51 protein-coding genes and 3 pseudogenes (1 of these 54 running past the window's edge) are annotated in these 57671 nt (G+C 49.2%); 27 read left to right on the forward strand and 27 right to left on the reverse strand.

Annotated features, from left to right (window positions below; translation table 11 throughout):
• Positions 1–1012: 1012 nt before the first annotated feature.
• The 3 genes and pseudogenes from JI62_RS02655 to JI62_RS02665 all read right to left on the reverse strand — a co-directional run bounded on the left by JI62_RS02655 (position 1013) and on the right by JI62_RS02665 (position 5351).
• A pseudogene (locus tag JI62_RS02655) lies at positions 1013–2091 on the reverse strand (IS3 family transposase).
• A 184-nt stretch (positions 2092–2275) separates the two neighbouring features.
• Positions 2276–4108: a sensor domain-containing diguanylate cyclase gene (locus JI62_RS02660; RefSeq protein ID WP_088698691.1), complete on the reverse strand. Its 1833-nt coding sequence runs from the start codon at positions 4106–4108 to the stop codon at positions 2276–2278.
• Positions 4109–4796: 688 nt separating this feature from the next.
• On the reverse strand, positions 4797–5351 hold the full coding sequence (locus JI62_RS02665; RefSeq protein ID WP_088698692.1) for a carboxymuconolactone decarboxylase family protein: 555 nt from the start codon (positions 5349–5351) through the stop codon (positions 4797–4799).
• Positions 5352–5563: 212 nt separating this feature from the next.
• Here JI62_RS02665 and JI62_RS02670 point away from each other — a divergent pair, with 212 nt between their 5' ends.
• The 5 genes from JI62_RS02670 (at position 5564) to JI62_RS02690 (ending at position 14456) form a co-directional block, all read left to right on the forward strand.
• Positions 5564–6178: a TetR/AcrR family transcriptional regulator gene (locus JI62_RS02670; RefSeq protein ID WP_088698693.1), complete on the forward strand. Its 615-nt coding sequence runs from the start codon at positions 5564–5566 to the stop codon at positions 6176–6178.
• A gap of 374 nt (positions 6179–6552) precedes the next feature.
• On the forward strand, positions 6553–6942 hold the full coding sequence (locus tag JI62_RS02675; protein ID WP_088698694.1) for a response regulator: 390 nt from the start codon (positions 6553–6555) through the stop codon (positions 6940–6942).
• A 235-nt stretch (positions 6943–7177) separates the two neighbouring features.
• Positions 7178–8581 (forward strand): GGDEF domain-containing protein, encoded by a 1404-nt coding sequence (locus JI62_RS02680; RefSeq protein ID WP_346425898.1) that lies wholly within the window; start codon positions 7178–7180, stop codon positions 8579–8581.
• A 32-nt stretch (positions 8582–8613) separates the two neighbouring features.
• Positions 8614–11475, forward strand: a complete 2862-nt coding sequence (locus JI62_RS02685; RefSeq protein WP_088698696.1) for a PAS domain-containing protein — start codon at positions 8614–8616, stop codon at positions 11473–11475.
• The gene (locus JI62_RS02690; protein WP_240513109.1) at positions 11472–14456 is read left to right on the forward strand and encodes a response regulator; all 2985 of its coding nucleotides are present in this window, start codon (positions 11472–11474) and stop codon (positions 14454–14456) included. Before JI62_RS02685 ends, JI62_RS02690 begins: the two co-directional genes overlap by 4 nt.
• Before the next feature lie 121 nt (positions 14457–14577).
• Here the strand turns inward: JI62_RS02690 and JI62_RS02695 are convergent, their stop codons facing one another.
• Positions 14578–17025: a putative bifunctional diguanylate cyclase/phosphodiesterase gene (locus tag JI62_RS02695; RefSeq protein WP_088698698.1), complete on the reverse strand. Its 2448-nt coding sequence runs from the start codon at positions 17023–17025 to the stop codon at positions 14578–14580.
• Between the two features lie 522 nt (positions 17026–17547).
• Here JI62_RS02695 and JI62_RS02700 point away from each other — a divergent pair.
• From JI62_RS02700 to JI62_RS22815, 5 genes and pseudogenes are all read left to right on the forward strand, one after another.
• Positions 17548–17802 (forward strand): annotated as a pseudogene (locus JI62_RS02700) (transposase); the annotation flags it as partial.
• Positions 17803–18043: 241 nt separating this feature from the next.
• Complete coding sequence (locus JI62_RS22715) at positions 18044–18448, forward strand: IS110 family transposase (RefSeq protein ID WP_205737477.1); 405 nt, start codon at positions 18044–18046, stop codon at positions 18446–18448.
• Positions 18449–18547: 99 nt separating this feature from the next.
• The gene (locus JI62_RS22720; protein WP_205737478.1) at positions 18548–18802 is read left to right on the forward strand and encodes a hypothetical protein; all 255 of its coding nucleotides are present in this window, start codon (positions 18548–18550) and stop codon (positions 18800–18802) included.
• 144 nt (positions 18803–18946) lie between these two features.
• Positions 18947–19213: a transposase gene (locus tag JI62_RS22725; RefSeq protein WP_276206542.1), complete on the forward strand. Its 267-nt coding sequence runs from the start codon at positions 18947–18949 to the stop codon at positions 19211–19213.
• A gap of 239 nt (positions 19214–19452) precedes the next feature.
• Positions 19453–19844 (forward strand): annotated as a pseudogene (locus tag JI62_RS22815) (IS3 family transposase); the annotation flags it as partial.
• Between the two features lie 285 nt (positions 19845–20129).
• Here the strand turns inward: JI62_RS22815 and JI62_RS02710 are convergent.
• The 11 genes from JI62_RS02710 to JI62_RS02760 form a co-directional block, all read right to left on the reverse strand.
• Entirely contained in the window at positions 20130–20342 is a 213-nt protein-coding gene (locus JI62_RS02710; RefSeq protein WP_088698699.1) for a hypothetical protein, read from the reverse strand.
• Between the two features lie 345 nt (positions 20343–20687).
• Positions 20688–21023 (reverse strand): hypothetical protein, encoded by a 336-nt coding sequence (locus tag JI62_RS02715; protein WP_141101294.1) that lies wholly within the window; start codon positions 21021–21023, stop codon positions 20688–20690.
• Positions 21004–21327 carry a gamma-glutamylcyclotransferase family protein gene (locus JI62_RS02720; protein ID WP_088698701.1) on the reverse strand — a complete coding sequence of 108 codons (324 nt, stop codon included), beginning with the start codon at positions 21325–21327 and terminating at the stop codon, positions 21004–21006. The genes JI62_RS02715 and JI62_RS02720 overlap by 20 nt, the downstream gene beginning before the upstream one ends.
• A 442-nt stretch (positions 21328–21769) precedes the next feature.
• Positions 21770–22696, reverse strand: a complete 927-nt coding sequence (locus tag JI62_RS02725; protein ID WP_088698702.1) for an electron transfer flavoprotein subunit alpha/FixB family protein — start codon at positions 22694–22696, stop codon at positions 21770–21772.
• Positions 22693–23445, reverse strand: a complete 753-nt coding sequence (locus JI62_RS02730) for an electron transfer flavoprotein subunit beta/FixA family protein (protein WP_088698703.1) — start codon at positions 23443–23445, stop codon at positions 22693–22695. Before JI62_RS02730 ends, JI62_RS02725 begins: the two co-directional genes overlap by 4 nt.
• 54 nt (positions 23446–23499) lie before the next feature.
• Positions 23500–23892 carry a PaaI family thioesterase gene (locus tag JI62_RS23175; protein ID WP_088698704.1) on the reverse strand — a complete coding sequence of 131 codons (393 nt, stop codon included), beginning with the start codon at positions 23890–23892 and terminating at the stop codon, positions 23500–23502.
• A 3-nt stretch (positions 23893–23895) separates the two neighbouring features.
• The gene (locus tag JI62_RS02740) at positions 23896–24711 is read right to left on the reverse strand and encodes an HpcH/HpaI aldolase/citrate lyase family protein (protein WP_088698705.1); all 816 of its coding nucleotides are present in this window, start codon (positions 24709–24711) and stop codon (positions 23896–23898) included.
• A gap of 16 nt (positions 24712–24727) precedes the next feature.
• Positions 24728–25945: a CaiB/BaiF CoA transferase family protein gene (locus JI62_RS02745; RefSeq protein ID WP_088698706.1), complete on the reverse strand. Its 1218-nt coding sequence runs from the start codon at positions 25943–25945 to the stop codon at positions 24728–24730.
• 33 nt (positions 25946–25978) lie between these two features.
• Complete coding sequence (locus tag JI62_RS02750) at positions 25979–26359, reverse strand: VOC family protein (RefSeq protein WP_088698707.1); 381 nt, start codon at positions 26357–26359, stop codon at positions 25979–25981.
• A 19-nt stretch (positions 26360–26378) separates the two neighbouring features.
• Positions 26379–27542: an acyl-CoA dehydrogenase family protein gene (locus JI62_RS02755; RefSeq protein ID WP_088698708.1), complete on the reverse strand. Its 1164-nt coding sequence runs from the start codon at positions 27540–27542 to the stop codon at positions 26379–26381.
• Positions 27542–28378, reverse strand: a complete 837-nt coding sequence (locus tag JI62_RS02760; RefSeq protein WP_088698709.1) for an FAS1-like dehydratase domain-containing protein — start codon at positions 28376–28378, stop codon at positions 27542–27544. The genes JI62_RS02755 and JI62_RS02760 overlap by 1 nt, the downstream gene beginning before the upstream one ends.
• Before the next feature lie 277 nt (positions 28379–28655).
• On the opposite strand from JI62_RS02760, the gene JI62_RS02765 reads away from it, so the two are divergent.
• The 4 genes from JI62_RS02765 (at position 28656) to JI62_RS02780 (ending at position 33144) form a co-directional block, all read left to right on the forward strand.
• Entirely contained in the window at positions 28656–29630 is a 975-nt protein-coding gene (locus JI62_RS02765; RefSeq protein ID WP_088698710.1) for a TAXI family TRAP transporter solute-binding subunit, read from the forward strand.
• Between the two features lie 78 nt (positions 29631–29708).
• On the forward strand, positions 29709–31877 hold the full coding sequence (locus JI62_RS02770; protein WP_205737480.1) for a TRAP transporter permease: 2169 nt from the start codon (positions 29709–29711) through the stop codon (positions 31875–31877).
• A 75-nt stretch (positions 31878–31952) separates the two neighbouring features.
• Positions 31953–32474 carry a gamma carbonic anhydrase family protein gene (locus JI62_RS02775; RefSeq protein ID WP_088698712.1) on the forward strand — a complete coding sequence of 174 codons (522 nt, stop codon included), beginning with the start codon at positions 31953–31955 and terminating at the stop codon, positions 32472–32474.
• A 28-nt stretch (positions 32475–32502) separates the two neighbouring features.
• A complete protein-coding gene (locus JI62_RS02780) occupies positions 32503–33144 on the forward strand; it encodes an alpha/beta hydrolase (RefSeq protein ID WP_088698713.1) in 642 nt (213 codons plus the stop codon).
• A 92-nt stretch (positions 33145–33236) separates the two neighbouring features.
• On the opposite strand, the gene JI62_RS02785 is transcribed toward JI62_RS02780, so the two are convergent.
• Positions 33237–34145, reverse strand: a complete 909-nt coding sequence (locus JI62_RS02785; protein ID WP_088698714.1) for a LysR family transcriptional regulator — start codon at positions 34143–34145, stop codon at positions 33237–33239.
• A 235-nt stretch (positions 34146–34380) separates the two neighbouring features.
• A complete protein-coding gene (locus tag JI62_RS02790; protein WP_088698715.1) occupies positions 34381–35175 on the reverse strand; it encodes an AraC family transcriptional regulator in 795 nt (264 codons plus the stop codon).
• Between the two features lie 262 nt (positions 35176–35437).
• On the opposite strand from JI62_RS02790, the gene JI62_RS02795 reads away from it, so the two are divergent.
• Positions 35438–36247 carry a DMT family transporter gene (locus JI62_RS02795; protein ID WP_240513112.1) on the forward strand — a complete coding sequence of 270 codons (810 nt, stop codon included), beginning with the start codon at positions 35438–35440 and terminating at the stop codon, positions 36245–36247.
• Positions 36248–36661: 414 nt separating this feature from the next.
• Here JI62_RS02795 and maiA read toward each other — a convergent pair whose 3' ends face one another.
• Genes maiA through hmgA form a run of 3 tightly spaced genes read right to left on the reverse strand, consistent with a single transcriptional unit; the run spans position 36662 to position 39707 of the window.
• A complete protein-coding gene (maiA, locus tag JI62_RS02800) occupies positions 36662–37306 on the reverse strand; it encodes a maleylacetoacetate isomerase (protein WP_088698716.1) in 645 nt (214 codons plus the stop codon).
• A gap of 21 nt (positions 37307–37327) precedes the next feature.
• Positions 37328–38347 (reverse strand): fumarylacetoacetate hydrolase family protein, encoded by a 1020-nt coding sequence (locus JI62_RS02805; RefSeq protein WP_088698717.1) that lies wholly within the window; start codon positions 38345–38347, stop codon positions 37328–37330.
• A 58-nt stretch (positions 38348–38405) separates the two neighbouring features.
• Positions 38406–39707 (reverse strand): homogentisate 1,2-dioxygenase, encoded by a 1302-nt coding sequence (gene hmgA, locus JI62_RS02810; protein WP_088698718.1) that lies wholly within the window; start codon positions 39705–39707, stop codon positions 38406–38408.
• An 885-nt stretch (positions 39708–40592) separates the two neighbouring features.
• Between hmgA and JI62_RS02815 the strand changes: the two genes are divergently transcribed.
• From JI62_RS02815 to JI62_RS02850, 8 genes are all read left to right on the forward strand, one after another.
• A complete protein-coding gene (locus JI62_RS02815; protein WP_205737481.1) occupies positions 40593–41660 on the forward strand; it encodes an isocitrate/isopropylmalate dehydrogenase family protein in 1068 nt (355 codons plus the stop codon).
• Between the two features lie 102 nt (positions 41661–41762).
• Positions 41763–42752, forward strand: coding sequence for an NAD(P)-dependent oxidoreductase (locus JI62_RS02820; protein WP_088698720.1), 990 nt, complete (start codon positions 41763–41765; stop codon positions 42750–42752).
• Between the two features lie 791 nt (positions 42753–43543).
• A complete protein-coding gene (locus tag JI62_RS02825) occupies positions 43544–44491 on the forward strand; it encodes a hydroxymethylglutaryl-CoA lyase (protein WP_088698721.1) in 948 nt (315 codons plus the stop codon).
• Between the two features lie 10 nt (positions 44492–44501).
• Positions 44502–45659, forward strand: coding sequence for a CaiB/BaiF CoA transferase family protein (locus tag JI62_RS02830; RefSeq protein ID WP_088698722.1), 1158 nt, complete (start codon positions 44502–44504; stop codon positions 45657–45659).
• A 58-nt stretch (positions 45660–45717) separates the two neighbouring features.
• The gene (gene dctP, locus JI62_RS02835) at positions 45718–46707 is read left to right on the forward strand and encodes a TRAP transporter substrate-binding protein DctP (protein WP_088698723.1); all 990 of its coding nucleotides are present in this window, start codon (positions 45718–45720) and stop codon (positions 46705–46707) included.
• Positions 46708–46810: 103 nt separating this feature from the next.
• The gene (locus JI62_RS02840; RefSeq protein ID WP_088698724.1) at positions 46811–47389 is read left to right on the forward strand and encodes a TRAP transporter small permease; all 579 of its coding nucleotides are present in this window, start codon (positions 46811–46813) and stop codon (positions 47387–47389) included.
• Positions 47390–47391: 2 nt separating this feature from the next.
• Positions 47392–48675: a TRAP transporter large permease gene (locus tag JI62_RS02845; RefSeq protein WP_205737482.1), complete on the forward strand. Its 1284-nt coding sequence runs from the start codon at positions 47392–47394 to the stop codon at positions 48673–48675.
• 29 nt (positions 48676–48704) lie between these two features.
• Positions 48705–49229, forward strand: coding sequence for a gamma carbonic anhydrase family protein (locus JI62_RS02850; protein WP_088698725.1), 525 nt, complete (start codon positions 48705–48707; stop codon positions 49227–49229).
• 93 nt (positions 49230–49322) lie between these two features.
• On the opposite strand, the gene JI62_RS02855 is transcribed toward JI62_RS02850, so the two are convergent.
• Positions 49323–50216 carry a LysR substrate-binding domain-containing protein gene (locus JI62_RS02855; protein WP_170938467.1) on the reverse strand — a complete coding sequence of 298 codons (894 nt, stop codon included), beginning with the start codon at positions 50214–50216 and terminating at the stop codon, positions 49323–49325.
• A gap of 381 nt (positions 50217–50597) precedes the next feature.
• Here JI62_RS02855 and JI62_RS02860 point away from each other — a divergent pair, with 381 nt between their 5' ends.
• Together JI62_RS02860 and JI62_RS02865 are read left to right on the forward strand one after the other, a co-directional pair.
• Positions 50598–51785: an aromatic amino acid transaminase gene (locus JI62_RS02860; RefSeq protein WP_088698727.1), complete on the forward strand. Its 1188-nt coding sequence runs from the start codon at positions 50598–50600 to the stop codon at positions 51783–51785.
• 172 nt (positions 51786–51957) lie between these two features.
• The gene (locus JI62_RS02865; RefSeq protein ID WP_088698728.1) at positions 51958–52413 is read left to right on the forward strand and encodes a MarR family winged helix-turn-helix transcriptional regulator; all 456 of its coding nucleotides are present in this window, start codon (positions 51958–51960) and stop codon (positions 52411–52413) included.
• Positions 52414–52438: 25 nt separating this feature from the next.
• Here JI62_RS02865 and JI62_RS02870 read toward each other — a convergent pair whose 3' ends face one another.
• Both JI62_RS02870 and hppD read right to left on the reverse strand, forming a co-directional pair.
• Complete coding sequence (locus tag JI62_RS02870) at positions 52439–52822, reverse strand: Rieske (2Fe-2S) protein (RefSeq protein ID WP_088698729.1); 384 nt, start codon at positions 52820–52822, stop codon at positions 52439–52441.
• Positions 52823–52837: 15 nt separating this feature from the next.
• Complete coding sequence (hppD, locus tag JI62_RS02875) at positions 52838–53947, reverse strand: 4-hydroxyphenylpyruvate dioxygenase (RefSeq protein WP_088698730.1); 1110 nt, start codon at positions 53945–53947, stop codon at positions 52838–52840.
• A 125-nt stretch (positions 53948–54072) separates the two neighbouring features.
• Here hppD and JI62_RS02880 point away from each other — a divergent pair, with 125 nt between their 5' ends.
• Positions 54073–54543, forward strand: a complete 471-nt coding sequence (locus JI62_RS02880) for an Lrp/AsnC family transcriptional regulator (RefSeq protein WP_088698731.1) — start codon at positions 54073–54075, stop codon at positions 54541–54543.
• Positions 54544–54718: 175 nt separating this feature from the next.
• Here the strand turns inward: JI62_RS02880 and JI62_RS23120 are convergent, their stop codons facing one another.
• From JI62_RS23120 to JI62_RS02900, 4 genes are all read right to left on the reverse strand, one after another.
• The gene (locus JI62_RS23120) at positions 54719–54946 is read right to left on the reverse strand and encodes a BPSL0761 family protein (RefSeq protein WP_088698732.1); all 228 of its coding nucleotides are present in this window, start codon (positions 54944–54946) and stop codon (positions 54719–54721) included.
• 77 nt (positions 54947–55023) lie between these two features.
• The gene (locus tag JI62_RS02890; RefSeq protein ID WP_088698733.1) at positions 55024–55977 is read right to left on the reverse strand and encodes a TraI domain-containing protein; all 954 of its coding nucleotides are present in this window, start codon (positions 55975–55977) and stop codon (positions 55024–55026) included.
• Positions 55964–57184, reverse strand: a complete 1221-nt coding sequence (locus JI62_RS02895; protein WP_088698734.1) for a site-specific integrase — start codon at positions 57182–57184, stop codon at positions 55964–55966. Before JI62_RS02895 ends, JI62_RS02890 begins: the two co-directional genes overlap by 14 nt.
• The gene (locus tag JI62_RS02900; RefSeq protein ID WP_039860360.1) at positions 57177–57416 is read right to left on the reverse strand and encodes a hypothetical protein; all 240 of its coding nucleotides are present in this window, start codon (positions 57414–57416) and stop codon (positions 57177–57179) included. The genes JI62_RS02895 and JI62_RS02900 overlap by 8 nt, the downstream gene beginning before the upstream one ends.
• 126 nt (positions 57417–57542) lie before the next feature.
• Between JI62_RS02900 and JI62_RS02905 the strand changes: the two genes are divergently transcribed.
• On the forward strand, positions 57543–57671 hold the 5' portion of the coding sequence (locus JI62_RS02905; protein ID WP_088698735.1) for a helix-turn-helix domain-containing protein. 126 nt of this gene lie beyond the right edge of the window; only the first 129 of its 255 coding nucleotides appear in the window; its start codon is at positions 57543–57545; the stop codon falls past the right edge of the window.

Genomic DNA, 57671 nt, shown 5'->3' on the forward strand with positions numbered 1-57671 from the left:
GTTCCTGGGAGAGTATTCAGGGGAGCTAAAAACCGCGGGTGCTGCGCTTAATGTTTGAATTCAGGACTAGTGCTCATCGCTCATCGCTCATCGCTCATCGCTCATCGTGCAAAGATTCGTGCTGCACCTGAGGAAGCCTCATCCTCAGGTGGACTATTCCTAGTTTCAAATTCACCGGGGGCGAGTAAGGCTATTTCATCCGCGTGGGCGGATTGTGGCGTGAGGTTGGCCACCAACTTTTTTTCAGAGTAGGGGAGGGGTCTTCCTGCCCATTTTTCAGATGATTTGATCATAACTGCCCACCCGTAATTAATGTGGCCACACAATTTGCGCGCCAGATATCTTATATTGGCTTCTTGGGGGCAGCGCATTCATCAAGCTGCTCCCGCCCCACTTCAGTTAGGTCACGCCAAGCGTGTACCTCGTCTGTTTCATCAGCATTCTCGTCACATTGGTCGAGCAGTAGCTCAAACTTGTATGGTCTTATTCTTGACGGTTCGGGTGCTGAAAAATCAGCACTAATTTGAGCCAACCTTTCAAGAAGCCAAGCTTCCACTGCTAGACAAATAGCATCGTTCTCTTCTTCACCCAAGAGAGAAATACTATTGTCTGAACGATAAATGAAAAAATCATCAGGAATCTTTATCGACCCTCCACCCCGCAAGTACGCTACGATCTCTCAGCTCATTGCGGCCATATAGGCAACATCGCTTTGTAAACACTTCCAAGGCTTCACGAAAGGTCTCTAACGGTTGAGGAAAATGGTCGCGCAAATCAAAAGCACGGTACGCGAAAATTGCTTGGCCTTTATCTTTCGGTGTTCCCATCTTTTCCTCCGTTAAATGACCATTCCTTAGATTAAGATATGGCCTGTGTTTGATTTTCCATTGAATTGTTTTGGAAAGTCTTACATATTCTAGCGACGTCACCCCATTTTCAGTAGCAGTCGGGTTTAGCGTCAGAAGTAACTTTGACCCTCTCCCCAATAACCGAGCACTCAGACTAGGAAAAATCAGGCCTGTGAGTGATTCAGATAATACTCGCGCGGTGCCACATTGCCCAGCGAGCTGTGGGTCCGATCTTCATTGTATTCGATGCGCCAGTTCTCGATTTTTTCCTGCGCGTCGGCAAGGCTCAGGAACCAGTGTACGTTCAGACACTCGTCCCGGAAGCTGTCGTTGAATGATTCGATATAGGCGTTTTGATTGGGTTTTCCAGGCTCGATTAAACACAGGGCAACGCCATGTAGATGCGCCCACAACAGCACGGCGCGGTCACAAAATTTTTCCATTATCCGTACGAATGGCGCTATGTAGGCCACGTTGTAAAGCCAGGTGATTCAGAATCCGTGTTAACGACAGGCCGCCAATGGCACGTTCAGGCACGATAGCCACGGCTTCATGAGTAGCGTCGTCGACAACAGTGAGGTTCTTTATCACTGGCACGTCTGAGGTACGGTCAAAAACAAAATCCATTGGTCAGACCTGATTGGTGGCGCCAGGGCGAGCCAGTGGCTATCGTTCAGATGTAGGAACCTTCTTGCGCATTCGTCGTTTTACCCGCAACCGCGCCGCCGCATAGAGGCGCTCGACGCGCTTATGATTGACCTGTTCCCCGGCTTGACGCAGCTTCAGGTAGATCATGCCCGCGCCATAACGACGATGCCGATGGGCCAAGACCACAATGCGTTCACGCAATGCTTCATTGCGGTCAGGGGCCGATTGATAGCGCAATGCACTGGCACTCATACGGATGACACTGAGCGCTCGGCGCTCACTCAGACCACGTGACACCATAAAGCGCACCACGTCTCGGCGTGCCGGGGCACTCACCACTTTTTCTCAGCGCCTCGCGAGTGACCTCCATTTCCAGTAGCAACTCCGCGAGCAGCTTTTTCAAGCGTCCATTTTCGGCTTCGAGTTCTTTGAGTCGTTTGGCATCGGGTACGCTCATGCCGCCAAACTTGCTGCGCCATAGATAGTAACTGGCTTCTGAGAAACCGTGCCGACCGCATAGCTCTTTGATGGGCAGTCCTGCTTCTGCTTCGCCCAGAAAACCAATGATCTGTTCTTCGCTGAAACGCTTCTTCATGTCCAATCTCCTGACGCATATGTTCGGACGCTAAAGTGTAGCGCTACTCAATCTGAGGGTGACGTCGGGGCCGCACGGCGCTTAAATAAGCGACCTTCAGCCCAGCCTATGAGAAGAAACGTGACTTTATTGTTAGTTAAATTGCCTGCTCTATCGGCTTGGAAATAGAGATTGTAATTGTCTGCTAGACATCGACATCACCCTCGACCTTGTTACGTCCACGTTGCTTTGCGCGATAGCTCGCAACGTCAGCGCGATTGAGTACATCGTCGATCGTTGTATCCTCTTGGCGAAAATGACTGACCCCAATACTGACGGTAACTTGCCATTGACGGCCCTCCGCTTCGATAAAGCTAGCGGCAATACTGGCACGCAGGGATTCGGCGATGGTGAGGGCGCGTACGGGCGTACAGCCCGGCAGTATCACGGCAAATTCATCTCCCCCCTGGCGAGCGGCATAGTCACTGCTGCGAATCTCACTCTGCACGATGTTCGCGATTTGTTGAAGCATTTGATCGCCTAACGCATGACCTCCTTGATCGTTCACGGGCTTAAAACGATCTAAATCAAACAGCATGACGGCGGTCGGTTTGTCTTTTGACTGCCATTGCATCAGCAACTCTTCAAGATGCCTCGTTAGCCCGCGACGATTCAGTAATCGGGTGAGAGGATCATGCTCCGCTTCCCAGAGCTTTTGAGCATAGTCGTGGTGGTGCTGGGTGATATCGCGTACCGTACCCACGGTGCCGATAAACTGATCATCGACACGCACAGCCGCTGTTTGCACATCTAACCAGCACATCTCTCCATCGGCACTCAAGAAGCGGAACTGACGTGCAAAGCCCGTTTGTTTAACGAGGCTGCGTAACCAAGCGGTTCTGACCTCTGGGCGGTCATCGTGATGAATTCGGTCGTTCCAGTCTTGAAGGCTGAGAGGTGCCTCATCACCCAAAATCTCGTGCAGCGCGTCGTTGATAAAGGTCAGTTGACCGCGCGGGTTCGTCACAAACGTGCCTTGAGGCGAAGCGGATAACGTCCCCCTCAGCAAGGCTTCCCGCTCCGCTAAGTCGTGCAAGCTTGCTTGGCGTGCAGCTTCGGTCGTGTTGATCACATCAATAACGCGGCGCAGCTCTTTCATCGTGGTGGGGATATTCAATACAGAGCGGCGCCCGTCTTGAAGCTCTTGAATCTGTCGAGCAAGTTGCGCCAAGGGGCGTAAAGCCAACCAAATCACTCCCCACACCAAGGGTAAAATCAGTGCGAGCACGCCCCAGACGTATACAGTAATTTGCTTCATGCCCGCAACAAGAGGGGCTTCGGCTTGTGTTTGCGGCAAATGCACGCCAACGATCCAGTTCGCAGGCCAAATTTGTCGATAGGCGACCAGTTGAGATTCGCCAGCGATAGACTGACCTAAACTCTCACCTTCCCAGCCATCCAATGCTTGCTCCAAGACGGGCGACATGGTGTCCGGTAGCGTCACAATGGCTTCTTGTTGATTGGGAGCGTAAATACGCTGACCGGTTGCCGTTGTGATCGTGACATAGCCGCGATCGCCTAAGCGGAGCTTATCAAAGTTGTTGAACAGTTGGCTTTTCCTAAGATCGACCAATCCACCTAAAAAGCCTGTGTAGCGACCCGCGTCGTCGTGAAGGGGGATCAGCATCAGTACCAACGGCGTGTTAGTAATGCGCCCAACCAGGGGAGCACTGACATAAGGCGTTTTGAACGCATGCATAAACCGGGCATATTCACGGTCAGCAAAATTGTTACCGCTACGACCTCCTTCAGCAGGCCACTCGTCAACGACCTCGCTGCTTAAATCAAACACCAGCAGTGCTTCAAAGAGAGGTTCCATCGTGTACGCGTGCTGTTCTTGTAGAGCTCCTTGCCTGGGAAGCGACATCCTCTCTGCCAAACGCTCCAGCTCGCTGAAACGCTCATTCACCTGACGAGTGATTGAGTGGCTAATGAGTTCTGCCTCGTAGCGCAGATGCTGGTGGTTGGTCTCATTCACCAGGAACTTGCCCGCCTGCTAGCCAAACATGAGCACGATTAGGCAAAGCAAACCCCATAGCACCACGGCCCCCACGACCAAGCGCCCGCGTAGCGTCGCAAAAGGGAACGTGATCATGTGCAGGAAGGAGTGCTGCACGCGCCTTCTTGGAGCGATGTTTTCATTCGATATTGATGTCATGAACGGTACCTAGCAGGCTAAGGTTCAACGCGATCGCGTATCGCCTATCTCTTATGAAGGAGTCTAGTCATCATAACAGTTGAAAAGTGCTGAATTAGCTGACGTATCAACAAATGCTCAAGGAAGGCTAGATCCGTCACTCGCCGGTGGGTATGGCGCTACGTGGTTGGCGTAGCACTGGGATATGACGGCAAAAGGACAAGTAGAGAGCGTGGTAGGTCAGACGACCCTGTTGAGATGAAACGACAGCACACGCTAAACCATGGATGTCTAATTTGATGCGGCGCAAAATAGCGTCTAGGTTGATTTATGTTATGGCATGAAGCCTCTAGACAAGGATGTCACCCCCATGGAAGGCCTAAATCCTTCTGATCTGTTCCTTTTTATTGGCTCCAGCAGGAGCCTTTTTTCGTGTATCCAATATTTTTAATAGTGCCATCACTGTTAAAGAAGCCTCCTTCCAAAAACAAGAAGCGACGCTGGAGCGCCGCTTCTCGCGATACATTTATTAATTAGCCTTATGCCACTCAAATTTTTTGAAAGGGGCATCAACCGGTGTGTCGGCGAGGTGGTTGGTATAGTTGCTCATGACCTTCTGCGCTGTGACGAGCACGACCTCTAGAATCTGGCGTCTTGTATAGCCAACAGCAAGGAAGGCCTGCACGTCATTTTCATTTACTTTGCTACGACCACGCACAACGGAAAGTGTAAAATTGCGTAGCGCTTCCAAACGCTCTGTGGGGAGCGGAGTCTCGTTTCGCAGAGCCTCAGTGATGGCATCGTCCACATTCATGGATTTTGCAATGCCCGTATGGGCAGGAACACAGTAGTGGCAGGCATGTTCGACATTGATGGTCTGCCAAACCACGGTAAGTTCTTCCTTATTAAAACTGCTATCCAGCGCTAGCTGGTGAAGTTTTTGATACCCCTCCAATAGCCCCGGCGCTTCAGCCATGACGGCGTGTAAGCCAGGAATCATGCCGAATGCTTGGATCGATGTATCCAATAGTTTTTGGCTGGGTGGAGGGGCGCTTTGCTTATCGTGAAGCGTAAAATCGATCATGTAACGGCTCCTTTACTTTTTCGACAAAAATATGTCTTCCTACAGGCAAGAGCATGATTTTGAGTGATCACTCAAAAAAGGGCGTAATAGGTACAGCTTTCATCGAACGCGACTATAGCTGTACTTGAGTGATCGTTCAAGATAAAATTGAGCGATCGCTCAAATTGTTGACGCCGCTTTTCTCTAGCGGCCTTGTGAAATCGGATTCGATCATGCCTCGTGCAACTCTCCACCAACGCCATGACTCCTTAGAGCGGGCTCTACAGCTTTTCTGGCGGAAGGGCTTTCATGCCACTTCGCTGAAAGACTTGGAGCGAGCCCTAGATATGCGCCCGGGCAGTATCTATGCCACCTTCGGTAGTAAGGACCGGCTGTTTCAGGAAGCTTTAGAGCGCTACGCCCGTTTGGCTCTGGCCGAGCTTGAGCGTACTTTGAACGCTCACGACTCACCGCTGACAGGCCTGGCTGCCTATCTACGACGGCTCGGCGGTCTTTGTGACCAAGAGCTGCCAAACCGCGCCTGCATGTTAGTGAAGAGCCTGTTGGAATTGGGCGAACGAGAGCAGGCGGCTTGGCGCAAAGCAGAGGAGTTGCTGGCAGGTATGGAAAAGCGTTTTATTGATCGCTTCTCTGCTGCTCAGCAGGTTGGCGAGTTGGACTCGCGACTCGATCCCAGCAGGCTAGGACGGCGATTGCAGGCCGAGGTAATAGGACTAAGAGCTTTTGCCCAGCGCGACGTAGACAGCGCTGTTGTACATGATCTTGCCGAGGACATGGCGTTGTCCTTGGAAGCCCTGCGCATAGATGCTGTTTCATTTTCCCAGTAGTTTGCAATGCAATGTCGTGGCACTGACAAGCGTAGCTCCTCGTCCGAACACGGGCTGTTGGCAGTGCTTACTCTCTCATCACGTCGTATCAGCAGGATACTGGTAACCGCGAGGTAGATCCCCAGTATTACTCGCAGGCCCTATGAATAAGGCCTTGAATGGCGAGCGATCAAGTACTTGGTGGTCCGCGGTAGCCGTATGACGCGCAGCGTCCGGTGTTCACTCGGCCAGAGGTAGGATCGAGTATCACCTACTCTATTTGTTGAGAAAAGCCAATCGGCCTTATCATGCAAAAAGCATAGCACTTCTGATATATCGCTTATACAGTGACCTAAAATAGGTATTCTTGTTAAAGAATTTTAAGGAGACGTGTTATGGACGCACTTGAAAGAGTCTTGTACGTCGAAGACGATCCTGATATTCGCGATATTGCCGCCATGGCTCTGGAGGACGTAGGTGGCTTAACGGTGAAAGTATGCGAGTCTGGCGAACAAGCATTAAGTGAAGCGGGAAATTTCGCGCCACAAATGTTTCTGCTGGACGTTATGATGCCCGGCATGGACGGCCCCCGCACCCTACTGGAATTGAAGCGAAAAGGGCACATTAGTGACTCTATAGCCGTCGCCTTCATGACCGCAAAAGTGCATCCCGAAGAAGTGGCGCGCTATAAAGAAATCGGGGCCATAGACGTTATTGCAAAACCTTTTGACCCCATGACCCTCGCCGACGACGTTCGCGCTATCTGGAAAGCGTTTCATGCTTGATTCAACCTCTTCCCAGGCTTACGCCAAGCGCTTAAAAACGCTTTCGGATGCTTACTCAAAACGTCTTACAGCTGAGTTCGAGCGACTTACCGTGCTTGCTGACCGGCTTGCATCAGATCCCTCGTGTACTGAGTCACTTCAGCAATTACATTCAGTCTTACACTCGTTGGCAGGCTCTGCTGGGACTTTTGGGTTTGAAAGTCTTGGGCGTAAGGCTCGAGAGTACGAGTTGCAGGTGTCAAAGGCTCTGAAGCAAGACGCTAAGCAGCCACTCCCTATCTCGGGTTGGGTATTGCAATTACAAAGCACGCTTGCAGCGGACAGAAAAAAGAAAGCGGTTGTGGGTATGGAAACGACTCGCTTGGAAAATGTTGATGGTGAACCTTCCATCTGGCTGGTAGAGCGTGATGCCATGCTGGCAGAATATATGGTTCAACAACTACACAGCTTTGGCTTTCAAGTAAGGCATTTCAGTGATGCCCAGGAGCTCCAGCAAGAGAAACATTCACCCCCTGACTTACTATTGATTGACCATCGCGCTACCCAACGCCAGGTAATCAGCGTAGATCCGGTGGCCTTTTGGCGTATGCAGCTCAAAGATTACACCTGCCCAATTCTCTTTACGGGTAGTGAGGAGAGCTTTACGGCGCGACTTCATGCTTTGCGTAGCGGGGGGCAAAATTATTTCGTCAAACCGCTAGACATGATTAAGCTTGCTTCACACATAGCGCAGCTGATCAAGACGAAGGATAGCCAGCCAGAGCGGGTCATGATTGTCGAAGATGATGTCGAATTAGCACGGCATCTTGAGTACATACTGGAAAACGCGGGTATGCAGGTCAGAGCGTTCAATCGTCCCGACGCTCTGTTCGAGGCTATCAATGATTTCAATCCTGAGCTGATCCTTATGGATCTATGGCTACCCGGCATTACCGGCGCAGAAATTGCTGCCTTGCTGGGCCAGCTAGAGCGCTGGTCACAGCTACCGATAGTATATCTCTCGGCCGAACCCGATGCCGAACTGCGCGGGCAAGCGTTATTAAGGGGGGGCGATGCCTTTCTGGAAAAGCCCATCGACAAGGACTTGCTCGTCAACTTGTGCCGCGCCCGCGTTATGCGGCTACGCAAACTAGAGCACACCAAAAATAAAGATGCTTTAACCGGGCTCCTTAAGCACGCCAGTATCAAGGAGGCTCTGCAGGGCCAGTGGCAATTGGCGCAGCGAAAACCTCAGACCTTTTGTGTGGTGATGCTCGATATTGATCATTTCAAGTCGGTTAATGACACGCATGGCCATGCAGTCGGTGATTTAGTGATTGCTGCTTTCGGCACCTTGCTACGCCAGCGTTTCCGGAGTACCGATAAATTAGGCCGATATGGTGGAGAGGAGTTTACGCTGGTACTGATTGATTGTGCTGCTGACAATGCCGCCAACATGGTGAACAGCCTTCGCGAAGATTTTGCCGCTATCCAGTTTACGGGAGGCAGCAATCAGTTCGCCTGCACCTTGTCCGCTGGAGTGGTAGACAACCAGCGTTTTCCAGACGATACCGCCGAGTCGCTGCTTAACCGGGCCGACCAAGCGCTATATCAAGCCAAGAACAGCGGCCGTAACCGCGTCTGTTTAGCGGTAGATTAGCACCGAGAGCGATGTGACAGCTGAGGTTGAACATGAAGGCACCACTGATCCCGGAAAATGAAACTGAGCGCCAGTGTGCACTGAACAAAACAGGGTTGCTTAATAGTGATCATGAAGCACGTTTCGACCGCATTACACGCATCGCTCGCCATATGTTTTCAGTGCCCATTGCCCTGGTATCGTTAATTGACCAGAACCGGCAGTGGTTTAAATCATGCCAAGGGCTTGAGGCGAAAGAAACACCGCGCAACATTTCTTTTTGTGGACACGCTATTCTGTCCGATTCAACATTAATTGTGGAAAATGCCCTAGACGATGCGCGTTTTGCCGACAACCCCTTAGTGTCTGGCGCTCCTAATATTCGTTTCTACGCCGGTGCTCCTTTGCACACCGTCGACGGTTATCGGATTGGCACTCTTTGTCTGATTGATACACAGCCAAGGACCTTATCTGCTGAGCAAGTTGATATGCTTGGCGACCTGGCGGCGACGGTGGAGGAACTGATACAAGCTGATGAAATCAGCCAAACATCATATTCAGCACTAGAATCTGAACTGATTGCTAGCCGCGATCACATGGCCTCTCTGATTAATAACATGCCTGGGGTGACCTACCGCTGCTTACACGATGAGCACTGGACCATGCTTTACATTAGTGGGCAGGTCGACCGGGTCAGTGGTTATGTGGCAGACGAGCTGGTCGGTAATAAAAGCGTCTGTTACGCAGACTTAATCCACCCCGACGATGCGCCAGCGGTGGAGGAGGTGGTACAGACAGCGATTGCCAACGAGGTCGGTTGGCATCTTGAGTATCGTATCCAGCATCGAGATGGCACATGGCGCTGGGTGGAAGAGCGGGGCCAGAGCGTTCTAGGCGATGTTCAACATCCGATGGTTCGAGAAGGTTTCATTGTCGACATTACCCGTGAACAGAACACGGTAAGCCAACTTAAAAAACACCACGATGCATTGGTGCTGCTTAACGACATCGTGTTTTCCTCGCAAGATACGCTGGATGGGAAAATCAACCACGCCCTTGCGACGGCAAGGCAATACCTGCAAGTGGACCTGGCAATTCTTAGTCAGATCGAGGGTGACGTCTATACGGTGCGCTGGATGGAGGCCGCAGCAGGTGCTGCATTAATCCCAGGTCAGCAATTTATGTTGGGGCACACATGGTGCCACTTTATTTTTTCTGCCGACTCTGCTGAGGAGCGTGAACTGTTCATTGCGAATGTTGAACGCAGTGAATTCAAACGCCATCTCTGCTATCAGGCAAATCCGTTAGGCGCATATACAGGCATTGTCATTGAGGTAGAAGGCCAAGCCTTTGGCACGCTGAATTTTTCGGCCAGCAAAGCACGCGTTGAAAATTATGATGATAGCGAAAAGTTTTTTATACGCTTACTGGCGCGCTGGTTGTCCGACCTGCTAGCCAACAATATCCATAACGAGCGTCTCAGCAAGTTAACGGCGCAACTGCCCGGTGTGACCTATCAATTTCGACGTTTCGCGGACGGCCGCACTACATTCCCCTTTAGTTCTCCTCAAATTGAGGATTTTTACGGCCTTACTCCAACACAGGCTGCTGAAGATGCCGCCCCAGCCTATGAGCGGATTCACCCTGAAGATTTGGAAGCCGTCAGTGCATCGATAGAACACTCAGCTAGCACGCTGGCCTATTGGAAGGCGACGTATCGTGTGCAGTGTCAAGGTAATGGCTATCGCTGGATAATGGGCCATGCTAAGCCTGAGCGCCTTATGGACGGGAGTATCTTATGGCATGGCTACCTGCATGATATTCATGAGTGGGAGCAGGCACGTCTGGCCTTGGAAAACAACGAAACACGGTTAAGGGGGCTCTTTGAGTTTTCCCCCATAGGCATCGCACTGAATGATTTTGCAACTGGGCGCTTTATTGATTTAAACGATGCATTAATTGCCCCAACGGGTTATACCCGCGATGAGTTTGTATCGCTTAGCTATTGGGATGTCACACCAAAAGAATATAAGCCTGAAGAAGAAAAGGCACTTGCTAGCTTAACAGCCACAGGTCGCTACGGCCCTTTCGAGAAGGAATATATCCGCAAAGATGGCAGTCGTTATCCGGTGCGTTTACAGGGTATGCTGAGCCAAGAGCAAGATGGCCGGCAAGTGATTTGGTCATTAGTTGAGGACATCACTGAACGCCACAAGCTGGATCAAATGAAAGATCAGTTTATTTCTACCGTCAGTCATGAACTTCGTACGCCCTTGACATCGATCAAGGGCTCGCTCGGCCTTGTGAGGGGCGGTGCAGCGGGTATCCTACCTGATAAAGCTCAGTCGCTTATTAATACCGCAGAACGCAACGCACAGCGCTTAACGGCGTTGATTAACGACTTGCTGGATATGGAAAAACTGGTGGCTGGTAAAATGCCGATGCACTTAAATGTTCAACGGCTAGCCCCTTTGTTAAATGAAACCGTTGACGTTTTGCAAGGCTATAGCGAGCAGCATCAAGTGATGATTCAGGTCTCCAGTGCTTGGCCTCCCATATGGGGTAATGTGGATGGCCCTCGCTTGATACAAGCTCTCACGAACTTGCTGTCCAACGCGATCAAGTTCTCACCGCAAGGAAAGTCGGTTGAGCTAGACATTTCATCGACTGAGAGCTCCATCGATATTTCTGTGCGTGATTACGGGCCAGGCATTGATCCGGCGTTTCGCGATCGGCTCTTTCAGCGTTTTGCTCAAGCGGATGGCAGCGATACTCGAAAACTACCGGGTACCGGTCTGGGTTTAGCAATCAGCCAAGAAATCTGCCAGCAGATGGGCGGAGAAGTTGGCTACCGCAATGCGGTGGGCGGGGGAGCTAACTTTTTTATTTTGTTGCCTAGGGAATACCCATCGTGAAACTACCATTGAGCGTTCGTATTGTTCTACTTGTGATAGTCATGAGTGGTATTTTAGTCGGCGGAATATTGGTGACGGTTCACCAACTGATGGTGGCCAATTATGAAACCATCATGGCAGAGCGTGAAACAGCCGAAATAAACCGACTAGCGTTTGAGCTTGAATTATCACAGCAGCAGCGGACGCTTGCCCTAGAAGCGTTTGCAACACGCCTACTGACCGATAGTGGGCAGCTACGTAGTCAGCAAGCACTGCAATCGCTACTGCAGCAGCCTTCTGTGGCCAGTGAACTGTTTTCGGATGGTTTGTTGATTTTTGATGGTGATGGCACTGCTATCGCAGAAAACCGGCATGTGCCAGGGCGTATAGGTACTAACTATGCCGACCGTCCTCATATCCAGCGCGCCCAGCAAACCAAAGAAGCGGTAGTTTCAGAGCCAATAATGGGGCGTACCACAGGGTTGCCACTGATCTCATATGTGCAACCCATTCTGTCTTCCAATGATGATGTTATTGGATATGCAGCCGGAATAGTGGATCTCGCAAACACGCCGCTTATCGACTCGGGAAACTGGGCTGAGGACGAATCCAGTACTATCACCTTGATTCTTGACCCGCGACACCGCCTGTTTGTCTCCATGCGGGAGCGGTTCGACACACCCGAGCCGCTACCTGAGAATGGTGAGGACGCTCTAGTAGACGCTGCACTGTCGCTCAGCCCTGCCGGTACTTTTGTTGATTATCAACAACAGCAATACCTGGTGGCCAGCCAACAATTGGATTCTATAGGGTGGATTGTGCTACGAGCTCTGCCTTACAGTGACGCCATCGCGCCTGCCAAAGCAGCGTTCCGACAGTTTCTGCTAATCGCACTGATTGCCATGGCGCTCGTTGGACTGGCGGGGGCATGGATTGCGCAAAGTTTGACGCGCCCCATTGAGCGAATCACACATCGCATTGATCACATGGCCGACGATGCTCGGTTTGATAGCGATTTCCGCGAACAAGGCGGCCCTGAAGTACGTGCGCTCGCTCGTGCTATGAACCGTTTAGCGAATGAGCGAAAAGTGGCAGATGATGCGATTCGCGAAGCTGAACGTTTTTTATTTAATATACTTGAAGCTGCATCTGAAGTCGCCATTATTGCTACTGATACTGTCGGCATTATCACCGCCTTTAATAAAGGTGCCGAGAATATGCTGGGCTATAGCAAAACAGATGTGTTGGGCAAGCAGACCCCGGCGATATTGCACCTGAAAGATGAGCTGGAAGTGCGGTCTGCACAGCTAAGTGCTGAGCTAGGCAAACCCATTGAGGGCTTTAGAGTGTTTGTGGAAAAAGCCGAACAAGACGGCTCAGAAACGCGAGAGTGGACGTATGTCCACAAGGATAGCCACTATTTGCCAGTATCTCTTGTCGTGACTCCCATGCGTGATAGTACCGGTGAAATCAGTGGCTATCTGAATATTGCTGAAGACATTACCGAGCAAAAACAAGCGGATAAGATGAAAAATGAGTTTATTTCTACCGTAAGCCATGAACTTCGTACTCCATTAACCTCTATTTCGGGGGCCCTAGGCTTGATAATGGGGGGAGCGTTGGGTGAGCTGCCTGAAAAAGCACAAAAGCTACTGACGACCGCCCATCGTAACAGCAAGCGTTTAGCTCACTTGATCAATGATTTACTGGACATCGAAAAGATTGCAGCAGGCAAACTGCATTTTGACATGCAAGTGCAGCCTTTGATGCCGTTGATTGAACAGGCGCTGGAGTCCAATCGCAGCTATGGAAGCGATAGGAGCGTGACGCTTTCATTGGCATGTGGCGATGACGCATTAGAGGCACTTATCATTGTTGATCCTCAGCGGTTATCGCAAGTTCTCGCCAATCTTTTATCCAATGCGATCAAGTTTTCACCGGATGGCGACGAGGTAACACTTGCTGTTGAAGTGTCAGATAAAACGATAATCGTCAGCGTGATAGATAATGGCCCCGGCATCACAGATGCATTTCGCGAGAAAATTTTCCAGCGCTTTGCTCAAGCAGATTCTTCAGATACTCGCGCCAAAGATGGCACTGGTCTTGGGTTGGCCATTACGCGAGAGTTGGTCGAGCATATGGGCGGGCGGATTAATTTTGAGTCTGCCGAAGGTAAAGGCTCACGCTTCTTCTTTGAGTTACCTTTAATTCAAACGGCGGTGGAAACCTCTTTACAAAAGGCGAATGCTACTGAATATCGTCAATCTCCCCGTATTTTGGTTGTTGAAGATGATGAAGATGTTGCCTATCTGTTAAGCATTATGCTTAATGAAGCAGGGTATCAAGTTGATGTTGCCTTAAATGGTAAAGATGCGCTGAGCACCCTGCACAAAACGCATTATGATCTTGTTAGTCTAGATTTAATGCTGCCAGATACCTCCGGGCTGGATATTATTCGCATATTACGTGAGCAACCCAGCACGGCTGACATACCAATCGTCGTGATCTCAGCCAAGGTAGAGCAGGGGCGCTTAGCGATTAAAGGTGATTCTGACAATATTGATTGGTTAGCGAAACCTATCGATCAGTATAAGTTAATCGATATAGTTAATCGGCAGTTGTCAGCTAGCCGCCAAGACCATCCTCGGATACTCCATGTTGAAGACGACCTGGACTTGCACGAAGTAGTCTCTGCCATGGCAGGTGAGCGCTTTGAGTTTGAGGTGGCTCATACACTGGAAAATGCTCGCATATGTCTGAAACAGCAAGCGTTTGACGTCGTATTGCTCGATATAGAGCTTCCGGATGGGTCTGGGTGGGAGCTCGTTCCTGATATCCGCGCGTGCCAACCTGAAGCAAAAGTAGTCATTCTATCCGGAGCCGATATGACTAACCAACAGCACGGTCAGGTAGAAGCTGTTTTACTTAAGTCTCGGCTATCGACGGATAGGTTAGTAGAGGTTATCAGTTCACGTATTCGCTCATCTCGATTATTGAGGTGAGCTATCATCAGCTTCATTGGTTAGCCATAATGAAACGGCCTTTCGCTTAAAATACGTACTAGGCCGTTTATCAGCATGAGTATATATGTGATTTGGCCATGATTATTTTAATAAGAAGATATTAAATGCACTGTGTGCGTTCTATTTCTTCTGCCAGCATGGGCTTGGCGGCTAAAAAGCCTTGGTACTGATCACAGTCCAGTTGCTGTAAAAATTCTAGCTCTTCTGTTTTCTCTACACCTTCTGCGATGACTCTCATGTTCATCGTCTTTCCTAACTGCACCATGGTTTGAAGTAAGCGAGCGTCGCCGGTCTGGGACCATTGATGTATGAAGCTCCGGTCTATTTTTAACTTGTCGGCATCAATGCGCTGTAAATAACTTAGTGAGCTATAGCCGGTGCCAAAGTCATCTATTGCTAGACGAACACCTAAGTCTTTTAGTTGGCGAAGTAAGTTACGGGCCTGCTGCCAGTCAAAAAGCAGTTCGGATTCTGTTATTTCTAGCACAATATTGTTTGGGTTTAAGCAGTGATGTGCCAATAATGATTCTAAATGGTCTAAAAAGATGGGTTCCTGAATGTCTTGGGCAGACAGATTAAGCGACAGAAATAAATGAGGATGTTTACGCTGCCAGCATGCAAATTTTGATAGGGTTTGTGTTAGCATTTTTTGGGTGAGAAGAGGTATCAGCCCGCGTTGCTCCATCAGGTGAATAAACTCTCCGGGACCGAGTAGCCCTTTTTCGGGATGTTGCCAGCGGGCTAAGGCCTCAAAGCCGATAAGCTTATTCTCATTCACCGTGTAGATCGGTTGATAAACGGCAATGAATTGATCGCTAGACAGCCCTTCTTTAATGGAGTTCTCCAAAAGAAAGCGGTTTTGCTGCATGGTTTTTAAAGATGCATCAAAGTAGCATATGTCTGTAGTAGGTGATTTTTTCGCTTTGAAAATAGCCATGTCTGCATTATCGAGTAATTCACTAGCCTTGCTAATATCTTGCGTAGCAAATGCGACACCGGTGTCTGCCGAAAGCGCGATGAGAGCGTGCTTTAACGTTATTTTAATCTCTTCAATCGACTTGGTAAGGCCAGTAACATATTTCTTTAACGACGCTTGGCTTGCATGCTCTTTTGTCAGGAGTAGAAACTCATCACTGCTTTCGCGGTATAGCGTGTCACTCGGGCTTATAGTCTGGGTGAGTTCCCAAGCAAGCCGCTGTAAAATTTCATCACCAAAATGATGACCATGGAGGTTGTTGATAGTGTGGAAGTCACGAATATCAAATTTAACAACTGCCATTATGTTGTCTGGGGCCCGCTTTTGTAGTGCGTCTTCAATATCACGCCGTATGTTGGCAAGCATAGGTAAGGCTGTCAGTGAATCTTGGGTGATTTGTGTTTCTGCAATTGTTAACGCGCCTATATGGGAGCGAAAGTATCTTCCTTTTGTCACCCTGGATTTGACAATCATCAATAAACGCCATAGTTCGATCGGTTTATTGATAAATTCATCATTAGCTAAGCGAGCACAGGCCAGCTGCAAATCGGTATCCGCAGCGGCAGACATGAAAATCAGCGGAATAGTGGCAAACTCCTCATGCTGACGGATAATTTTTCCTAACTCAATACCACTGCAACCTGGCATATATACATCTACTAATATCAGCTCAGGATGGCTTTGTTCTAATAGGCGCAGTGCCTCCTGGGCACTGGTAGCGCTAGTGACGTTATAGCCTGCCTTAGTTAAAAACTCCGCATACAGGCTGAGCAAATCATGATCATCATCTACTAGCATCACTCGATAAGGCTCGCTAGGGGCAAGATTCAGTTCCGAGAAGAGTAGTGAGACAAGTTTAGGGATATCCAGAGGCTTTCTAAGGAAGTGAGTCCCTCCGGCACGAACGGATGCTAGTCGCAGATCAAAAGAGTCGTAGCCAGATACGAAAAATACAGGTAAGGGGGTGCCATTTTTCTGGTGCCAAGTGCTTACCTGACTGGCACCGGCAAAGCGTTCGCCAGAAAAATCCATATCTACAATCAAGGCCCAAGGTTGATGGTCTGTTATTGCTTGGTCTAACTGAGATATATCATCCTGCCAATGAACGCGGTATCCGTACTGGCTAAGTATTTCGCTCAAATTTGTTGAAAAATCAGGGTCGTCATCTACCAGCAGTATATCGATCGCCTCGGAGGTATCGTTTTCGAACAATGCATTAGCAGAGTCGCTACTGGGAATATGTCTCTCACCGTTAGAGGCTGAGTCGCGCTCAAGGGCACTCAGCAAATCATCTATTGGACGTGTTAAACTGGATATAAGCTCTTTTGGCGGCATGTTTTTTGCCATATCGCAGGCGTGGTCTAGCTCCCGGGCCAGCTGAGACAGTTCGACAAAGCCATAGGCTTTTCCAGAACCGCTAAGCTTATGAGCCATGCTCATAATATGTTGTACCCGTTTAGTATCGTGTTGGGCGGCTTGCCAATCTGCTTCTAGTTCAGTTTTATAGAGCAGTAAGTGCTCTTTGTAAGTAGAGAGTAGCTTTTCCATTTTTTGGTTATTCGAACTGCTCATGTAACTCCCTTTTCATATAAGCTGAACATTTGACGAAATTTAGCCCCTGGTTATAGAGAATATCAGGGGGTTTCAGTTTCAAACACAACGTTATTGCGAGTACAGCATTATTGAAGGGTGCTAGCTCTGGCAGCAGATTTCTTGGGCATCTCTGCGCAGACGTCCAGTGACGCATCATCGGTCTAGCGTATTGTGCTAAGTGAGCTGGCGATCTCGTCATGTTCTTCCAGGCTGTCAATTAACATGTTTGTGCCCTGTGTTCAGTACTGCCTCAGCAGCCTCTTGGTGTTCTCATCGGTGCCTCGTTGCCGTGTAGGCTATGCGGGTCAACAAAAGAGATGGTTGTACGACTATTTTGAGTGATCTCGGTATACTCCACCCTCTTTTTACCCTAATTATAGTCTAGATGCAGGTTTAGCAAGCATACGCATCAGCGTGCAGGCGACTAGTCTACGGCGACGACTGAACTGCTCTGTGTTCTCCGGACACTTCTAGCCTTTTATTTGAGCGTAGGAGGGAGTGTTGAGTAACCAACGATATTCACCCGAATTCAAAGACAAAGCCGTCCGGCAGATCGTCGAAAGAGGATACCCAGTAACCGAGGTGTCGGAGCGACTGGGCGTCTATGGCCACAGCCTTCACAAATGGGTTAAGGCCATTAAGTCGAGTAAATCCGACGAACAGGCCTCAGAGCTCAACAACGAAAAGAAGGAAATTCTTAAACTGCGCGCCCAGCTTAGACGAACCGAGGAGGAGCGAGATATCTTAAAAAACCGTTATGGGTTGGCACCCGCTTGTAGATACAGAAACCCGATGGTGTCCTATACTAAGCTTGGGGGCCAGGGGCGCAGCCGTCGGCTTTTTGGTGGTCGACCCCGTTAAAAAACGTGGCTCGGGTGGCGTTCTGAATTTGAAAGTAATGACACCGTTTGAAGTGATCCCGGTTAGGAAGGTAGATGTCATCAACGCCACCTCCTCTGGCCCTTCCGTCATTTTCGGTTGCTGAGGAGATGCTGTCATGGCTCGTCAATCCTCCCGTTCCACTCTTCAGCAGGACAAGTTACAAGTCGTTCACCCCAATGCCGCAGCGATAGATATTGGTTCACGTTTTCATGTTGTAGCGATTCCCCCTGACCGGAATCAGCAACCGGTACGACGTTTTGATACCTTTACGGGCGATTTGCGTCGCCTAGCTGATTGGTTAGCGGAAAAGAACATTGTGACCATCGCAATGGGATCGACAGGTGTGTACTGGATTCCTGTTTACAAACTCTTAGAAGAACGCGGTTTTGACGTGATTCTAGTCAATGCCCGTGAGGCCAAGAATGTCCCAGGGCGCAAGACGGATATCAACGATGCTCAGTGGCTACAACGCTTGCATTCCTATGGCCTGCTGCGTGGCAGCTTTCGTCCGACTCAATAGCTTGCCAGTCTACGAGCGTTACTACGCCAGTGGGAACGGTTACTGGAATATTGTGCCTCCCATATTCAACATATGCAGAAAGCATTGATGGAGATGAACTTGCAACTTCATCACGTTGTGTCTGATATCACCGGTAAAACAGGGATGCGGATTCTGCGCGCTATTGTCCAAGGGCAGCATGACTCCGCTGTACTAGCATCTTTTCGTGATCCGCGCTGTAAAACCAGTGAGGAAACAATTCGTCAAAGCTTGGAGGGCCACTACCGCGAGGAACATCTACTCGCACTGAGTCAGTCTCTCTCCTTGTATGACACCTATCATGAGCATCTCGCTGAATGCGATCAGTTTATTTAAGCGACTCTCAAATGGCTTTCACTTGCAACGCCAGCGCCTGAAGTTTCCCTACCTGACGCTCGACATCGGGATGCTAACCCTAATGCACCAGCGTTCGACGTACGCCATTCACTATTTCAGGTACTGGGTCTTGATCTAACTCAGATCCACGGACTCGGTCCTTACTTGGTACTCAAGCTAATTAGCGAGTGTGGTACGGATATGAGCCGTTGGCCCACGGCCAAACACTTTACCTCCTGGCTAGCATTATCACCGGGAAGCAAAATCTCCGGTGGCAAGGTACTCTCGTCACGCACTCGACGAACCAAAAATCGAGCGGCTGCCTTGCTGCGCCTAGCGGCCGCTACGATCGGGCGCTCTCAAACAGGCCTTGGTGCTTTTTACCGCCGGTTGGCGAGTCGCCTAGGTTAGGCCAAAGCTGTCACTGCGACAGCAAGGAAAATTGCCGTTTTAATCTACAACGTCCTGCGCTACGGCTGGGTTTATCAAGACCCTGGTGCTGACTACTATGAGGAACGCTACCATCAACGTATTGTTCGCAACTTACAACGCCGTGCGCAATCATTAGGCTTTGAATTGGCCCCAATAGCAGACCCCAGGTAACGGGTTTCTTAGGAAGGACACCGTCGGAACACCGTCCAGAATTTCGCCAGGGGGGCCGACTGAGGTACGCGTTTATTCAAAATTATGCGAGCCAATATCCGGTACGTCGTTTGTGTCAGATGATGACCGTTCATCCCAGAGGTTACTACGCATGGTAAAAAAAGCGCTTTCTAATTGAGCTCGGGAAGATAGGCGCCTGTTGGGATTAATAGCATTCCTGGTTTGAGAGCGGTGGTGTATAAGGCTATCGCAAGATCCATCAAGATTTGCGTGAGGCTGGTGAAACCTGCGGCAAACATTGTTTGATCCGTCTAATTAGTAGGGAAGGTTTACGTTTTCATACGGGCTATCGCCGACTCCCTGGCTGCTACGACAGTGGAAAACCGGCTGTTGTATCACCCAACCATTTAACTGTCAGTTTGAAGTAACAGCGCCAAATGCTTTTATTGAGGGGTGGAGCAAGCTCTTTTCACTCAGAGCTGAAGGGATATGAACAGCCGCAATCAAGATGCTTGGGGAAGTATAGCCCCATGTCCATCTAGAAGAACAAAGCTAGGTAATGAGTAGTGGAATATCTATAGTACGTTTACGAGTTATTGACGCAGACAGCTTATATGATCTAGTCATTTGCTCCTGCCAGCTTCAGCGACTGGAAGGTGCCCTTAATAGAATGGGCTAAAGCTACCCCTTGATTATTGGCTTAGAATCTAATTCCAAATATTCATTATAATTTGTCAAGAAGCTCTCTTCTATGCTTGAAAATAACCTCGCGTGCACGCTGATGTGCTTTACGCCGTGCTTGTAGCAAAGCTTCAATATCTTGTTCTTTCTCAGGATTTGACGTTTTGCCCAGTATGAACGTTTCCCCGGAAGGAGTGATGACGCGTAGAGGACGAGATGCTTTACCGGGCGCTTGTTCAAAGTTTTTTGCTGTCATCAGTGATATCTCCTTCAATTTATTTAGAAATCATTAACAATGATAAAAGCAGATTTCATGACGTTAGCCCCATTGTCATTCATTTTTCCTATGGGTTATGCCGTCACTTAATACTAGTGCTCATAGCTCATCGTGCAAAGATTCATGCTTCACCTTAGGAAGCCCCATCCTCAGCTGGACTATTTCTAGGTTCAAGTTCACCGGGGGCGAGTAAGGCTATTTCATCCGCGTGGGCGGATTGTGACGCGAGGTTGGCCTCCAGCTCTTCTTCAGATGATTTGATCATAATTGCCCACCTGTAGTTAATGTGGCCACACAATTTGCGTGCCTGATATCAAACAATATTTATATTGGCTTCTTGGGAGCAGCGCATTGATCAAGCTGCTCCCGCCCCACTTCATTTAGGTCACGCCAAGCGTGTACCTCGTCTGTTTCATCAGCATTCGCGTCACATTGGTCAAGCAGTAGCTCCAGCTTGTAGGGCCTTATTCTTGACGGTTCGGGTGGTGAAAAATCAGCACTAATTTGAGCCAATTTTTCAAGGAGCCAGGTTTCTACTGCTAAACAAATGGCATACAGCAGCATCGCAGCTATCCGAGCACCTACGCTTTTACGGAAATCTGGAACGCTCAATACAACAATCGAACAACGTGTAAGTGTTTCAGCGTAACGCGTAAACATATGCCTTGACCGTTTCTCCGTCTTGCAACCTCACCGTCGCCAATTGGCGCTGATATTCACTCCCTTCGAAGTCATCCAAAATTTGCCAATGTTGCGACAAGCTCTCGGACACGAACACATGACCTTCTATTTTTTCTCCAGCCTCATCCAGCACTAGACCAGGAAACCCCATGTCTGCTCCCCAACCCGCTTTAACAAGGCGACCTTTGACACTGCCTGCTTGCCACTCTCCACCTATCTTCTGCATAACATGTTCGTTAGGACGGCCTGGGCCAAGAGTTCCATAAATAAAAAGGCGTTCCATTGAATATCTCCAGACTGCAAAAAGTAAATACGCTCAACTCAGCTCCGCTACCAGGGCTCGATTGTAGCTTCACCACAGCCAGCATAAAATCATGTCAGCTTCTTTAGCTTGTACTGACCCTACCCTCGAAACGACAGGTATTCACCTTAAATTAGCTCTTGGGCCGCGAAACCCTACTCGCCCCGCTAGCGGCATAAATTGTTTGCGCTGATCACGTAAAGCCACCACAATGCTCCCGTTGGGCAAAAGACTGGCCTGTGCGCGAAGAAAGAAGATCACCCTGAAGAAAGCATGGGAACCAATTAGAGGATCTTCTCTATCACGCACACGCTCAAATCGTGCTCGGTTTCACCCACCGCTGCATCAAGCAACACACCGTATAAATTCTCGGCGGGTCAACAGCCACGTTCACCGCAGTGAAACCCAAAAGGTATTTATCTCGCTAAAGCTTTTGCTCGAGGTCCGGTAATGCCTCGAAAAGGTCGGCAACCAATCCATAGTCCGCGATCTGGAAGATTGGTGCCTCTTCATCCTTGTTGATGGCCACGATTACCTTGGAATCCTTCATGCCTGCCAAATGCTGAATGGCACCCGAGATACCCACAGCAATATAGAGATCCGGCGCAACAATCTTACCGGTTTGGCCAACCTGCATATCGTTGGGCACAAAGCCAGCATCCACTGCTGCACGAGATGCCCCAATGGCGGCGCCCAATTTATCAGCTATGCCGTTGAGTAACTTGAAGTTCTCTCCATTGCCCATTCCTCGACCACCGGAAACCACTACTTTAGCGGCACTGAGCTCAGGTCGGTCGCTTTGTGCTAGCTCTTCCTTGATAAAAGAGGACTGCGTATTGTCGGCGACGAAATCGATCTCCGTGATGGCGGCACTTCCACCTTCGCCAACCGCATCGAAGCCGGTCGGGCGAACAGTAATAACCTTCAGTGCATCAGCGCTCTGTACTGTGGCAATGGCATTGCCTGCATAGATCGGGCGCTTGAAAGTATCGGCGGATTCGACTGCGATGATCTCGGAAATCTGCGAGACGTCCTTGAGCGCGGCGACACGCGGCATGATGTTCTTGCCTGTAGTAGACGCCACCGCCAGTACGTGGCTGTAGTCGCCCGCGAGCTCACAAATCAGCATGCTCAGAGGTTCGGCCAGCTGGTGGGCATAGGCAGTGTTGTCGGCCACTCGCACTTTGTTAACGCTATCGAGCCTAGCGGCCGACTCGGCCACCGCCGCAACGTTCTCCCCAGCGACCAGAATATCGATATCAGCACCAATCTGTTTAGCGGCCGCCACTGCGTGAGCAGTCGCTCCTGTTAGGACGCCATCATGATGCTCAGCAAGTACCAGAATGCTCATGAAATCACCTTCGCTTCGTTCTTGAGTTTATCGATCAACTCGTCCACCGAGCCTACCTTCACGCCGCCTTGACGCTCGGCCGGAGACTCGACCTTGAGAAGGGTGATATTGGAAGCGACCTCAATGCCTAGATCGGCTGGCGTCTTGGTGTCCAACGGCTTCTTTTTGGCCTTCATAATGTCCGGCAGCTTGGCATAGCGCGGTTCGTTTAGGCGCAGATCGGTAGTGACGATGGCGGGTAGTGACAACTCGATGGCTTGCAAACCTCCATCCACCTCGCGGGTTACCTTGGCCTTGCCGCCCTCTATGATCACTTCTGAGGCGAAGGTGCCTTGGGAAAGACCGGTCAGAGCGGCAAGCATCTGGCCGGTTTGATTGTTATCTGTGTCGATGGCCTGCTTGCCAACAATGACCAAACTGGGTTGCTCCTCTTCCACCACCTTGGTAAGCAGCTTGGCCACTGCCAGCGACTCGATACGCTCATCGGTCTCGACATGAATGGCGCGATCGGCACCTAACGCCAGTGCAGTGCGCAGCTGCTCCTGTGCGGCTTTTGGGCCGATGCTCACAGCCACGACCTCGGTGCCCACCCCGCGTTCCTTGAGACGCACCGCTTCTTCCATGGCAATCTCGCAGAAGGGGTTCATGGCCATCTTGACGTTAGTGAGATCGACGTCAGAATTGTCCGGTTTGACTCGGATCTTGACGTTGTAGTCAATGACGCGTTTTACCGCGACGAGGATTTTCATGTTGGAATCTCCTACGGGTTAGTATCTAAAGTTGGAAATATGAATACGCAGTGGCTAGTCCACAGACTGACGCCGAAAGCACCCCGATGCAGTGGCGATGAGCAGGCTACCCGACAGCAGCTGAGCTTCTGCGAAGAATGTCCTGTGCCCCCCTCCAACGAGACGCCCTTTAGCTATTAGGCCACCAGGCTCGCTACTAGTGAGGTAGTGAATGTTCAACGACAACGTTAGTGCTCGATAATCTAGGTGGCCGTTCTCTGGGTAGATGCCACTGTAAGCACAAGACACGTCCATTAGGGTCGCTATGACGCCTCCATGGACCTTGCCCTGAGGATTGATCAGCATTTCGCTCGCATCGAGTTGCCAGGAACATCGACCTGGTGCCCAATTGACTAGTCGTACGCCCAGGAGGTCGAGGAAAGGGTTGCTTGGCGTTATCTCTGCCATGGGTTAGAAACTTGCACGAGCCAACAGGGACTTGGCGCGACTGATCACTGGCTCATCCACCATCTGGCCGTCGAGCTGGAAGGCACCATCGACCGTTTCAGCAGTTTCGAGAACCCGGCGTGCCCAGGACAACATCTCTGCACTAGGGGTAAATGCCTTGTGAATACTCGGAATTTGCTGCGGATGAATGCTGAGCATACCGGCAAAGCCCATCTCAACTGCCTTGCGCGCCACGCTCTCCACCAGTTCGGTATCGTGAATCTCAGGCACCACGCTTTCGATCGGCGGCGGAAGTTTAGCCGCACGGGAGCACACAACCAACTGATAGCGGCACTGATCCAGCAAGGTAGCCGCACCGGGAGTTCCTGGTTCGAGGTTTAGATCCGTAGCTAAATCAAGCGCGCCGAAGGTGAGTCGCTCAATACCATCGGTGAATACTAGGCTCGACAAAGACACTAAACCTTTGGCGGATTCGATGATCGGCCACACAGGCTTCCCACACCTAGCTACATGTTCGATCTGTTGGCAGGTCTCAGCTTTAGGAAGCATGATGCCGATGACATTCGAAAACTCTTGGCAAAGAGCTAAGTCATGTTGCAACTCTTGCGGCGTGGAGTTAATACGAACAAGCACTTTTGCTTCGGGTGTTACAGCGAGATAGTCATGTAGTAGTTGGCGAGCCTTGTCTTTCTCACTCAAAGCGACGGCATCTTCAAGGTCAACGATGACCATATCCGCCTCGCTAGCGAGAGCCTTGGTGATCCGTTCAGGCCGGGTTGCGGGCACGAATAGGAATGAGCGTTGCTGTGTTATGGGCATGACAGCCTCCTCGTTTTCAAATCACGCCGCGGGACTTCAGGTCGGTGATGGCTTCCTCGCTGAAGCCCAACTCTCCAAGCAGTTGCGCACTGTGTTCACCAAGAGCAGGGACAGCGGCCATCTGCGGTGTGAAAGCATTGCTTCGACCCGGAGGAAGGAGAGCCGGGAGCTGGCCAGCCGACGTCGGAATCTCGACCCAGCGCTGTCGTGCTTTAAGCTGGGGGTGTTTCCATACGCCTTGCATATCGTTGACGTGGGCATTGGCGATTTTGGCTTGTTCAAGTCGGGCGATGACCTGTTCAGCACTGAGATCCGAAAAGGCTGTGCAAATCAGTGCACGCAGTTCATCACGGTTGGTAGATCTTTTCGAATTGCTGGAGAAGCGTGCATCATTAGCCAAGGCGGGTTCCTTCAGGACGATCTCACAGAAAGCCTGCCACTCACGCTCGTTCTGAAGCCCAAGCATTACCGACTGACCATCACCAGCAGGAAAGGGCCCGTATGGGTAGATAGTGGCATGAGAGGCACCGGCTCGTGCCGGGGGTTCTGCGCCGCCGTAAGCGTAATACATTGGATAGCTCATCCACTCAACCAAGCTCTCCAGCATGGAGATATCGATATGGCTGCCGACCCCCGTGCGCTCTCGAAGCAGCAGAGCTGATAGCACACTTGAGTAAGCGTACATACCCGCCGAGATGTCGGCGATCGAGCAACCTGCTTTGGCCATACCGTCTTCACCGGGTAGGCCCGTCGTCGATAAAAAGCCGGCCTCGCTTTGAATCATCAAATCGTAAGCCTTCTTATCTCTGTACGGACCGTCGTCACCGTAGCCAGAAATGTCACAGACAATCAGCCGTGGAAAGTATTCATGGAGAGCCTCGAATGACAGACCGAGCCTAGCAGCAGCACCTGGGGCAAGGTTTTGAACCAGAACGTCGGCGTCCTTAAGCAACCCCTGCATGATGTCGCCAGCTTCCTCAGCTTTGACATTAAGAGTCAGGCTCTCCTTCGAACGGTTGGTCCATACGAAATGAGAAGCTAGGCCATCGACACGCTCGTCATAGCCACGGGCGAAGTCACCAACATCAGGTCGTTCAACTTTTATAACGCGGGCACCTAGGTCGGCCAACTGACGCGTACAGAAAGGGGCAGCGATAGCGTGCTCCAGACTGACCACAGTGATGCCATCGAGTGGACGCTGAGCTCGCGTAGGATGGTGAGAAGATGCAACCATGGAATTTCCTTGTTCTTATCATCGACGTAGTGACTAGAGCGGATTACTAAGCTCGATCAAGTTCATATCTGGGTCGCGCACATAGACTGAACGGATAGGGCCGTTGGCCCCGGTGCGCTGCACCGGACCTTCAACGATGGCCACGTCATGTGAATTGAGCTCTTCCATTACCTTTTCTAGCGGCGTGGCAACAATGAAACATAGATCAGCAGAACCTGGCGTCGGCTGCTCTGCTTTCGGCTCAAACTCCTGCCCAGCTTGGTGCAGATTGATCTTCTGTGACCCGAAGACAAGTGCCTTACGTCCTTCGCCAAAGGTCTCCTCACGCATGCCCAGCACCTGGCTGTAGAAGGAGATACTGCTATCGAGATCGTGCACAGTGAGCACTAGGTGGTCTAAGTAATCGATATGCATGTGAGCCTCACACAGCGGGTCAGAAGGAACGCGGCAGTTCGAGCAGGTGCTCAGCGACATAAGAGAGGATCAGGTTGGTCGAAATGGGGGCTACTTGATAAAGTCGAGTCTCTCGGAACTTGCGCTCGACGTCATACTCAGAGGCGAAGCCGAAACCACCATGAGTCTGTAGGCAAACATTCGCCGCCTTCCAAGAAGCTTCTGCAGCTAGATATTTGGCCATATTGGCGCTAGCTCCGGCGTTCTGCCCATGATCGTATTCATAGCAAGCACGCCAACGCATCAAGTCAGCCGCCTCAACATCGATGTGGGCCTGAGCGATGGGGAATTGAACACCTTGGTTCTTGCCAATAGGGCGGCCAAAAACCTCACGGTCACAGGCGTATTGGCTAGCCTTTTTGATGAACCAGCGGCCATCGCCAATGCACTCGGCAGCAATCAAGGCCCGCTCTGCATTTAAACCATCGAGAATATAGCGAAAGCCCATACCTTCTTCACCAATCAAACTATCGGCCGGGATTTCTAAGTTGTCGAAGAAGAGCTCGTTGGTCTCGTGATTAACCATGTTAGGGATCGGTTGAACGGTCATGCCATTCCCAATGGCTTGGTGAAGGTCAACGAGAAAGATCGACATACCAAGCGACTTACGGGTCACTTGATCAATAGGCGTGGTTCTGGCCAAAAGAATCATCAAGTCGGAGTGCTGAATACGTGAAATCCAAACCTTTTGCCCATTAACAACGTATTTATCACCTTGCCGTACCGCCGTGGTCTTGATCTTGGTAGTATCGGTGCCTGTAGTAGGTTCAGTGACTGCCATTGACTGTAAGCGCAACTCTCCAGAGGCGATCCTAGGTAGATACTTGCGCTTCTGCTCCTCACTACCGTGACGCAGCAAGGTAAACATATTGTACATTTGGCCGTGGACAGTGCCTGAGTTACCACCGCAGCGGTTCACCTCTTCTAAAATAACCGATGCTTCGGTTAACCCGAGACCAGAACCACCGTATTCCTCAGGGATCATGGCAGCTAGCCAGCCCGCTTCAGTCAGCGCAGTGACGAACGCTTCCGGGAACTCTTTTTTTTCGTCTACAGTGCGCCAATAGGTATCATCGAAGTTAGAGCAAAGCCCCCGCACACCATCACGGATAGCCTCAATAGACTCTTGATCATGGATAAACATTAGGTTGTCTCCTTATAGTAAATATCTGCCTGATGTGCAGGACCTTTGTCATTGAATGCCCATAGCTCACACTGCTGATCGTCTTGCTCGGCACCACCAACTTGGAAATCGGTATCGGCGATGAGAGGTCTGAGACCGCGGTAGGCGAAGTACCTGGGTGTCCGATCGGGAAAGCGACGTGTAAAGCTACGCAGTAGTAATGTCGCGATCATTGGCCCATGAACAACTAGGCCTGGGTATCCTTCCTGTTCCGTGGCGTAAGGATGATCGTAGTGAATGCGGTGGCCATTAAAGGTGACCGCTGAATAGCGGAAGAGCATGACGGAGGACGGATGGACGCTGTCTTGCCAGTCCAAAGGCGGAAGCGAGGCAGAACTTTCCAATTTCGGCGGGCTGGGTGAGCGATAGACAATATCCTGTTCCTCGCGCACACAAACCACATCGTCCTGTGAATAAACGTGCTCTACCGTGACAAAAAGAAGAGCTCCCGTCTTACCTTGTTTTTCTTTAACAGACGTAATCGTTGAGCGACGCTGAGCAGGCTCATCGACCCGTAACGGCTCCAAGAAGGAAACTCGACCGCCTGCCCACATGCGATTTCGCCCTTCGATAGGTGGCAGGAAAAGTCCCCGTGCTGGGTGACCATCCACTCCTAATTGAGAGGGCTCCACCGGTTCCTGGAAGAAGGCCCAGTGCCACAATGGGGGCAACGGCGTGCCAGGCTGGGGAGCCAACTCACCAAAAGTGGCAGCAATGCGTCGAGTTATCGAGGACGAAATAAAGTCCTTGCTTAACTCTTGTTTCCCGACCCAGCAGTCCAACGATGCATCCGCCATCCGTCATCTCCCGTCATGGTGCTCGTTTTTGTGATGCTGTCAGGATGGCCACTTTTTGCTGGGGAGAGAATTCGAAAATATATAAGCGGGAGTTTCGCAAAGCTGAAGACCATAACAGGCTTTTACTAAAGTCTATTAACTAAGGCTTAAAGGGGGTGTTAGGAAATCCGACTTCATCTTGCAGTGGAACTGTTTCAGGCTTGGGCATGTGGAAATAGCATCCTTCTACAAAAGATGTAACTCGCATTCCTAACAACACAACACTGTCGAGATAACCATGAACAAGATCACTCTAGCCATTACGGCTACTGCCTTCGCCTTCAGCTCCGCCTCTATGGCCGCTGACAATCAGTCAGATTGGCCTTCCAGCATGACGGTCGGTACCGCAAGTCAAGGGGGAACCTACTATATCTATGGCTCAGGGTGGGCGAACCTGATTAACCAAAAGCTCGACACCAACATTGGCGCCGAAATTACCGGTGGACCGATGCAGAACGTAAGCATGGTACAGATGGGTGAACACGATTTTGGCTTGGTCACCCTCGGCCCAGCCCGGGAAGCACTTGAGGGAAAAAGCCCCATCATGCCAGGTATTGAACATGACAATGTTCGTGCGGTTTTTCCTATGTATCCGACGATTTTCCATATCACCGCACTACAAAGCTCAGAAATTTCTTCTGTCGACGATTTAGTGGGTAAGCGTGTAGGCGTAGGACCTGCTGGCGGTACCAATAGCGTTTACTTCCCCCGTTTCTTCGATCTTCTGGGTTATGACGTCGACACTCTTGAGGGTGGCGCAGGCGACCAAACAGGACAAATGCAGGATGGCCTTCTAGATGCCTTTGCGTTCGGTGCAGGACTGCCCGTCTCTGCTGTCAGCCAGGTCGAAGCACAATCTGCAGTTAACGTTTTCAGCTATAGCGAGGCTGAGATAGACACAATTGTCGAGGCATACCCTGAAATTTCCACTGCGGTCATACCTGCCGACACATATAACTCCATGGATGAAGACCTGCCAACGGTATCGATGTGGAATTTCGTTGTGACCAGTGCTGACATGCCAGAATCGCTAGTATACGAAATCGTCAAAACCGTGATGGAAAACAATGACGCCATGCAGCAGATCCATCGCTCCGCCGAGGAGACACTGCCCGAGAATTATATCCACAACACCCAAATCCCTTTCCACCCTGGGGCCGTTCGTTGGTTCGAAGAGAATGGTTATGACATTCCCGAAGAATTAGAAGGATAACTCAACATCTAGCGTAGAGCGCCGCTTTGAGCGGCGCTATTCCGATTTTTCTATGATTGCACGACCACATGGGGTTCCATGATGAATAATGACAATAAGTCTACTGAAACACTAGCTCCTGGGTCGCCCCCCCTGGACAGTTCGAGCGTGGATGAGATAAAGCCTGCGGGCAATGAACGGCTTCCTGTTGGCATCTCGGCGTTCTGTCTGTTTCTAATCTGTGTCGTCTACATCAGCTTTCATCTTTACGCACTAAACATTCAACCTATAGAAACCTGGACTTTTCGTATCGTCCACATTTCGGTTGGGCTTCTGGTAGGTTTCCTACTACTGGGGGCATCTAATCGATTCGACGAACCAAAACACACGTCGACATGGGTTAGAGGTATTGGGGCGATCTGCTTGGTATTGTCCTTATGTGTTGCAGCCATGGTGGCAGTATTGTGGCTAAGCCCCCATTACCCAACGTTCCTCAATGCTGCGGAACTTGCTCAAAACTTCTTAGGCGGCATTGCCGCATCGACTCTGGTGATCTCGCTTCTGGCCAGTTACACCTGTGTGGGAGAACGGGGGCGCTTGAGCATTATCGATGCCTCACTTGGCATTTTAGCCTTAGCCGCGGGGGCCTATATCGTCCTTTCGCTGGAGCGTTGGCGTATGGTGGCGGGTACTCCTTTTGCAGGTGAGTTAGATTTCTATATGTCGGCAGTGGGAATCATTTTGATCCTGGAGTTAACACGTCGAGTGGCTGGATTAGCACTGGTGGCCATCACTGGAGTCTTTATGCTGTATGCGTTCATTGGTCCTTGGTTGCCAGGTATTTTCGAGCATAGCGGGTATAGTCCGGGTCGATTTTTCACCTACATATATACCGATAATGGTGTACTTGGCCCCACCATCGCCGTCTCCTCTACTTACATCGTCCTTTTCATAACGTTTGCAGCGTTTCTACAGAAATCCCATGTAGGTGAATACTTCGTCAATTTTGCGTTTTCTGTCGCAGGACGTTCAAAAGGCGGTCCAGCCAAGGTGGCCGTGTTTGCCTCGGGGCTGATGGGCATGATCAATGGCACCTCAGCAGGTAACGTGGTCTCCACAGGAAGCCTGACCATTCCGCTTATGAGGCGTGTCGGCTATGAAGCGAGGAGTGCAGGTTCCATCGAAGCCGCCGCTTCTACTGGCGGGCAGATCGCGCCCCCCATCATGGGTGCAGGAGCATTCATCATGGCGGAGGTCACCGGTATCCCTTACACCGATATCGCCGTCGCTGCGATCATTCCAGCAGTCCTGTATTTTCTCTCCATTTACTTCATGGTGGACTTAGAAGCAGAGCGCAAAGGCATGCGCGGCCTACGTAGCGAAGAGCTCCCCAAATTGCGTTCCCTTTTAAAGCAAGCGTACTTGTTTTTCCCGGTGATCATTCTGATCGCAACACTATTTATGGGCTACTCGGTCATCCGTGCTGGCACCCTCGCACTTATTGCAGCGGCGGTAGTATCCTGGTTAACACCTCACTGGATGGGGCCTCGCGCCATTTTAAGTGCCCTTGCTTTGTCAGCGCGGATGGTGATTCCGTTGGTCGCCGTGTGTGCCTGTGCGGGTATCGTGGTAGGGGTAATCGCCATGACCGGTGTCGGGGCGCGCTTCGCGTCACTGCTGCTGGGAATTGCTGACAATAGTCAATTCTTGGCGCTGCTGTTTGCCATGCTAATCAGTATTTTGTTGGGCATGGGAATGCCCACTACCGCTGCCTACGCCGTTGCAGCTTCAGTGATCGCGCCAGGCCTTCAGGACATTGGGATTCCTCCCCTAGTAGCCCACTTCTTCGTCTTCTACTATGCGGTGATTTCGGCGATCACTCCCCCCGTCGCCTTGGCATCATATGCAGCGGCGGCTATTGCGGGCTCCGATCCTCTGAAGACTTCCATTACGTCCTTTAAGTTTGGTCTCGCCGCCTTCGTCGTTCCGTTCCTGTTTTACTACAGCCCAGCCATTCTCATGCAGGGGGACGACTGGCTGCAGATCGCTCGTATTCTGATCACTGGTTCGTTCGGCATTTACCTGCTGGCAGCTTCAGTTCAGGCTTGGTGCTTTGGCCCCTTAAATCTCATGATGAGGGGGGCGGCGCTGGCGGCTGGATTGGCGATGATGGCCGGAGGAGTGGCCACTGACCTAGTAGGGATCGCTGTGGCTGTGATCGTGATAGGTAGCCAGCTCAAACTTCGGCGACACAACGCCACAATCTGACGAACGGGTGCACCTGATCCATCGCCTACTGGCCACCATGCGGCCAGTAGGCGGCAGAAACGAAAGGGAACCAAGATGGCTATTTATATGTTTGAAGATACACAGCCTTCTATCTCACCATCGGCCTTTGTCCACCCCTCCGCGGTGCTGATTGGCGATATAGTCGTTGGCGAGGGTTGCTACATTGGCCCCGGGGCAAGCCTGAGAGGAGACTTTGGCAGTATCGTAATAGAGCCAGAATCAAATTTGCAGGACAACTGTGTCATGCATGGGACGATTGGATCGATGACCGTAATACACCGACGCGGGCATGTGGGGCATGGTGCCATAGTGCACGGCTGCACCATTGGCGAAGATGTATTGGTAGGCATGAACGCCGTCGTCATGGACGGCTGCGTGATCGGCGCAGGGTCAATTATAGGCGCTTGCTCTATGGTCAGAGCAGGCTTTATATGTGAGAAAGCCTCATTGTTGGTTGGCGCACCGGCAAAGTTGATTAGACACCTTAACGAAAGAGATTTTCGCAAAAAACGGGAGGCGACACAGCGTTACATTGACCTAGCGAAAAGGTGCCACACCGACTTGAAGCAGTGTTGATTACATGATTTCAGAATGAGAAGCGCAGATGATAGATAACGGTAAAAATGTAATATATCAGGGTGATGTCGGTGACATGGAAGTTCTGCAGGATTTGCCACCAGCAGCCCCAATAGGAATTGTAATTATAGCGCATCCTCATCCATTAGCCGGTGGCAATGCAGAGCACAAAATACCCGCATACCTAGCGAAATGGTTATGCCGCAAGGGCTGGCAAGTACTTCGACCTAACTTTCGAGGAGTGGGTCAAAGTGCTGGTAAACACGACTTTGGTCATGGAGAAGCGGACGATATTTTGACGTTAGTGAGATTAGTTCGCCAGGATCACCCTCAAACGCCACTGGCACTTGTCGGCTTTTCTTTTGGGGGCTTCGTGCAGGCCTCGGTTGCGAAACAGCTAAGAATAGAGAATCAGCCAGCAAACCATGTCATCTTGATAAGCCCTGGTATTGGCACAGTTGAGAGCGGACGAAGCTACGATATTTCTGACATCGGTGTAGACGCTCGGGTCATTCATGGTAGCCGCGACACCATTGTTCCACTGGAAAATGTTATAACGTGGTGTGAGAACGAGAATCTTACGCTGACAGTATTACCGCGGGCAGACCATTTCTATACAGGCCAGTTATCAATCCTGGTTCGTGAATTTTGCTATTTCCTTGAGGAGTAACCGGTTAATTCTGACAAGAACCAAACACAAACATCAGTTTACAAAGACGTTTCTTGGACTCTCGAACTATGTGTTTGGCGTTCTGCATTTGATCAGGAATCAACTGAATAACGGTTGTGGTAAGTGAGAATTGCATTAACCAGCGTCTTGGCGGATTCAGGTAAGGACGCCATTTCTCGAACGACGACAGCCCGCTCCCGCGTTGCCCAGTCATCTTCAAGCTGGACGATGCTGACCTTCATCGTCTTCTGGTAACGCAGAGCGCTGGACTCTGGAAGTATTCCAACACCAACACCCGCCTCAATCATCCGGCAAGCTGGTTCAAAGCCGTAAACCTGTATTCGTAAAGGTAATGTCTCACCGATCTCTGTTACCTGCGCTTTGAGGAACTGCAACAGCGTACTACCCTCATGCAAGCCGACATAAGGGAATTTCAAAGTATCTTTGAACGCGATAATTTCCTCTTTACCAAGTAGATGTCCATTCGGCACCACGACGACGAGCCGATCTACGGTGAAGGGAATGACCTCCAATCCTTTAATCTTGATATCACCTGAAGTGACGCCAAGATCCGCCGCGCCGTCTAGGACCCCACGAAATATATCATTGGTCAGACGCTCTTGAAGATCGATAGTCATACCAGGCTTTCCGCCAAGGAATTCTGCAAGTACTTCGGGCATGAACTCGGTCACTGCAGTGGTGTTGGCAAAGATGCGAATATGGCCCGCTTCGCTGTTTCCATATTCAGAAAAGTCGCTCTTGACGTAATCGACTTGGCGCATAATGGCACGAGCATGAATCAGCAATCGTTCACCTGCCGGTGTTAGCTCTACCCCTTGGCTTTCTCGGTAAAAAAGGCGGCTACCAAGTTGACCCTCGAATGATTTGATTCTTGTACTGGCAGCGGCCGTAGACAAGTGGGCACGACGAGCACCACCCGTGAGACTTGAAGCCTCCGCCACGTGAATGAATAGTCTTAAATCAGCTAAGTCAAAGTGCATTTTGCCATCCTACCTTGTGCCATAGAGTAACTACTATTCGCATATAAAATTGTGGTTGTTGTTACCTTCCTAAAATGGGCCACGTGTGATAAAAATGGCCAATCACTAATTGAACGAACTAAAAACGACTGTCAGAAAGATGTGTACTACAGCCAGCTCAATCTTCTGAAAACCTGCATAAACACTGACAAATCCCACACCCTTTTAGGTTCAACCTCCATAAGTAATCTAAAAATCACTGTTGCTTAAAATTCCGGCGGTACTCATCTGGTGTCTCACCAGTGAGGCGACGGAACATCGTGATAAATGCTGAGGCACTGGAATAACCCAGATCAAGTGCGACACCTTCAACTTTAGCTCCCGCTTCAAGTAGCGGCATCGCTTTCACAACTCTCAAACGCTGACGCCACTCTGATAGCGACATCCCCAAGTCACGTTGGGCACGACGCATTAAAGTACGCTCGGTGGCGTGAACAGCCTTGGCCAGATCAGCAAGAGTACGATTATCATGGGGAGAAGCTTCGATTAACGACAGCACTTGGCTTAGCTGAGGATCCTCGGAGGTGGGGAGGTAACTGCCAGTGCATTCCGCAGCAGCCAGCTGATCCACCAACACCCTCAGCAGTCGAGTGATGCCATCAGGGTAAGGCGCTTGAACCGGATGGCGGCGAAGATGATCAAGCACAGACTTAATCAAAGGACTGATAGTCAACGCACAGGTCACCCCCGGCAGGCCATCAGCCAGCGGAGGCGCAACATAGACAGAGCAGTGAACTGCCTCATAGCGGTTTAGCCCCTGATGTTCGACCCGCGGCGGTAACCATAGGCCGTATTGGGACGGTGCAAGATAGTGCCGCTCACCAACCTTGACCTCCACCATACCACTATACGAATAGACGAACTCGCCCCACTCATGACGGTGGCATGGATATGCTGCACAAGCTGGCATACATCCGGTACGGAACACCACTGGAGCCGGTAGATGGTCGCTGAACGGCGGGAGAAGCAGATGTTTTGTAGAGTGTCCCATACCAGTATTTTATCTTTGTCTGAGTAGCGGCATTGTATGTCAGATACTAGCTATATATTTTGAATACGCCAAACATATACTCTCCTCTCGCAGCCAATTGTCTTGGAAAAAGCATGGATTCACGCCAATCACTCGATTCTCACGCTGTCGGGCTGATGCTCGTCTTTTGCCTGACCCTAGGCATGCAACAAGTCGCCCTGAAGGCGACAGGGGGGATATCTCTCCCGTTTTGCAGATTGCACTGCGCTCTGGCATCGGCGCGTTGCTAATTGGGCTGTACGTGTTTGCAAGGCGGCAACGCTTGTCGTTTGGTGATGGTAGTTGGAAACCAGGCTTGGCGGTGGGTGTACTGTTCTCACTCGAATACTTACTTCTGGGCGAAGCTCTACGCTTTACCTCGGCTTCGCACACCGTGGTTTTTCTCTATACTGCCCCGGTATTTGCCTCATTATTACTGCATTTTCTAGTACCCGATGAACGCATGGCCCCTCTCCAATGGGCTGGTATTGGGCTAGCCTTTGGCGGTATCGCTATAGCGTTCTTGTTGCCTTCCGAAACCGCTGACACCAATAACGGTCCTTTGATACTATGGGGTGGTTTGTTGGCTCTACTGGCCGGTGCTGCCTGGGGAGCGACCACAGTGGTTGTTCGCACCTCATGTCTTGCCCACGTTTCAGCTGAACAAACTTTGCTCTATCAATTAGTAGCGGCTTTCGTCCTGTTGCTGATGGGGGCCGCAGCCCTTGATCAACTTGCTATCAACCCTACGCCTTTAGCGTTGGCGAGCCTTGCCTTCCAGGCAGTTATCGTTTCCTTCGCCGGATTTCTAGTGTGGTTCTGGTTGTTACGCCACTATCAAGCTTCGCGCATTGGCGTTCTTTCCTTCATGACACCGCTGTTTGGGGTTGGGTTTGGTGCTTGGTTGCTAAACGAACCTATTGAGCCAGGCTTTCTGATCGGTGCAGTGCTAGTCATCATCGGTATCACGCTTGTCAGCGGTCATGGCTGGCTTAAGCAACAGATGGTCTCGCGTGGAAAAACGGCGAAAGGTATTATCGCGGACAGGTATTAATGGCTCAAAAGGTAACGACTTGTGATCACTTACTCAGTGCGTTACTTCACAGGTCTATTCCCGTTACGTAGCCGAACATAAACATTTCAGCAATGATTCTGACTATTTTCGAACACAGGCACGGCGAGGTCATACTCAAGAGTCACTCCGGCGACCACCGTCTCGCCTTTAAAAATACCCATCACCAAAGCGGCTTTGCGCTTGCTAGTTCAGCGTTTAATGGTAGGTTCGTTTCTCATCGCAACCTTCTAAGCATTGCACTATAACTGTGTAGCTTCGGAGGGAAACACTACTATGGCTTACAGAATACTAGATTTAAATCAAGCCTTGAATATTTCAAAAGGAATGTAAAGTGGACAAGGCGAATGTAGCATTAATACCCGCCATGACCACTTTAATATTCAGTTTGATAGATTAGACAAAATCAGGTTGCTCATCAGGTGAAGCCTGCTGAAAGGCTGAAATTGCACGACAGCGTTCCGTTATACGTTGAATCTCGGGATAAGCCGATAATTCGCATTCGAAGCGCTCAGCGTTATACACTTGGGGAACCAAGCAAATATCAGCCAGCGTTGGTGTATTTCCATAGCAGAACTTACCTGTGGCTGCCTCCCTTGACAACATTGTTTCTAGCGCACTGAAGCCTTCCGTAACCCATTGCCGGTACCATTTTAATTTGGCATCTTCGCTTGACCCCAGTTCGTCCACGAGATATTTAAGCACTCGCAAATTATTGAGCGGGTGAATTTCACAGGCAATTAATTGGGACAAGGCGCGCACGCGGGCGCGCCCTTCAGCATCGTTTGGTAGCAGCGAAGGTGTAGGGTATCGTTCATCCAAATACTCACAGATAGCCAGTGACTGATTGAGCGTCACACCCTCATCAGTGACTAACGAAGGTACCAACCCTTGTGAGTTCCGCAATCGATTGGTCTCACCATGCTGTTCACCCTTTATCAAATTAACGGCGACCTGATGATACTCTAAGCTTTTAAGATTAAGCGCAATACGTACCCTATAGGCAGCCGACGAGCGGAAGTAGCCATAAAGTGCCGTCATACTTTCACCTCCGATACCTCATTAATCAGCTTTATATTTAACTACTTGCTGATCAATAGCGCCAAATATGCTTTTACCGTTCCGGTCAAACATCTCAATGCGTACACGATCACCGAAGCGCATAAAGGACGTTTTCGCTGCTCCATGCAGAATCTGCTCCACCATCCGCACTTCGGCTAAGCAGCTATAACCCACACCACCATCCGCGACAGGCTTTCCTGGACCGCCATCAGGGTCGGGGTTAGAAACTGTGCCGGACCCAATAATTGCCCCGGCACCCAAGTAACGTGTTTTCGCTGCATGGGCCACTAATTGAGGGAAGCTAAAAACCATATCTGGTCCCGCTTCCGGATGACCAAATTTTTCGCCATTTAAGTTCACAGTGAGTGGCAGGTTAACTTTGCCGTCATGCCAAGCTTCGCCCAACTCATCCGGTGTTACCGCGATAGGAGAAAAGGCCGAGGCGGGTTTAGCCTGAAAAAAGCCGAAGCCTTTAGCCAATTCACCGGGAATCAACCCTCGCAGACTAACGTCATTTACTAACATAATCAGCTTTATGTGTTTAGCGGCTTGCTCAGCCGTTACCGCCATCGGAACATCATCGGTGATGACAGCGATTTCGCCTTCAAAGTCGATACCGTGCTCTTCGCTGACAGCTTCGATGTCTTCAGTGGGGGCTAGGAACTTGTCACCGCCGCCCTGATACATCAAAGGATCAGTCCAGAAAGTCTCAGGCATTTCAGCATTGCGGGCCTGACGTACCAGTTTAACGTGGTTTAGGTATGCAGAACCGTCTGCCCAATGGTAAGTCCGTGGGAGAGGTGAGTGGAGCTTGCTTTGGTCAAGCTCAAAGCTCCCGTGTGCTTTCGCATCATTCAGTTCTTTATATCGCGCTTCAAGCATAGGACTGACCGATTCCCAGCGCTCTATGGCCTGCTGTAAATTCGTTGCTATATCACTGGCAGCAACACCACGAGTAAGGTCACGTGATACAAGGATCAATTCTCCATCGCGACCATTCTTGAGAGTGGCGAGTTTCATTTTGTTGCATCCTTATTGTCGTAGGGGGCAACGCATTGCCCCATTCGTTACATGCGTTTCAGGGTTGGGTAGGATCAAAGTGCGAACGCATGGTTGACCAGACATCCACATAATTTTTTTGGCGGAAATCGGCTTCTAATGCCGTTTTAGTCGGGTGATAGATGAAACGGCTCTCGAACATGAATGCCAAGGTGTCTTTTTGGTGCTGAGGTTTGAGCTCAGCTGCAGACGCTTTTTCAAAGGTATCTGCGTCTGGCCCATGAGGCGACATGCTGTTATGCAAACTGGCTCCACCGGGTAGGAACCCTTCTGCCTTAGCATCATACTCACCGTGAATAAGGCCCATGAACTCGCTCATTAGGTTGCGGTGGAAGTAAGGCGGCCGGAAAGTATTATCCGCAACCATCCAGCGAGGCGGGAAAATCACAAAGTCGATATTAGCTGTTCCAGGTGTATCAGAGGCGGACGTTAGTACGGTGAAGATCGATGGATCAGGATGGTCAAAGCTAACAGTATTAATGGTGTTGAAATGAACCAGGTTGTATTTGTATGGGGTCACGTTGCCATGCCACGCCACCACATCCAGAGGCGAATGATCCAAGTCGCTTACCCAAAAACGGCCGGAGAACTTAGCCACTAATTCAAATTCTCCTTCTAGGTCTTCGTAGGCAGCAACAGGACTTAAAAAGTCGCGAGGGTTGGCCAATCCATTGGCACCGATCGGGCCTAAGCCAGGCAGCTCAAAGGGGCTGCCGTAGTTTTCACAGATATAACCACGGGCTGCGTCATCGCCACTGCCGAGCCGTACTTGAAACTTGATCCCACGTGGGATGAGGGCAATTTCACCGTTAGCCACAGTCAGCTCACCCATTTCAGTACGCAAATGTAGCGTACCAAGCTGTGGCACAATTAATAGCTCACCATCAGCATTGTAGAAAAAGCGGTTAGTCATATCCTTGTTAAAGGCATAAACATGTACACCGCAACCAGCCTGAGTGCCCGCGTCACCATTAACAGCAATCGTTAGCAACCCATCAATGAAGTCAGTTGATGACTCAGGCAGCGCTACAGGATCCCAGCGCATCTGATTGGGGTCTGCCGCTGGCTGAGCCAGGGGGGCGGTAGCTACTTTCATATCCGCTAATGGACGGTAAGCGCTTTGTTTTACTGAAGGGCGGATACGGTATAACCAGCTACGGAAGTTTTGATGGCGAGGCGCTGTAAAGGCTGAGCCCGTAAATTGCTCTGCATAGAGACCATAGGCACATCGTTGAGGTGAATTTTGGCCTTCTGGCAGAGCGCCAGCTAAAGCTTCGGTAGCGAAGTGGTTACCAAAACCGCTTTGGTATAGAAGTGACATAGGTTGCTCTCTTTTTATGGGAAAAAAACAGCCTAAGAGGCTGCTGTTGGTTTCATATGAAACTATTTTTAGGTGCAAAAAAATTAACCGTCAAGATATAAGGCTTTTCAATATCTCTTAAGGTACAAGGTATTTTTTTAAAGCTATGAAAAACAAGATTAATTTTAAATAAAGCTAATGCCTGATTTGTCGTCATGTGCAGCGTTACATTTAGGAACGAAAGCCAGTATTCCTAACGTTTATCACTCAAGCCTTATTAGAAATGATGTTTAATATCAGCATATTAGGCTAATAATTAAACTGAGTTTTTATATGAGTGATGAACCTACGATGTTTCATCAGTGGTTGCTTAGGCGTTAAAAATGAAAGTGAGTATCAGATGTTTACTTCCATATATACACATAAAGTCTATATTCTGGAATAAGGTATAATTTATAAAATATTTAACTCTCTGTTTTATATGGATTTAAGGCATAAGTTCCAAGCCGGAACTCATTACCTGAAGATTCCGACCTTTTAGGTAGCTAGTGGGTGTCATAGATTTCGTGACAAATTCTATAACTAATTCGAAAGTGACGGTGGCGATACAGTAAACACTTAAAGGTAGCTAGGGTCTCGGTGTGGGCAGATTATAAGAATTATTTGAACCCATCGAAGAAGGTCATATCCTTCGCTGCGTTGTTAAGAGTCCGGCTAAATAGAGCGAGGACTGCATGCCAGTTTAGATAATGTCTTCGAGGTCGTAAGCGAGCGAAGAGTGCTAACGGCCGGGCAACATTCGTTTGAATAATGCCGATAAAGTCAGAGCGGTAAACTCTAAGATATTTACTTCCATTAAATTACTTCAACGATAGTGCGTAGAAGTAGTAAGAATGAGGAACCATTATGAAGTACGAAATTGCAGTGATTCCGGGCGACGGAATTGGCCCAGAAGTCATCGACGCCGCTCTTGCCGTGCTGAAAGAATGTGAAACGCGCTATGAGCTTGAGTTCAAATACGTTTTCCACGATTTCAGTGCAGACTTGTATCGTCGTACAGGGATAAAGATTACCGCGTCCGATATGGATGAAATCGGAAAGTCTGACGCTGTGCTATTCGGAGCCATGGGTCTGCCCGACGTACGTGGGCCTGATGGACTTGAATTAGGTGCACAGGTAGAAATGCGGGCTCATTACGGACTGTTTGCGAGCCTTCGGCCGGTTCGGCTTTTTTCTGGGGTTGAGAGTCCTGTGAAGGCGAAGGACATCGATATGCTCGTCATCCGTGAGACCTCCGAGGGGATGTTTGCTGGATTAGCGGATAAACATGAACCCAGTAATGAAAGCGCAAGCGATCGCATGACGATCACACGAGCCACGTGTGAGAAGCTTTTTGAAGTTGCGTTTTCACAAGCAAGGACGCGCCGCAAACGGGGCACTCCGGGGCATGTAACACTGCTTCATAAATCAAATGCATTGCGAAGCAACGTTCTGATGGAGAAGGTATTCGATGAAGTCGCCGCTAGAAACGACGATATCGGGAGTGCCAAATTTTATATCGACGCAGGGTCGATGTACATGGTCACCGACCCAGGGCGGTATGACGTTGTTGTTTCTGAGAATATTTTCGGTGACATCGTATCAGAAATCGCCGCCGGCCTCGTAGGCGGTCTTGGCCTCGCGCCTTCGGCCGACGTCAGCCTTGCCCATGGCGTTTTCCAGCCGTCCCATGGCAGCGCGCCTGATATAGCGGGCCAAGGGATCGCAAATCCAACGGCGATGATATTGTCGGCCGCGATGATGCTTGAATGGTTGGGCGAGCGTCATGGTGACGATGTTTGCATAAAAGCGGCAAAAAGCATTCAGAGCGCGGTTGAAACAGCACTGAAAAAAGGTCCAAGGGCACGCGACCTGGGTGGAACGGCAGGAACCCAGGAAGTAGCGGACGCAGTGATTAGCGCGTTGTCGGCGTAGTTGCAATATGAGTTTTACGCTATGCCGCACGACCATCGCACTCTGCTCAGCCAGTGTGTGACGTGGTAGTCCAGAAACAAAATTCATGAAAGGAACGCGCTTATGAGATACAAGATTCTCTTTGTCAACCCGCTGAAGGATTATGTCAGTCGCCTTGTGGATTCAGCACCAGAGGGTTTCGACGTTACGGTAATGCCTGCGCAAGCGGATGTGTCGGACATTTGCCGTGAAGCCGCAGATGCCGATTTTTTAATCATGGGCGTCAATGTTCCCGAAGAAGTTTTCCGAGCGGCCAAAAAAGCCAAGTTCATTCAATATATGAGTTCCGGATTCGGGCAGCTCCCAGAAAGTGTGTTGAACGAATTGGACGTTCCTGTAGCACAGATGAAAGTCCATTCGATATCCGTCGCTGAGCATGCGGTTACATTAATGCTTACTACGTTGCGAAGGATTCCAGCCACAATGCAGCTGATGCACAAGGGGAAATGGCGGCCTGATCTGGATGAGATGTCCTATTCAGAGCTATACAATAAAACTGTCGGCATTGTCGGGTTAGGCAATATCGGGCGCTGGATCGGAAAAATCGTACACCATGGCTTCGGTGCCAACGTTGTCTATTATGACAACGCGGAGATTCCCCTGACCGTCTCCGAGCTCATACCGGCCCGCGCTGTTTCGTTGGACGAATTGATGACTCTGTCCGACATCGTATGCCTGTGTGTTCCACTGAATTCACAATCCGACAAGATGATAGGAAGCAAGCAACTGGCCATGATGAAGCGTAGCAGTGTTCTTGTGAACGTCGGTCGTGGGGAGGTTGTAGACGAGGCCGCGCTCATCGAATGCTTGCGCGAAGATCAAATCGCGGGGGCAGGTCTCGATGTCTTTATGAAAGAACCTTTAGACATAGGCAGTGAACTACTGTCTTTAGAGCAAGTTGTGTGCACGCCCCATATGGCCGGAACCGGATGGGAAAACGTCGAACGTAGAATCGCGACTGTCTGGCAGAATATTGACACAGTCTTGCGTGGCGGTATTCCGAGCGGAGTCGTCACGGAGTCAAAGCGTGCAGAAAACTTACTGCCGTCTTAGGTTCCGTTTACCCAGTTGCTTGCTTGAGCAAGCATTGACTGGCTGGGTAGGCTGAGCAATAGGTCAGAGCCAGAACTGAGCAATGTAGAGCCCCTGACATTATCGCCCGCGCTAAACACTAGACGCGATAGTAATCTGGGGCTAAGTGTTCTCATTGCCATTGATATATATAAGCGCCCTTAATCCGACAGCTACCTCATCTATCCTGACATTCTCCAGCTGATACCATCGCTATCAGGCTGGGAATGTAACCATGCTCCAACCAGAACTTAGAACTACTGGCAAAAGTCGCTGAATTCCTTTCAAATTAGCTGTTTACACGCCAAAAATTTTAGTGTGGGTTCTTTCGTCTTTCGGGATTGCTGCCGTTATGCAGTTTTATGCCATCACATAAGAGTAATGTAATAGCGGTTAGATCAAGTGGGCCGACTTAAGGGCGCTTATGCTATGTTGCGTTGAACTTTGTTCTTAACATTCAGAATGTTCGACTAAAGATGGTAGTTGGCTTTATCTTTTTAAATGATGCAAATAATAAAATGAATTATCAGCTAATTCTCACGTTTTAAAAATTAATAATGATCACCAAAAAACGATGTCAAGCCATACACATAAAGTCTATACATTGAATTGTAGTTAGTGGCATAAATTCCTATAAGCATCTGTTTTTTTTGTATTTCCAGTATGCGTTCCAAGTCGGAACTCATTAGCTGAAGATTCCGACCTTTTAGGTAGTAAGTGGGTGTCTTAGATTTTGGAGCAACTTCAATAACAAGTCCGAAAGAGATACTGCAATGCAAAAAATACCAAGAGGCAAAGCCGTTATCAACGAGGTGGGATTACGTGATGGGCTACAAAGCATCAACCTCATTTTACCAACCGATAAAAAACTCGAATGGATTCATGATGCCTATGAAGCCGGTATGCGTGAAATGGAAGTTGGTTCCTTTGTACCACCCAAGCTGATGCCTCAGTTGGCGGATACGGCGGAGCTAGTGGCCTACGCCAAGACTCTTCCTGAGTTATTCGTATCTGTACTTGTTCCAAACCTCAAAGGTGCCGAGCGAGCCATTGCTAGTGGCGCAGACCTAATGATATTGCCTATTTCAGCCAGTCACGAGCATAGCTTAGCCAACGTGCGGAAGAGTCCTGACGAGATGATTACCGAGCTGGCTCGTATTAAGGAGGCAAAAGAGGCAGCGGGTTCCGGAATATTGATAGAAGCAGGCATTGGCACAGCGTTTGGCTGCACATTGCAAGGGAATGTAGAAAATTCTGAAGTGCTTCGCTTAATGAAGGCAGCACTGGAGGTCGGTGCTGACCGCGTCAGTATGGCGGACACCGTAGGCTACGCCGATCCAGCCATGGTGCGTGATCTGTTTGGTCAAGCGGTGGAGCTAGCGGGTGACAAATGCTGGCGAGCGCACTTTCACGATACTCGGGGATTAGCATTGGCCAATGCCTATGCCGCGCTTGAGGTAGGTATTACTCGCTTTGATGCTTCTCTAGCAGGAATCGGTGGTTGTCCACACGCGCCAGGCGCAAGTGGCAATGTGGCCTCAGAAGATTTGGCCTTCATGCTCAGTAGTATGGGTTATGAGACAAAAGTGGACATAACCAAACTGCTAACACTTAGGCAAAAGTTGGCGAATTGGCTTAAGGGAGAGCAGGTGCACGGCACACTCTGGAAAGCAGGGCTACCGAAGACGTTTCACTCAAAGCGCCAACTTGCTGACGTTTAACGAGGCTATTATGAGCAACACTATTGCGAACACTGCAGTTCTTCCTCTAGAAGGCATCCGGGTCATCGAGTTTAGCCACATGGTCATGGGGCCTACCTGCGGCATGATTTTGGCGGATCTAGGCGCAGAAGTTATTAAGATCGAGCCGCCGAGCGGTGATAAGACACGACAGATGACCGGCCTGGGTATGGGGTTTTTCCGTACTTATAACCGTAACAAGAAAAGTGTAGTGCTTGACATAAAGTCTTCAGAAGGTAAAGCAAGTCTTTTAGCGCTGCTAGCCGAATCCGATGTCATGATTGAGAATTTTCGACCGGGGCTGATGGACTCGCTGGGGCTAGGCTACCAAGCGTTGTCACAGCAGTTTCCCGAGCTCATCTATGTTTCGCATAAAGGATTTCTGCCTGGGCCTTACGAGAATCGTCTGGCTCTTGATGAAGTCGTTCAGATGATGGGAGGGCTAGCCTACATGACCGGCCCAGAAGGCCGTCCATTACGCGCAGGAGCCTCCGTAAACGATATTATGGGCGGTATGTTTGGAGCGATTGGCGTCCTTGCGGCTCTTATGCAACGCGGAAAAACCGGGAGTGGCCAGGAAATTCAGAGCGCCCTGTTTGAAAACTGTGTTTTTCTCTCCGCTTCGCACATGCAGCAGGTTGCAATGTCTGGAGAAGTGCCGCCTCCGATGCCATCTCGTGTCTCCCCTTGGACAATATATGACGTATTCACTCTAGACAATGATGAACAGTTGTTTATCGGGGCCGTTAGCGACAAGCAGTGGAAAATCCTGTGTAACGTTCTGGATCGACAAGACCTCCTTGACGATCCAACACTGCAGAAAAACGAGCAGCGACTCAAGGTTCGTGATGGTCTTTTGAGAACTCTAGGTGAGACCCTCAAGCACCATGATATTGATGAACTCTCAGCGAAGCTAGATGCCGCAGGCTTGCCTTATGCGCCCATTACACGCCCCGATGAGTTGCTGCAAGACGAGCACCTGAAGGCGAGCGGTGGGTTGGTGCCTATGCAAACTGATGATGGCGGCACCACTGACGTCGTGCTACTGCCTTTAATGATGGGTGGTAAGCGCCCTCAAGTACGTCACCCACTGCCTAAAGTGGGAGAACATACTGAGGAAGTGCTAGGTAAACTTAATATTACTGCATAAGATCATATTTAACTGCAGGCCAATTATTCATAAAACACAACGATAAGTGGAGAACACAATGAAAACAACTCTCAAAACCCTTGTTGCCGCCGTTGCAATCACCAGCTCACTCAATATTGCTTCGGCTGCTGACTATACCATGCGCCTCGCGCATCAATTGCCTGGCTCACATCATGTTGCGCAAGCTATCGAAGCCTTTGCTGATGAAGTAGAGAGTGAGAGCGATGGTCGCATTGAGGTTGAAGTATTTGGTGGTGCTCAGCTCTACGAACCAACAGAATTTCATGCTGCTGTTGCGCGCGGTCACATAGAGGCGGCATCAATTGTCAACCTGCTATGGGGTGGTACCATTCCTGAAATGCAGGTATTTAACATTCCTTATCTGATGACCAGTAGCCACCAGCTTGAACAATTTCCAGCCTCCGAAGCAGCGGAAATGCTGAATAACAAAATGGCATCTAAGGGAGTCAAGAATTTAGCCTGGTTGTTAGACGCCAATAATGCGGTTTTCACTTCCTCCGATAATCCCCTAATCGCTCCAGAAGATTTTCAAGGAATTAAGATTCGCGGATTGAGCCGTGTATTTGATGCCGGTCTAATCGCTATGGGAGCTTCGCCAGCCACCATGCCTGGCTCGGAAGTCTATCAGGGGTTGCAAACGGGAGTTATCGATGCTGCCGTCACTAGTGCTGATGCAGTCTATTCGCGACGCTACTTCGAAGTTCAGGACTACGCAGTAGCTTCCAACCTGATTACTGTCTATCAGAACATAATCGTTAATCCACAATGGTGGTCAACCCTGCCCGAAGACCTTCAGAGTTTGGTCGAGTCAGCGGCGTCTAATGCAGCGGGTGTGCTGTTACCCAAAACAGATGAAATCGATCCTGCTGGGATCGCTAAATTGAAAGAGAATAACATGCAGGTCACGCTACTTTCAGATGATCAGGTTGAGGCCCTCAGTACTGCGATGCAACCAGCTGTTGAGGAAGCATTCATCGAGAGTACCGACGATGGTGAAAAGTTGATTGAACTAATTAAGCAACTTTGAACTACTAAGGTGCATTTAATCTTGATGTGTGTGGCAGGAGGAGGTTTTCCTCCTGCCTCAACAACAGTCGGCACGGTGATGGTGCTCTCCTGAAGGATAAGTTATGAATAAACATACAAGACCCGCCACGGGTGAGGCAGAAGTCTTTCAGCCACCAATGGTAAGTAGATGGTTGAGTAAGTTGGTGTATTGGGTGACCACCGTTGCTATGGCCATATCGGCAGCCGGAGTATTGGTCGCGTTAGCGCTGATAAGTTACGCAGTACTAGCACGCTATGTACTAGGGCAACCCTCTATTTGGATTAACGACGTAGTGACCTTCATTCTGGTCGGTATTGTAATGTTCGGCACCGCAGCTGCTCTTCGAGAAGGTCGTCATTTGGGCGTTGATCTGTTTACAGAGCGCCTCCATGGTCGATACCAGCGCTGGTCTCAGGCCTGGTCAATGCTTGCCGTACTTTTAGTCTCGCTCTACTTGATAGTAGACGGGTGGCAGACCGCCATGTTTTCAAAAATGCTAGGCATGACGACGTTAGGGTTTGTAGAGATCCCTCTTTTCTGGCTGCAATTACTGATTCCCTTGGGTGGCTTGATGCTATTTCTAGTATGCCTGGATTCCTTGCTACGCTTGTTCTGCGGTGGTGATGCTTTCGTTGATTCATGTCAGGAACGGGAGCTCTGAGCATGATGACAATACTGTTCATTCTACTTGGCTTGATTTTACTGTTGTTTACCGGATTACCCATCTTTGCCGGTTTGTCGATGTTTGGTGCCGCTTTGCTTGCAGGAACGCCTGGCTCCTTAGGTGGCCTTACTGAGATCGTTTTTAATAAAGTCAGTATGTATGTGCTTCTGGCGATTCCTCTATTCGCCTATATGGCGCATATCATGATTCGTGGTCGCATTGTTGATGACCTTTACGATACCGCCTATACATTGACTCGCCATCTGCCTGGCGGTGTTGGTATCGCTACAATTATCGCGTGCATGATCTTCTCAGCCATATCCGGCTCTAGCGTAGCGACAGCTTTAACAATTGGCGCGGTGGCAATTCCACAGATGATTCGCTATGGCTATGATCCTAAAGTTGCTTATGGCCTAGTAGCCGCTGGCGGTACACTTGGTATCCTGATTCCGCCCTCTGGTCCAATGATTATCTATGGTGTTGCCACGGATACCTCTATTGGCGGGCTATTCATGGCGGGTCTGTTTCCTGGACTTATGCTGGCCGGTATATTTATGGTCGCGACATCCTTTCATCAACGTCACGCCAAACGTGCCCAGCGGGCTACCCTTAATGAAGCTATTTCTGCGATACGCAAATCAGGTTGGGCAATTGCGTTACCTACCATGGTATTAAGCGGAATGTACTTAGGTGTCTTTACTGCTACTGAAGCGGCGGCTATTGGTGCAACACTGGCGCTGTTGATCGGTTTGTTGGTGTATCGCAGCATTGGTTTGCGTGAGATATGGTCTTCAGCCATTGATGCCAGCCGCACTTCCGCTATGTTGTTTATGATCCTGGCAGGCGCCGCTATCTTTAGCCATGCGTTGACTAAGATGATGATCCCACAGCAGATTGTGGAGTTTGTCTTGGATGTTGATTTGGGGGTTTATGGCTTCCTAATACTCATGATGCTCATGATCTTTATACTCGGAATGTTCCTAGAATCCATTGCGATTATTCTGATCACTTCTCCTGTCGTCATGCCTGTTCTAGCGCTGTTGGATATAAACCCAATCTGGTACGGAGTACTGCTCGTTATCAATTTGGAACTCGCGATGATTACGCCACCCGTGGGAATGAATTTGTTCACTATTAAGGCAGTGACTAACGCACCGATCGGACAGATTATTCGTGGCGCGGCACCCTTTGTATTATTGATGATATTTGGGTTAGCACTGGTGTTGATTTTCCCCCAGATAGCGATGTGGCTGCCGAACAGTATGCTTAGTGCAGGCAACTAATAGTTCATAATAAGAGGTGGAGTAACTCTATGTCGATTTACCGATATGATGGGGTAGAGCCCGATATTCATACCGCCACTTATGTGGCGGATACAGCAGACGTTATCGGCTATGTTACTTTAGCGAAAGGCAGTAGCGTTTGGTATCAAGCTGTCCTGCGAGGAGATAACGAGCAGATTGAAATTGGTGAGAATAGCAACGTTCAAGAGGGTGCGGTTTTACACACCGACCCCGGCTATCCCATGAAGGTAGGTAGAGGTGTCACCATTGGCCACCAAGCTATGTTGCATGGTTGCACAGTAGGAGATGGCTCCTTAATCGGCATCCAGGCGGTTATTTTAAATGGCGCTATCATTGGCAAGAATTGCCTTGTCGGGGCGGGCGCTGTGGTAACAGAGGGAAAAGAGTTTCCTGATAATTCACTGATCATTGGGGCGCCAGCTAAAGTGCTGCGTCAACTCAGTGATGAAGCCATTGTGGCGATGAAAGAAAATGCTAACCATTATATTGAAAGAGCGCAGCTGCACAAAGATAAGTTAGAAAAAATCGGTTAAAGCATTTTTATTTGACCATGGCGAGGCTCATCTGTAATTATGCGATTCCAGTCTCGCCCCATGTATAGTCTTATAAAATTAGAGCTAAATATTCTATTGATTTAAATTAGTCAAATGATCAAATAGTGCTCGTGCTGGAACACTGAGTTTTGAATAATCTCTCACGCACGCTACGAAGTTACGGGTTGCCCAAGGGTCATTTAGCGGAATTGTTTTAATGTTCATTGCTGTTTCGTACAAAGCAGCGACTTCTAGTGGAACAACAGCAATAGCAATGTTTGAGTCAGCAATTCTACAAGCTGCATCAAATGTAGTTACGTGTATTCGGAAGCGGATGGGGCTTCCTAGAGCAGTCGCTTCTCTTTGCAACGTTAAGCTAACAAGGCTGCCTGGAAGTATCTCTACATGGTCATAAGCTAGAGTTTCTTCAAAGAAGAGGCCTGATTTGTCTGCCAATGGATGCTGAGCGTTGACGACAATGGCTAACTGGTCAGTAAGGTATGGCCGAGAATCGAGGTTTTTGGTATGAGCATCTTCCCAGCATATACCTATATCTCCACGGCCTTCTTCAATACCTCTGGTAATAAGTGAGCTGACTTTTTCCTCAAGGGTTATACGTACTTTCTCATGAGCTTGCATGAACGTACTGATTTGCTTAGGTAAAAACTGACAGATAACTGACAAGCTAGCCAATATTCTTAAATCCCCTTGCACGCCATCGCTAAACTCACTGAGCTCAGCATGCATTCTTTCAAGGGCGATAAGTGTCTCTCTAGCCGAACGTAACAAAACTTCACCAGCAGGGGTAGGGAGCGCGCCACGCTTGGTTCGCTCCAACAGCTTGACGCCTACCTGCTCTTCCAAAGCGCTCAAGCGTTTGCTAACTGCAGAGGGAACAATTGAAATTTTCTCTGCAGCTCCAGCTACGCTTCCTTCTTCACAGACAGTAATAAATATTTGAAGCGTGTGCGGATCGTAATATCTCACCAGGTACTCCATTTCTTGACTGAAGGGTGACTCAGGTCTTCTGCCGCCAACCCGTATTATGAAGAATGTGGTGAGGCGGCCTTTACATTTATCTATGAGAGTATTTCATTCAAATGCCTTTGTGGTTATTCGACTAAAGTGGCGATGCCAGTTATTTTAATGAATGCACATATCAGCACGAGGTTGTAAACAAAATTAAAATTCCGGTATGGAACCCATAAGGTGACACAACTGAACTTTTATTTAATGTTTTGAATCGTTAGCGTAGTGAATACTAATTTTATATTTATTTTTTGGCAAAAGCCTCTGTAAGCCTGTTCTCTCTTGATGAAATGAGCAGATTATTTCAGTGGCTAACTGCTGTTTTTAACGAGAGTAATTATGTTTAAAAAAATACCTTATGCGTCTGGTGATCCAATCCTTGGCTTGATTGAAACATACAATAAGGATTGTAACACTCAGAAGGTTGATTTGGGTGTTGGTGTCTATCGTGACCATAATGGCCATACTCCTATCTTGGAATCGGTTAAAAAAGCTGAGGCCAACATACTGAAGAACGAGAAATCAAAAGCTTATGTTGGATCTCATGGTGATCCAGTATTTGCAGAGTCGATTCTCGGTCTGGTTTTAGGGAATCATTCAAAGGTTCTGCTAGCAAACCGATCCAGCGTTTCGCAAACGCCGGGGGGAAGTGGCGCCTTAAAGCTTGCAGCGGATTTCATTCGAGCTCACTTGCCGGAAGCCAGCATTTGGCTACCCACGCCAACGTGGTCAAATCACTTTTCTATTTTTGCAGGAGCCGGTCTCACTCTGCATGAATACCCTTACGTTAGTGATGAGAACAGCCTAGATTTTGACAGTATGCTTTTATCACTCAAGAACATCCCGCACGGTGACATAGTATTGTTACACGCTTGTTGCCATAACCCTACCGGTTTTGATCTCTCCATTGAACAGTGGGGCTTAGTGCGAGATGTTATTCTTGAGAAAGGGTTATTACCGCTAATCGACTTTGCTTACCAAGGCTTCGGTGAAGGTTTGGAACCAGATGCGTATGGCGTTCGCTTGCTAGCGGACGCCCTCGATGAGCTTCTGATTACCTCTTCATATTCGAAGAATTTTGGTCTGTATCGAGAGCGGACAGGAGCGCTGATTGCGATAGCCAGCTCGCACAATAAAATGCAGAATATTCGCACCCAATTAGCGATCACTGCTCGCCATAATTATTCCAGCCCACCGAACCACGGGAGCGCTATTGTCGCTGAGGTTTTAGGGTCACAAGAGCTATCGGCTTTGTGGCGGCATGAGCTTGATGGTATGCGTGCACGTATCGTTCAAATGCGGCACGACTTTGTTGAGGCTATGAAGCCTTATAAACTGAATGACCGTTTCAGCTGTGTTAATGAGCAGCAGGGGATGTTTTCATATACGGGGCTATCTGCAGAGCAAGTTCTTAGACTGAGGGAAGAGTTCAGTATCTATATGGTAGGTTCCGGCCGTGCCAATATGTCAGGGCTGACAAAGGAGAATCTCTCTTATGTTGCAAAATCAGTTGCAAGCGTTATATAAGGTAAGGGAGCCGGTAATATAGGTACCAATACATCTTAGGTTTATGTAACCCAAACAATGATGCGTATTGTTATAAGCATTCTGCTGAATTAATTCATTATTGCTTTTGGTGTCGAGGATAAATGATGAGTCAAGGTAACAGTTTTAAAGCTGTTAAAATAGAAAAAACAGAATGTTTTCTAAGGACGAATTAGAGCTTGATCATTTTCTTCCTTACCGCCTTAGTCGGTTAGCCGACATTATTAGCCAATCACTTGCCGATCTTTATATTGTAAAATATCAACTGAATATTCCACAGTGGAGGGTTCTTGCTTGGATGAGCCATTCCAATGAAATCTCAGCGAAAAATATATGCGCACTCACTAGTATGGATAAAGCCAAGGTGTCACGTGCTATACAAGTATTGGAAGGTCGAGGTCTGATTGAACGCTCATCTTCACCGCATGATAATAGGTTGCAAATTTTAAAACTGACAGAAAATGGACGTTTGATGCTCTCTAAACTTATTCCAGAGGCCCGAGGTTGGGAGTCAGATCTTATTTCTACACTGAGCGATAGCGAGTGCCAAATGTTATCGAAGTTGATGATGAAATTAGAGCTTCAAGCTGAATGCATGAATAAAAGTTAATTATAATAGCATAGTTTCAATATAGTCATAACCCAAATTTTGGGTAACCTATACATAAGTTTCCTTGCTTGTTTACATGTAACGGTATGGAGTCAAGACTGTCGAGTGTATCAGAAATACAGTTTCCATTTATTATGTCGAAAGCTGCACCATGAACACTGCAAAGTAAATGACGCTTGTCCGAGGAAATGATGTTTTCTGCTCGATAGTTCAAAGGAAGGTATTGGTGTGGGCAAGCATTCACAAAGCCGTAAAATGAGCCTTCTTTTCGTAAAATAATGACAGGGAAGTCTCCTGTAGGGCTTTTAATATTCAAACAAAAAGTTGCATCTTCCTCAACCAAGCTAGCAGGACATATAATAGCCCCCTGCTCGGGGGCGTTTGCATAATTAAGCCAATTTTCTTGCACTGTTAATCCCTTACATTATGCATCATTGGTACCCTGAAGGACGCCACGTTTAATCTGATCTTCTTCAATGGATTCAAAAAGCGCCTTAAAGTTACCTTCACCGAACCCATCATCACCTTTACGTTGTATAAATTCAAAGAAAATCGGTCCAATAACCGTTTTTGAGAAAATCTGTAAAAGTATTCGAGTCTCACCCCCACCAACAACGCCTTCACCATCAATAAGGATGCCGCGGTTACGGAGTTTATCAAGTGGTTCTTGGTGGCCAGCTACTCTTTTAGTTGATTTTTCATAATAAATATCGGGGGGGCCTGGCATGAAATCCACCCCTTCCGCTGCGAGATTATCTGTACTGGTATAAATATCATCAGTAGCAATCGCAATATGTTGAATACCTTCCCCATTATACTCGCGAAGATACTCCTCAATTTGGCTATGCTCATCAGCGCTTTCATTGATAGGAATGCGAATCTTACCATCGGGTGAAGTAAGGGCTCGGCTTGTTAACCCGGTCATTTTACCGCTAATGTCAAAATAGCGAATTTCACGGAAGTTAAAAGTGTCATGATAAAATTTGTACCATGTATCCATGTTGCCGCGTACAACATTGTGGGTCAGGTGGTCTAGATAATAAAATCCAAACCCTTGCGGCCTAGGGTCAACTTCGCCCAGCCACTCAAACTCTTTGGCATAGCAACTGCCTTCTTCTCCGTAAGTATCTACGAAGTAAAGAAGCGAACCACCAATACCGATGACCGCAGGGACATCGATTGATTTAACGCCAGTATACTCTTCAGCACCAAGCTCTACGGCACGCTTAAGTGCGTGTTGAGCATCGACCACACGCCATGCCATCGCGGGCGCACAGGGGCCATGCGCCTCAATGAATGCTGATGCATGAGAATTTGGCTCACTATTAAGGAGATAGTTAATATCGCCTTGTCTATAAACGGTAATAAATTTAGTTCGGTGTTTGGCGACAGGGGTAAATCCCATTTGTCTAAACAATGCATCTAGCTTTTCTGGTTCAGAATGCGCAAATTCTACAAACTCGAAACCATCGGTTCCGGCTGGGTTTGCATCGCTGATTTGCGCTTTTGGGGCGCTATGTGGAAAAGGTCCCATCACTGTCTCCTTTTGATCTTGTAAATTGACACTGATCAGTATATTCAAGGAAAAGCACAATTGGGTTGCAAAAAAGGCCTCTAGATCGTCTGATATTGCACTTAATATGCACAGAAGAGGTGTTTATGCACGATATTTCGCTCGATCGCTTTGACTTTGCAATTTTAGCAGCACTGCAAAAGAATTCAGCACTAACCAACGCTGAGCTGGGAGATCGCGTAAATTTATCGTCATCCCAGTGTTCTAGGCGAAAGGCTCGGCTGGAGTCAGAAGGTATTATTAAAGGTTATGCAGCTAAACTGAATGCTGAGCTCTTAGGTTTTGGATTGAGAGCTATCACCCGAGTAAATCTCAAGGCACACAGCGAGAGTATGGATGAGAGCTTTGTAGCTCTGCTTTCTAAGCATGACGTAGTGCGTGAAGCGTACTCGGTTTCTGGTGATGCTGACTATATATTGCATATCACAACTAAAGGGCTAACGGAGTTCTCCGATTTCATCCATCACAATCTGCTACCGCATCCGAATGTCACCCAGGTACGTTCGGAGATAATTTTACGCAGCATGAAAGAGGAGCGAGGATTACCAATAGGCTGATTTTATATCAAGCAGTCTTCAGCTGGTTTGTAGTGTAGTGGCATCGACCACTACATTTTAACCTGTGGCAGTGACCGCTTAGCCCTTTACGCCTGGCAACAGCTGGCCCAGCAAGTTCCCCATAAGGTCCTTGTTCTGAAGGCGACGTCACCCCCAGATTGAGTAACGCTGCACTTTAAAGTCCCTCAATAACTGAGCTGAAAATAGGCTGGAATATAGTCCCATCAGTAAGGTGCTCTTCCAGTTGGCCAGCGTCTAGCATCTCTATCTGTGACGGGTAATGCCTTAATAGCTGCTTTGCTTGCCTGCGGGTGGTTTCTGGAAAGTTAGTGTTACGGCTTAGCTCGATCAGGAATTCTCTGGTCTGGATGACCGAACGTGTGCGTTCACTTGGCATGGTCATAAAAAAGTTCTCAAATAGCTTGGTAAAGCCGACGCACAAAAAAGCTGACGGCTCCGGTCGAAAAGTATAAGTGTGCTTCAGTGAGATGCCGCTGCAGATAACTGAGGCTGCCAAAAAAGGTTTTGCCCGAGTCGGCCAAATCCCTTGTTAGTTTGAAGGCGAAAAGCTCGCTGTTGGTTATCGGCCATCGCGCTTTGCCCATCCGCATCACGAATATAACGGGCCAACGTCATTGCTGCGGGTTGTCCGTAACGAGCGCCTGGCGAAGCACATGTCCACAAATGGCGAAGTGTCATCGCAATGTCGGGTTCATGTGCATCCAAGTATGTAAGCCCGTAGGCACAAGCCTCTAGCGTAAACACATCATGGCTACAGAGCTTCCAGGCGGCATTTGGCTTGCCCTTGGAGTCATAAGTATATGTCTTACCAATATCATGCAATAGTCCTCCCACGAAACAGGCTTCCTGCATAAGTCGAGGCATGGTTGGCTCGTTAAGGCGCAGCATAGCCACTGAGTGGTTGGCAACTTCCAGCGAGTGCTTTAGCAAACCACCTGGATACGCATGGTGATAATTGGCGCTGGCGGGCGCATTCAAAAAAGCTTCAAGACGATCCTTCCTTTCCAGTACCCGTGTCAAAAACACTCGAAGGCAGTCTGATCGAAGCGACTGTACGGTCGCTACTAACTTGTCGAATACTTCTGGCATCGGGGAGTACACACGTGGCAACGACTGCAGGGTATCCATAGAGGTCACTTCATCCCGGGACGCTCTGCGGAACTCATCAAGAATGAATTGGCCTGACAAACACTTCACGCCTGAGGCGGTAACAAAGTCCAGATGGCCGATGCGCTCAGGTACTGTTGTTGTGCTCAAGTTGAGCATCGCGATTTGATCCCCCGCGCAATCACTTAGCCTCAGCTTTAAGAAAGGCGTTTTCGCATTGTCGAACTCCACCACGCGCCCAGTAAGGCGATAAGTGCCCGTGAAGGTGCGAGACAGATGAGTAGGGACGTTATCAAGCTGTTTCATGACGCTGCTCCTTCTGGGGTTTAGCGGGCGTGGTGTTGCCAAGTAAACGCTCAAAGGCAGAGCCATCCATACGGGTGGCATTGGGGACGTAACGCGAATAAACCTTAAACAGCATTTCGGTGGAGCTGTGGCCCAGCATTCGCGCTACCCATTCTGGATTTTCGCCAGAAGCCAAAAAGAGTGTCGCGGCAGTATGGCGTGTTTGATAAGGACGGCGTTTGGTTAGCCCAAGAGACTTGAGCAAGGGATACCACACGCGCTTTGTCACGTTATTGTGATCAAGCGGCTGTCCCATCTGATTGCAGAACACGTACTTACTCATGTGCCCAGTGGCGGCGTACTGCGTTTTGAGGGCGTCATACACCTGCCCGAACATGGGGATTTCTCGTTGCGATCCATCGGTCTTGGTGTATTCCGTTTCACCATTGATCAATGTTTCGCGTACTAAGATTTCCCGCTTAGCAAAATCAATGTTCTTCCATTTCAACCCATCGACTTCGCCGGTGCGCATGCCGGTAAAGAAGCGCACCGTGTAGTAGTTGCGGTAGTCCGGGCGGACATTGTCGATAATGCGCTGAACTTCCTGCAGCGAAAATGGCTCGATGTGCGTCTTCTGTAGCTTTAGCGGCTTGATATTTTTATAGGGTGTTTCAAATTCGAATCGCTCGGCTGCCTCACCTAACACCATTCGCAAAATTGTCATATGGCTATTGATCGTCTTAGGCGAAACGACACCTGTGGGTCCCCGCCCCTTACGTTTGGACAACTTGGCACGAAACGCCATAATGTCGGCCTTGCTGATCTCACCCATCGGTTTTTTACCAAACGCTGGCTTAAGCGAGCTATCAAGAATCGAACTTACATTGCGTACATGAGAAGCACGCCACTGGATTTTGCTTTCTTCATACCACTGGGTAGCGAAGTCATTAAACAGAGGGGTGTCTGAATTGCTGGCGTTTTGAAGCTCGGCTGTATTAATAAGTTGGTTAGTTTTTAGTTTTTGTAAATTGCTGCTGTTGGGAAAGAACTCCGCATAATTGAATTCACTGAGCAGCATTTTTGCTTCCATGCGCTGTAAAAGTTGTTCCAGCTGCTTACGATTTTTTGCGTTATCGTCCAGTAGTGTTTGTTCCCGAAATCGCTGGCCGTCATATCTGAAGTCGATGAAAAGCTTTTTGCTCTCTTTACGAGCGCGAACCTTACCCATGGCATACCCCTCCATTAGCCATAGGGATGGCGATTGCTTGCTGACGAGGAGTCGCTTGCAGCATTTCTTCCTGGATAGCTTCCCAGATATAAAGAATTTTTCGACGCCCAAAGGGCCGGATGTAATGAGTGCCTTCAATGAGCACGCTGTCTTTGAGTTGCTGACGGATAGTGCGTGCATCATATTTGATCCGCGATGCGAGCTCTTCCGTTGTCAAAAAAGTGCAGTCCATGAGACTATCTCCTCATGCTGGTGATCATATTGATAATATTTTTAATCGTTCGAGTATGAATATATGCGATCAAATGATTATTTCAATACATTTTTGATAATTTTTATAATCACATTGGATAGAGAGATGATTCGGTATCACTTAAAAGAGCTGATCGCTGAGAAGGAGTTTGCAGAACGTCGCAGAATTACGATCGGTGAGATAGCAAAAGAAACAGGGATTAATCGGATGACGTTATCGAAAATTATCAATCAT

This window comes from Halomonas campaniensis, assembly GCF_002211105.1.
Lineage (GTDB): Bacteria > Pseudomonadota > Gammaproteobacteria > Pseudomonadales > Halomonadaceae > Vreelandella > Vreelandella campaniensis_A.

Excerpts from the sequence above, each read along its gene's own strand:
- JI62_RS02665 (WP_088698692.1), bottom strand. The coding sequence starts at position 5,351 with ATGATCGATTTTACGCTTCACGATAAGCAAAGCGCCCCTCCACCCAGC.
- JI62_RS02670 (WP_088698693.1), top strand. The coding sequence starts at position 5,564 with ATGCCTCGTGCAACTCTCCACCAACGCCATGACTCCTTAGAGCGGGCT.
- JI62_RS02675 (WP_088698694.1), top strand. The coding sequence starts at position 6,553 with ATGGACGCACTTGAAAGAGTCTTGTACGTCGAAGACGATCCTGATATT.
- JI62_RS02685 (WP_088698696.1), top strand. The coding sequence starts at position 8,614 with ATGAAGGCACCACTGATCCCGGAAAATGAAACTGAGCGCCAGTGTGCA.
- JI62_RS02695 (WP_088698698.1), bottom strand. The coding sequence starts at position 17,025 with ATGAGCAGTTCGAATAACCAAAAAATGGAAAAGCTACTCTCTACTTAC.
- JI62_RS22715 (WP_205737477.1), top strand. The coding sequence starts at position 18,044 with ATGGCTCGTCAATCCTCCCGTTCCACTCTTCAGCAGGACAAGTTACAA.
- JI62_RS02710 (WP_088698699.1), bottom strand. The coding sequence starts at position 20,342 with ATGACAGCAAAAAACTTTGAACAAGCGCCCGGTAAAGCATCTCGTCCT.
- JI62_RS02715 (WP_141101294.1), bottom strand. The coding sequence starts at position 21,023 with ATGTTTACGCGTTACGCTGAAACACTTACACGTTGTTCGATTGTTGTA.
- JI62_RS02720 (WP_088698701.1), bottom strand. The coding sequence starts at position 21,327 with ATGGAACGCCTTTTTATTTATGGAACTCTTGGCCCAGGCCGTCCTAAC.
- JI62_RS02725 (WP_088698702.1), bottom strand. The coding sequence starts at position 22,696 with ATGAGCATTCTGGTACTTGCTGAGCATCATGATGGCGTCCTAACAGGA.
- JI62_RS02730 (WP_088698703.1), bottom strand. The coding sequence starts at position 23,445 with ATGAAAATCCTCGTCGCGGTAAAACGCGTCATTGACTACAACGTCAAG.
- JI62_RS23175 (WP_088698704.1), bottom strand. The coding sequence starts at position 23,892 with ATGGCAGAGATAACGCCAAGCAACCCTTTCCTCGACCTCCTGGGCGTA.
- JI62_RS02740 (WP_088698705.1), bottom strand. The coding sequence starts at position 24,711 with ATGCCCATAACACAGCAACGCTCATTCCTATTCGTGCCCGCAACCCGG.
- JI62_RS02745 (WP_088698706.1), bottom strand. The coding sequence starts at position 25,945 with ATGGTTGCATCTTCTCACCATCCTACGCGAGCTCAGCGTCCACTCGAT.
- JI62_RS02750 (WP_088698707.1), bottom strand. The coding sequence starts at position 26,359 with ATGCATATCGATTACTTAGACCACCTAGTGCTCACTGTGCACGATCTC.
- JI62_RS02755 (WP_088698708.1), bottom strand. The coding sequence starts at position 27,542 with ATGTTTATCCATGATCAAGAGTCTATTGAGGCTATCCGTGATGGTGTG.
- JI62_RS02760 (WP_088698709.1), bottom strand. The coding sequence starts at position 28,378 with ATGGCGGATGCATCGTTGGACTGCTGGGTCGGGAAACAAGAGTTAAGC.
- JI62_RS02765 (WP_088698710.1), top strand. The coding sequence starts at position 28,656 with ATGAACAAGATCACTCTAGCCATTACGGCTACTGCCTTCGCCTTCAGC.
- JI62_RS02770 (WP_205737480.1), top strand. The coding sequence starts at position 29,709 with ATGATGAATAATGACAATAAGTCTACTGAAACACTAGCTCCTGGGTCG.
- JI62_RS02775 (WP_088698712.1), top strand. The coding sequence starts at position 31,953 with ATGGCTATTTATATGTTTGAAGATACACAGCCTTCTATCTCACCATCG.
- JI62_RS02780 (WP_088698713.1), top strand. The coding sequence starts at position 32,503 with ATGATAGATAACGGTAAAAATGTAATATATCAGGGTGATGTCGGTGAC.
- JI62_RS02785 (WP_088698714.1), bottom strand. The coding sequence starts at position 34,145 with ATGCACTTTGACTTAGCTGATTTAAGACTATTCATTCACGTGGCGGAG.
- JI62_RS02790 (WP_088698715.1), bottom strand. The coding sequence starts at position 35,175 with ATGGGACACTCTACAAAACATCTGCTTCTCCCGCCGTTCAGCGACCAT.
- maiA (WP_088698716.1), bottom strand. The coding sequence starts at position 37,306 with ATGACGGCACTTTATGGCTACTTCCGCTCGTCGGCTGCCTATAGGGTA.
- JI62_RS02805 (WP_088698717.1), bottom strand. The coding sequence starts at position 38,347 with ATGAAACTCGCCACTCTCAAGAATGGTCGCGATGGAGAATTGATCCTT.
- hmgA (WP_088698718.1), bottom strand. The coding sequence starts at position 39,707 with ATGTCACTTCTATACCAAAGCGGTTTTGGTAACCACTTCGCTACCGAA.
- JI62_RS02815 (WP_205737481.1), top strand. The coding sequence starts at position 40,593 with ATGAAGTACGAAATTGCAGTGATTCCGGGCGACGGAATTGGCCCAGAA.
- JI62_RS02820 (WP_088698720.1), top strand. The coding sequence starts at position 41,763 with ATGAGATACAAGATTCTCTTTGTCAACCCGCTGAAGGATTATGTCAGT.
- JI62_RS02825 (WP_088698721.1), top strand. The coding sequence starts at position 43,544 with ATGCAAAAAATACCAAGAGGCAAAGCCGTTATCAACGAGGTGGGATTA.
- JI62_RS02830 (WP_088698722.1), top strand. The coding sequence starts at position 44,502 with ATGAGCAACACTATTGCGAACACTGCAGTTCTTCCTCTAGAAGGCATC.
- dctP (WP_088698723.1), top strand. The coding sequence starts at position 45,718 with ATGAAAACAACTCTCAAAACCCTTGTTGCCGCCGTTGCAATCACCAGC.
- JI62_RS02840 (WP_088698724.1), top strand. The coding sequence starts at position 46,811 with ATGAATAAACATACAAGACCCGCCACGGGTGAGGCAGAAGTCTTTCAG.
- JI62_RS02845 (WP_205737482.1), top strand. The coding sequence starts at position 47,392 with ATGATGACAATACTGTTCATTCTACTTGGCTTGATTTTACTGTTGTTT.
- JI62_RS02850 (WP_088698725.1), top strand. The coding sequence starts at position 48,705 with ATGTCGATTTACCGATATGATGGGGTAGAGCCCGATATTCATACCGCC.
- JI62_RS02860 (WP_088698727.1), top strand. The coding sequence starts at position 50,598 with ATGTTTAAAAAAATACCTTATGCGTCTGGTGATCCAATCCTTGGCTTG.
- JI62_RS02865 (WP_088698728.1), top strand. The coding sequence starts at position 51,958 with ATGTTTTCTAAGGACGAATTAGAGCTTGATCATTTTCTTCCTTACCGC.
- hppD (WP_088698730.1), bottom strand. The coding sequence starts at position 53,947 with ATGGGACCTTTTCCACATAGCGCCCCAAAAGCGCAAATCAGCGATGCA.
- JI62_RS02880 (WP_088698731.1), top strand. The coding sequence starts at position 54,073 with ATGCACGATATTTCGCTCGATCGCTTTGACTTTGCAATTTTAGCAGCA.
- JI62_RS23120 (WP_088698732.1), bottom strand. The coding sequence starts at position 54,946 with ATGACCATGCCAAGTGAACGCACACGTTCGGTCATCCAGACCAGAGAA.
- JI62_RS02890 (WP_088698733.1), bottom strand. The coding sequence starts at position 55,977 with ATGAAACAGCTTGATAACGTCCCTACTCATCTGTCTCGCACCTTCACG.
- JI62_RS02895 (WP_088698734.1), bottom strand. The coding sequence starts at position 57,184 with ATGGGTAAGGTTCGCGCTCGTAAAGAGAGCAAAAAGCTTTTCATCGAC.
- JI62_RS02900 (WP_039860360.1), bottom strand. The coding sequence starts at position 57,416 with ATGGACTGCACTTTTTTGACAACGGAAGAGCTCGCATCGCGGATCAAA.